The sequence below is a fragment of the Undibacterium sp. GW821-FHT11H02 genome, from assembly GCF_058808015.1.
This window is the reverse complement of sequence record NZ_JBXARG010000017.1, coordinates 57,672-115,342: the sequence shown is the minus strand read 5'-3', so window position 1 is coordinate 115,342 and position 57,671 is coordinate 57,672. Positions and strand designations below refer to the sequence as shown.

The following is a 57,671-nucleotide window of genomic DNA, read 5'->3' as shown; positions in this document are numbered from 1 at the left end:
TATCACTAAGCCATAACCAAGACCCGCTCCACCCGCTTCATTTTTTAACTTAACGATTAGAGCCACTGTGGTGAAGGCGGCGATCGCCATCCCTATCATGCCGAAGGTATTACCCTTGCGTGCTGTCGATGGATGGGATAAACCTTTAAGCGCCTGAATAAAACAAACCGATGCAATCAGATAAAGCATCGTCACGAGATTCATACTCATTATTGTGCCTCCTTATGCTCTGCTTTTGCTTTAGGCTCTTTTTTCTTAAACATCTCTAGCATCCTTTGCGTGACTAAAAAGCCACCAAAGACATTGACCGCCGCCAACGCGACTGCCAGCGTGCCCATCACCTGTGCAAGGACACCTTCGGTCAAACCTGCCGCCAACATCGCACCCACGATGATGATGGCGGAGATCGCATTGGTCACCGCCATCAAAGGCGTATGCAATGCAGGTGTTACGGTCCAGACCACGTGATAACCGACATAAATTGCCAGTACAAAAATGATCAGATTAGTGAGTGTATGACTTACTACATCCATGACGTTCTCTCTTTATTTACGTTAAAAGGGACTTCAGTAGTAATGCTGTGCAGGTTCACTGTTCCCTTCAATGTCATTCCCGCGAAGAGCCTGCCCTCGATTGATTTAGTCGGGGGCGGGAATCCAGTGGCGTAAAAACTTAAAGACACTGGATCCCTGCCTACGCAGGGATGACGCCTCAAAGTATCGCGCTTAAACGAGCAGCATTCGACTTCAGTTATTCTTTACTCTTATCACGTCTAAAAACTATGCAGTTCAATATTCTTTCAAACTAGTGATTTTGTTCTTTGCATCCACAAACACCACTTTTGGTTTGAAGTTTTCTGCAACTTCATCATCCATTGGCGCGTAAGTGCAAATAATCATCAGATCACCCAGTTGTACGCGACGTGCTGCAGCACCGTTTAATGAAATTTCGCCACTGCCGCGTTTACCTTTAATCGCGTAAGTCGCAAAACGTTCTCCATTATTGATGTTGTAGAGTTCAATGCGCTCATGTTCCTTAATGTCGGCAGCATCGAGCAAATCCTCGTCGATACCACATGAACCTTCATAGTTCAAATCACATTGGGTAACCGAGACACGATGAATCTTGGCGCGTAACATATTTCTTTGCATAATTTCCTCAAAACTTCTATTTAAAACTTACTTACTACAACTGGTGATAAAACCGGATTAAAACCTTTTTTCACCGCAGAGGCGCGGAGAGCGCAGAGATTTCTTTTATAAAACGCTGCGTTCTTTGCACCTCTGCTGTTCCAATGTTCTTCATCGTTTTCAAATTTATTTCTTTAGCACTTCGCCACCAGAACACATCATCGTAGCGACCACGATTTCGTCTTCTTTGTTGATCGCCAGATTTGCATCTTTGTCGATGATCAATTTTAAGAAATCGAGAATATTGCGTGAATACAAAGCCGATGCATCGGCAGCAACCAGTGTTGCCAGATTCGGTTCGCCGATAATATGGACGCCGTATTTGGTGACGGTTTTATTCAGTTCCGACAAAGGACAATTACCACCTTGCTCCACCGCCATATCGACAATCACGGAACCCGGCTTCATTGCTTTTACCGTTTCTTCAGAAATCAAAATCGGTGCTTTACGACCAGGTATCAAAGCCGTGGTAATGATAATGTCCGCTTGTTTAGCGCGTTCATGTACCAAAGCCGCTTGACGTGCCATCCATGCAGCTGGCATGGGACGTGCGTAGCCGCCCACGCCTTTGGCGATTTCACGTTCTTCGTCGGTTTCGTAGGGGACATCGATAAACTTCGCACCCAGAGATTCAACTTGTTCTTTGACCGGCGGGCGGACGTCAGAGGCTTCAATCACCGCGCCCAATCGTTTCGCAGTGGCGATCGCTTGTAAACCTGCAACGCCGACACCCATAATCAAGACGCGTGCGGCTTTAACGGTACCTGCCGCCGTCATTAACATAGGCATAAAGCGTTGATAGGTATTCGCCGCTAACATAACTGCTTTGTAACCCGCAATGTTGGCCTGCGAAGACAGTACGTCCAATGACTGAGCACGTGTGATACGTGGCGCAGCTTCAAGCGAAAAAGCGGTAATGCCATGCGCCGCCATTGCCGCGATATTCTCTGCGTCAAAAGGATTGAGCATGCCGACGATGACTGCCCCCGATTTGATCAGACCACGTTCTTCTGCGGACGGTGCACGCACCTTCAAAATCAAATCCGCCGCAAACGCATCTGCAGCAGAACCGATAGATGCACCAGCCGCTTGATAGGCTTCATCGGTAATTGATGAAGCAATACCAGCTCCTGCTTGCACGATGACTTCGTGCTTGGCACTCACATATTTCCTAATTGTTTCTGGGGTCGCCGCAACGCGCGTCTCGCCCGACCGTGTTTCGGCGGGAATGCCGATTTTCATAAAGATACTCCTTTTATTTTTGATACCCTTGGGTTCAATTTCTAAAGCGATAACTTCAGGTATTTCATGCTGCACGAATTATTTGCCTTTGGATAAAAGACAAACAAGATGATTGATATTTCGACTTATCTCACCACGACGTTCAAAACACTTAAATCGAACTGGAGGTTAGAAATCCTCTCAATTTTCCTTTTTTTGGGAAGAATTGTGAGGCGCTTCCTATATTACATTTGATATTCGACAACGATATTACACGAAAAACGCACCATACTGGCACGGGTTAAGCACTCTAAAGTAAGGCTTAACTAATACCACTGCACCAGGATAAAGCAACAGAGGCTTTGATCTCGCTGGCGCATCCCTATCTCAAACCCTGATGGCATAAGGCTTTTCAAAGGAAAAACGGGTTTTCGGCTAATCTTGATCTACTTTCAATTTTCATTTCAAAATACCAACAGGAATGAAGATTTTTCTTATAGATAGAATCTTTATTAGTAAATTCGAATCGTGATTAAGGCGTAATGGCGGTGAAATCTGAGCTTAAGAGGTAAAATGACGCCCTGTTTCATTGATATGCCTTGATAAGCCCACCTCTTTTACTAGCCAACATCCTAGCCTATGTCTGACATCTGGAAACCTTCGGTTACTGTCGCTGCCATCATCCCGCGTCAAAACGCCGAGCGCTTAGAATTCTTAATGATAGAAGAGATGACGCCCGATGGGGTGCGCCTGAATCAAGCCGCTGGCCATTTGGATCCCAATGAAAGCTTAGAACAGGCCGTGATACGTGAAACCATGGAGGAAACCGCGCATGAATTCGTGCCTGAGGCTTTGGTTGGCACGTATATGTCGAAATTCATTTCATCGACTTCAGGCAAAGAAGTGACTTATCTGCGTTTTGCATTTTGTGGCAAAGTCATCGCACAACATGATAGGCCATTAGATCACGGCATTTTGCGCGCTTTGTGGATGACGTATGAAGAAATCCTGGCGTGTCAGGAGATGCACCGCAGTCCCTTGATTTTGAAATGTTTGCAAGATTATTTGGCGGGGCGAAGAGCACCTTTGGATTTGATGTATACGCATCCTAGCGTGATGGGCAATTAAGGAAGTTAAGAGACGTCAATAGGTTTTGAAGTCACCCTCTCCCATTTGTGGACTGCGTGGATAGAAACAAACAAAATCGTAGGGCGGGTGAAACCCGCGCTGCTCAGGCACTCGAAAGACTGGCGGCGCGGGTTTCACCTGCCCTACTTAAAGTAACGAAAATTAGCAGGAATATTCATGGGTAAAAAACGCGTAGTCATCGGCATGTCCGGTGGTGTAGATTCTTCGGTCTCGGCCTGGCTCTTAAAAGAGCAAGGCTACGAGGTGATAGGCCTATTCATGAAGAATTGGGAAGATGATGACAATTCCGAATATTGTTCGACTCGCGAAGATTTGATTGATGCAGTTAGTGTGGCGGATGTGGTCGGGGTCGATATTGAAACCGTCAATTTTGCCAGTGAATATAAAGACCGCGTGTTCGCCGAATTCTTGCGCGAATATCAAGCTGGTCGTACGCCGAATCCTGACGTACTGTGCAATGCCGAGATCAAATTTAAGGCCTTCTTAGATCATGCGATGAAACTCGGTGCAGACTACATTGCGACCGGCCACTATGCACGTGTGCGTGAGATGAACGGCGAATTTCAGTTAATGAAAGCACTCGATGCCAGCAAAGATCAAAGTTATTTTTTGCATAGACTGAATCAGGCACAACTCAAAAACACGCTGTTTCCGCTCGGCGAAATCAATAAGACCGAAGTACGTAAAATCGCCGAACAAATCAATTTGCCGAATGCCAAAAAGAAAGACTCAACCGGCATTTGCTTTATCGGCGAACGTCCTTTCCGCGAATTTCTGAATCGCTATTTATCCTATGCACCAGGCGAAATCCGCACGCCGGAGGAAGAAATTATCGGCAAGCATGTAGGCTTGAGTTTTTATACTTTAGGTCAACGCAAAGGCATAGGGATAGGCGGTATCAAATCACATCAAAATGCCGATGGCAGCAGTGATGCTTGGTATGTGGCGCGCAAAGATGTGGAGAACAATCGCGTATATGCGGTGCAGGGTCATGATCATCCTTGGCTATTGTCGAATTCACTCGAAGCAGCGCAAGTCAGTTGGGTAGCTGGTCACACACCCGACATAGAAAAATTATCTGCTAAAACCCGTTATCGCCAACCCGATATGGCATGCCGCTTCAGCGGTAATAATGAGCTATTTCAATTGCACTTCGATGTAGCGCAATGGGCGGTCACACCGGGGCAATCCGCCGTTTTATATGATGGTGATGTGTGCTTGGGCGGTGGCATTATTAACTCGGCGCTAGCCGACTAAGTTCGACGAACTTCGATCAAAAAATTTCAACTTAACTTGAACATCAACTGGAACGACATTGGAATTACTCAATATTGATTGCCTGGGCAAAGCACTACGATTAGAAGGCTCACTCGCGGGTTGGCAACAGCTCTTCTGGGACAATAAGCTGGTGTCACAAAAAAATGCCAGTGCCGACAATGAAGGCAGCTACACGCATGAATTCGAATTGAAATTTAGCCCTGTACCTGCCAACATGCAAACAGCAGACCACGGCATTGCCGCTTCAGAAGCGAGTTCGAGGTCTGCGATGGTGTCGACACAAGAATTTAACATCCGCCTCGAAACCCAATTGCAATGGCAGCCATTCCTAGTTCAATATCGTCTGTTGATCAATGGTGCAGAAATCACGCAAGGCCAGCGCAATACCAAAGACATAGAACGCCAGGTGCCCGAAGTTGCGGTGAGCAGCAAAGAGAAACCTAGCTTAATCGGCTTAGCGTCGCTTGCCTTCAAATTGTTGAAGAGTGCAAAAGCCATTAAGGTCATTTTGGCTACCGCCACACTGGCAACTTATTCATGGTTGTTTTCTTTCAAATTTGCTGCAGCACTCATTGCTTGTCTGGTGATTCATGAATACGGTCACATCCGCGCCATGAAATACTTTGGCTTAAAAACCAAGGGCATTTACCTGATTCCCTTTTTGGGAGGCTTGGCGCTGAGCGACGACAAAATTAATACACGCTGGCAGGATGTCGTGATTTCGATCATGGGGCCGACCTTTGGTCTTTTTCTGTCTTTAGTTTTATTGGTCGTGTATTGGGTCACTGGGAATATTTTCTTCGCTGGCCTTGCCAATTTTAATGCGCTACTCAATCTGATTAATCTTCTTCCTATATTGCCGCTAGACGGCGGGCATATTTTGAAAAGCATTGGTTTTTCAGTGCATGGCAAATTTGGCTTGTTCGCCATGATCACGGGTTCCATTCTGGGGATCCTTGGTTGCTACGCCATGGGTCTGACTTTCATGGCCTTCTTTTTACTGATAGGCAGTATGGAAATCGTGTTCGAATGGCGCATGCGACATCAAAGTCATTTGTTACCACTGGACCGTTATGGTCAGATTTTTTCCAGTGTTTGGTATCTGTTTACCGCCGCAGCATTGATCGCCATCATGTGGTATTTCGCGCATAGCGGTGATGAATTACTGGCTGCGCCTTTAAAGATATTACGAAGCTAAGTGAATAGGTCGGTCAATCATGCTTCAAAATTCACATTTACTAGGCATCCCTTATTGCTCGACCAACTCCACGCGACGATTACGCGCCCTACCGCTTTCCTCACTGTTGCTCGCGACAGGCATTAAGCTGGCACCTCCTTTTGCAGAGAGCCGTTTTCTGTCGATAGAATAAGGAGGGGAACTTAGTGTGTTCACCACCGCCTGGGCACGTTGCAAAGACAGGCTTAGGTTGGTATCGAAATTGCCGACATTATCGGTATGTCCAACGACAAAAAATTTTGCATTTTTTTGGGAGTTTAAAAGTTTTGCGATTTCTTCTAGTTGAGATCTTGACTCTGCTTTGACCTCAGCTTTTCCCGTATCAAAAAATAAGCCATACAACGCAACTTTTCCTTCTTGGCTGAGACTGGTTTGAATGGCATTGGCATCGACCACCACTTGCCCTGTACTCATCACTTTTGGTTCTGCTATGTGCAAGTAAGTGGTGGCAATTTTGGTGGTGCTGTACTTCGCTGCGGAGGTGAGCATTAGCATTCGAACTTCTTGCCCATTCTTAATCATACTACCCGACCAAATGCGGAACTCCTCGGCGGCCGCAGGATTGCCGATGCGATACCGGCTACTGCCCACATACAGACTGGCCAAATCAGAACTAATCCATTGCATCGTATCTGCGAAATTCAAATGCGACCACGCGTAATACAGCTTATTGCAATCGCGCTCACAGGAAAATTTCCGTTTGAATCCGGCCGCCGTGAATGCTTGTTCATAATTACGGTACACCTCCAAACTAGACTTTCCGTATGGTGCAAGGTAACTAATGTGGGTGGCTCTTCCTTCTATGGTTTGCAGATTTTTAAAACGCTCATTCTCAAGTTGTTCGTCCCTGGGTAACTGAAGCGCATCCCATTCCATTTGGCGATAACCTATGATCCACGATCCAGTGAAACGCTTAATCGCTGGATGATCCTTGGCTTCAACGACATCTTTGCCCCAGTTCGGATAGTTGTCTTGCGCTGAGCAGACGGATGAAAGAAAAAGTAAAACAGAAAATAGAAATTTTGAGCTCATGATATGAAACGCCTGTCCTTGTTTAATTTTAGTTTTTGATACTGAACTTACACTGCCATTTATTTTTCGCAAACCTGTTCCGCCAGTTCCGCTAAAGTTTTGTATTCTTTTTCGGCTGGTTTGCCTGGATAGGTGCGTATATCTAGCACGTACTTATAGCTGGCGCTGACCATGCCGTTTGTCTTGATTGTCGTTTCATACTCAATAATTTTATGTAGACTTCCATAGACTAAGTTTGCGGACGCACGTTGCCGAAAACAACGTAAGAGCGCGCCGTGAATCACTTCATCGCCATGTTTTAAGAGATTAGGGCTTAATGGTTTGTCGCCACTCAAATTACCGCTGGCAATTAGCCAGAATTTTCCGTATGTCAGTCCCATATTGCGAGCGCAGGCGAGAAACTCCTCCGGCTTGCGCTTATCCCATGTGAGCGCATCGAACGAAGCAAGGCTAGCACATTCAGATTCGCGACATGCCATCCTATCGCCACCTTGGCAACTCTGATTTTGTGCAGTTTGATAGTCTTTTATCGTACGCTTCACATCTTCCTTAGATGCGGCAAAGTGGGCATCCAATTTACGCCTGCGTTCCTCACAGGCAGTCGAATCTCCTTTACTACATTTATCGGTAAGCGGCTCGATGGCATCCAGATTTGGTTTCCATCTTTGTTCGAATTCATCCATGATTCGCGCAGCCTTTGATGAGCTCTTGCCCGCACGCGGCGCAAGCTCATTTGGCACTTTTTTTAAGGACTGAGAAGCTTCACATTCACGATCTCGATAAACCAATGTGCCATTGTCTGTCTTGCATTTGTATATTTGCCCGTAGGTCGGCATAGTCGCGCTCACTAACAGCATTAGCAATATCCATTTCATTATATTTCCCTCGTCAAAATAGTGGCGTGCCATATCTAAGAAATGATCGACGCCAAGTAGCTACAGCAATCCCGCTTCAGACAGTCCAAATTGCGGCAGGCTCGCGGCAATCACCTCGATTGAAGGATTTAAAAAACAAGTCATCGCTTTCGCACCTAGGTCTCTGATGTCGCTCGCCGCATCCATCTTCGCGACTCCGACCACCGCGTTGGTGACGAGGAGCGGAACGACAATCATTTTGATTAAGCGCAAAAGAAATGGCGGGGAGGAGCTAAAGTGATTTTTTCATCTTGCCAAATTCAATTAAGTTAACGCGGCTTCATTCAGAATGCGCTAGACCAATTTTTTTAGACCCTTGCAAACTTGCTGTTACTCAATGCGGAATATGATTCCCCTTCAGGTACAGCACAAAGCTAGAGATGACTAGGCAATGGCGCTTCAAATAAAATTACCGCATCCCCCTTAATAAAAACTTGGGTCGGTTCGCCTTGTTCGATATCGACCATAACCTCAACCACGCCTTCGCGTCCGATAGCACGACCTTGATACCCACGGAAGCTCAGACGTGCACCATCATGCTGCATCAGATCATAGCGAACCAGATAGGCACCTAAAGGGCCATTGGCGTTACCGGTGACAGGGTCTTCTAGAATGCCGATAGCGGGCGCGAACATTCTGCCGACGGTGGCCTGCTCCTTAGCACGCAAGTCAAAGGGAAAGAAGCCATTACAGCCTAGCCTTGCGCTGAGTTGTGTTAATGCGGCGTGGTCGGGCAAGATGGCGTCAATATCGACCTCCTGGCGTAGCGGAATAATGACTTTTGAATGTCCGGTCGAGACGATTTGCACGGGCAGATCAGGAATAAAATCGTCAATCGTCAAACCCAATGCCTGAGCAATCTGAGTGCGAAAATTTAGTGATAGCGGATCTCCAAACCAGGCCTCCCCTTGCCGTAGTGTGATGCGATAGTCGGCCGCGCCTTTTTCTATATAGACCGTCTGTATACCGGCACCGTTTTTTTGACGCAGTTGGGTATCGTTTAAGGCGAGTTTGTGCGCCCTTGCAAAGTGCGCGGCAATGCTGGCGTGTCCACAGCTAGGCACTTCCGTCGTGGGTGTGAAGTAGCGGATAAACACGTCATGATCGTCGTCAAGCGCCTTCATGACGAAGGCCGTTTCTGAATGTTTGAGCTCACGAGCCAGTGCCTGCATTTGCTGGGTAGTAAGCGTGTCTGCATCAAGCACAACGCCTGCCGAATTGCCGCGAAATAGATCTTTGGTGAATACGTTGATGTGAAATAGATGGGGATGTGACATGTGAAATGAATTGATGTGAATAAGTGAATCAGAGCGCGGCTACAAAGCTTGCTTGAACGGCGTAGTGATAGCGAATTTGTGGGACGGCAATAACGCTACGACAGGGTTTATGAGCGCCAAAAAATTCCGCCACACAGCGATCCAGGTTCTCCCAGTTGCTCAAATCAGTGATGTAGAAGCTGAGCGAAATGAGTTTTTCTCTGGCACTTCCTGCAGCGGAAAGGATATCTGCACAATTGCTCAACAATTGTCGCATTTGACATTCAAAATCGGCTGTGCATAAGGGATGGTTCGGCACCGTATTGGTCGGTAAAATCGCCGCTGAATACAACAGACCTGCATGACTGATCGCGCAAGAATAGTGACCGTTAGTGTGGGGCAACTCTGGGGAGGACAGAACTTGTAACATAAATACCTTGACTGACAGAATAATGAATAAGCTAGTTTAACCATTGCGAATTGCGTTGATAATAGCTACTATTTTGATTCATTCATTCCTACAGAGAAGCAATGAATACGCCATCACTTCACCATATCCAGGCTTTCGTCAAAGTCGTTGAACATCAAAGTTTTGCGATGGCTGCGCGGGAACTTCAAATGACCGCATCGTCGGTCAGTCGTTTGGTGAAAGCTCTGGAGCTTGAACTGGGCACCACGCTGATTACCCGTACCACGCGGGCGATGTCCTTAACTGAGTTGGGGCAGCGCTATTACGATCAATGTGCGCAGGCACTGGAACAATTGCGTTTGGCAAATGCACAGCTAAGTGAACGAAACGCTACGCCACGCGGCACACTCAAATTGTGTATCCCGGTATCATTTGGACGCAGTCACGTATTACCCCACCTTGCGGCGTTTCTGCTTAACTATCCCGATATTCAACTCGACTTAGTCATGAGCGACCAGTACGTGGATATTGTCGCGGAAGCTGTCACTTTGGCGATACGCATCGGTCAGCTTGAAGACTCTTCTCTGGTCGCACGAAAAATGCTAGACAATCGCCGCGTGCTGGTAGCATCCCCCGCCTATCTTAAGGCTCACGGCACGCCCCTGCACATTGAGCAACTCAAAGATCACCATTGCCTAGTCCTTAGTATCAATCGAGATGGTGAGCAATGGCGACTTATCGGCTCTAATGGTGAACGCTCATTTCGGCCGCGCGGGCGTCTTCGTGCTAACAATGGTGACGCTGTCAAACAGCTCACAATGGCTGGGTTAGGGATCGCTTTCTTGTCACGCGTAACCGTCCAAGCTGCACTCGATACGGGTGACTTGATTCAGATCTTACCGGAATGGCAGGGAAGAGAAAGTGGTGTATACGGCGTTTGTGCTACCCGCCCCATGTCGGCGACGGGGCTAGCATTGATTGAGTTTTTGCAAGATCGTTGGAATAAAAACGATAGCTGAACAAAATCGAAATTGCACTGAAGCTAGAGACCATTCAGTGCTTAGCTTGGTCAGAAACCGCACATAAATATAAATTTTTACCCTGCTTTTTTTGCTATTTAGCACTTGTGTGGGGAGCAAGAACTCAACACACTGCACTCCATGTAAGCATCAATACCCTAGATCATAGGGTAATATGCTGTTATTCAACCAGGAGATGAAGATGCAATATCTACCTAGATTCTTGGCATTGAGCCTCATGATTATTGGCTTTTATCTCGCGCCCTTAGCTACTGCACAGGAAGCTAAAACCGCGGTGAATGCCAGCATAGATGTGCAAAACCTGCATTGGCTACACGGTAGTTGGCAAGCCACCAATGCCCGGCAAAAGATTGATGAGCATTGGTCTTTACAAGGCGACTCTTTACTCGGCATTTCTCGCACGATGGAAGAGAATAAGAGCAAAGCTTTCGAGTTATTGCTAATCGAAAAACAAGGTGAAGACTTCATCCTACGGCTGCGTTTTTTTGGCCCTGCAATCGACAAAGCCACCCGCGGCAAGGAAGAGCCGCTGCGTCTTAAAGTGGTGCAGGCTGATGCCCAACAACTGCTATGCGAAGGAATCGCGACCGAGGTAGGTACCACGCTAACCTATACCAAACTGAATGCCAACAGCATACAGGCACAAATCCGCAAAGTCCGCGATGGCACAGTGGTTTGGCAAGAAAGCTATACGTTCAGCAGAGCCGTTCAATAAGTCTACTTCGAAAGAAAAACGGCGCGCAGTTTGGCCTCACAACACTGGTAGCACGTCCGCGCGCTTGACTTCTTTCAAAGAAAAACTCGTAGCAATCTCGCGCACGCCGGGTAAGCTGCGTATCCGGTTACGAATCAAACTAGAAAACGCCTCCAAGTCAGGCGCAATCACTTCTAGCATATAGTCATACCGCCCCGATAAGTTATAGCAAGATATGACCTGTGCTATCGCTACCACCTCGCGTTCAAACGCAGCTGCCATATCGTTAGTGTGATTTTCCATTTGCAGATGGACGAAGCCAGTTACACCAAAACCCAAACGCGTTCGATTCAAGCGTGCACCATAACTCTGTACCACTCCAGTCTCTTCCAATTGACGCACGCGTCGCCAACACGGTGACTGCGACAGGCTGACCTTTTCCGCTAACTCGGCCATGGTCTGACGTCCATCTCTTTGTAGCTCGAATAAGATTTTCTTATCCGTGACATCAAAATCTTTCATAGGTTTATTTAACCTTAATTTAAACGATTAGCGAATAAAACATCCAATAAATGACGAATTAGAAGCCTATTTTACCAAAATTTTGCTCAAATACTGCATGACAATAGAGTCGTTCCAGCTTTCATTTTAATCACTGAGCGAGCCACTATGAGCCAAGACAAGTCAACTAGCAGCACCAGTTCTTTCGCCGATAGCACTGCACACAACACATCGCAAGGATCGGCGACAATCAAAGGTGATCCCCACTCCAAGCTTGCCGGGGTCGGCACTGCCCATTGGGTAAATGCCATGCATAGAGAGCGACAAGCCGGACCTTCTATGCGTGTCAATCGCTTAAAAGAGCACTGCCCTGGCGCTGGAATTTCCACCATCGCCGTGCACGCAGGTACCTATGATGATCCGGTGACGGGTGCGGTCGGTACCCCCATTTATCAATCCAGCACCTTCGTTTTGGGTGCAGATCAATATCAAGCGGTAGCGCAAGGCTATGCGCGCGACCGCTTCATTTACACACGCTATGGCAATCCTAGTCAGTGGGCACTGCAAGAGAAAATGGCGGCATTAGAAAAGACAGAATCTGCCATCGTTTTTTCCAGCGGCATGGCGGCAATCTCAACTACGATCCTGTCAATGTTAGATAAGTCTGCGCATGTGATCGCGTCCAATGAGTTATATGGTGGGACCTACCATTTTTTCCATCATGAATTGCCTTCACTGGGGTTTTCGGTCAGCTATGTAAATCCGCGTGACATCGCAGCGATTGAAGCAGCAATACGACCGGAAACAATGTTGTTGTATTTCGAATCCTTAACCAATCCCCTACTTAAAGTCGTCGATATACCCGCATTAGGAAAGCTGGCACAAGCGTATGGTTTACGACTAGTGATCGATGCGACATTTACGACACCGATCGCAATGAATGCGATTGAGTATGGGGCGCACCTTGTGATTCATTCGGCGACCAAGTACTTAAACGGACACAGCGATCTGGTGGCGGGTGTGGTGGTCGGTGCGCGTAAATATATCGATGCAATTTGGCCGCGTTTGCTTGCTTATGGAGGCTGTCTCGACCCGCACGCCTGCTTTCTATTCGAACGAGGCTTAAAGACTCTAGCTTTACGTATGAAGGCGCATGAACAAGGTGCGTATCAGGTCGCGCACTTTTTAGAGAATCATGCGCGCACTAGTCACGTGTTTTACCCCGGTTTAGTCAGTCACCCTGATCACGCACTAGCCTCCACACTTTTCAAAAACATGGGTGGCATGTTGTCGTTTGCGGTTGGCAGTGACCAGGCCGCGCTACAGCTTTTAAACAAACTACATTTAATGCGGCAAGCCACCAGTTTAGGTGGCGTCGAATCCTTGGTCAGCCTGCCCTTTAATACTTCGCATGCGGCTTATACCGCAGACCAAAGAACGCAACTAGGCATTGCGCCCGGCTGCGTGCGCCTGTCGATAGGCATAGAAGATCCAGAAGATCTGATTGCCGATTTGGCGCAAGCGCTAGCCACTTTGGATTAGCACTTTAGATCACCATTCTTAATACAGGAGTCGCAACATGAAAAACGGAATCAATCTCAGCGCACTGGCTGAAATGTCAAATGAAATTCAACAAACACCTGGCATGGGCATCGCAAAATATGGCGTGCAATTGCAATGGCTGTCCGGCACTCGTAGTCAAGTGCGCTGCTTACCGATGGAAGTCGGCGATCAAAGAATTCAGCGCGATTTTCAATGGTGTGTTGATGAGCCTAAACAACTAGGCGGCAGCAACCATAGCCCTAGCCCGCAAGAATACCTGCTATCTGGATTTGGCTCTTGCATGATAGTGGCATTTTTAGTCGGTGCCTCGGTCATGGGCATTCAACTCTCCAGCTTAAGCATACAAGTTAAGAGTCAACTCGATCTGGCCGGTTTTCTGGGCGTCAATGATCAGGCCACGGTAGAACTACAAGGCATAGACTACCTGATCCATGTCAGCGGCGATGGGACGCCAGAACAGTTTGAGCAACTACGCCAACAAGCACAACAACACAGTCCGAATGCAATGAGTATGGCACAAGCGATACCAGTACGTGGCAGCATTCAAACACATACGACACTAATCTAAAACATCGATAAAGAACGAGCCATCTCATGACCAATAAAATCAATATGCCGCTTGCTGGATTCAATACCCGTGCGATTCACCACGCCTATGATCCGGCACAGCATCATGGCGCGCTGGTGCCGCCAATTTATCAAACATCGACTTTTGCCTTCCCCAATGTTGCGTATGGCGCGGCATGTTTTGCAGGGGAAGAGGCAGGGCATTTCTATACCCGTATATCGAATCCGACGCTGGCTCTATTAGAAGCCAGAATCGCCAGTCTAGAACAGGCGCAAGGCGCGGTCGTCTTTGGATCGGGTATGGGTGCGATCACTTCATGCATCTGGAGCATGTTGCAACCAGGTGATGAATTGATCGCCGATCTGACGGTGTATGGATGTACTTTCGCCTTCTTCAATACAGGGTTGGCGCAATTTGGTATCCAAGTTCGCTTTGTCGATATGAGTCATCTGGATCAATTACGTGCCGCTTTAGACGATAGCAAAGCCAAACGCAAAGTGGTGTATTTCGAAACGCCAGCCAATCCAAATATGCGGCTCGTCGATATCGCCGCCGTCTCACAATTGGCGCATCAATACCACGCACTGACCGTAGTTGATAACACGTACTGCACCCCATATTTACAGCAGCCTTTAACTTTAGGCGCAGATGTGGTCGTGCATTCGGCCACCAAGTATCTTGGAGGTCATGGCGATTTAATGGCGGGGGCAGCCGCCTTTGTTGATCCAGAGTTAGCACAAAAAGTACGCCTATTCGGACTCAAAGATATGACAGGCGCGGTCTTGTCACCGCATGATGCGCACTTGGTGATGCGCGGTTTAAAGACTCTGTCGCTGCGTTTAGACCGGCATTGTGATAGTGCGGAAGTGATCGCACAGAGTTTAGAAGAACATGCTCAGACGACGCAAGTATTCTACCCAGGCTTAGACAGTTGTCCGCAACGTCAAATCGCGCAACAACAAATGCGACGCTATGGCGGCATGATTGCTTTTGAACTGCGTGGTGGCATGCAAGCCGGTATCCGATTTATGGACGCCTTACAACTAGTGACCCGCGCCGTTAGTTTGGGGGATGCAGAATCGCTGGCACAACATCCGGCCAGCATGACCCATGCCACCTACACGTCGGAACAAAGAGCCGCGCATGGCATTAGTGATGGCCTGGTCAGATTATCAGTCGGACTAGAAGACTTGAGCGATATTCTCGCCGACATTGAACAAGCATTAGAGCAAACATAAAACATCAACACACAAGTTCTCACAAGTTGATAGAGATTAGAAAGAAACCAACATGAATGCTAGAAATCCTATGAACGCTAATTACGCGTCCATGATTGACCCCGATCCCGAAGAGACAACTGAATGGCGCGAAGCCTTCTCCGCTTTAACTGCGGTCGAAGGAAAAGCCCGTGCCCGCCAGATATTAGATATGTTAAGTAGCGACGCACATCAATATGGAGTGCAATGGGAGGCGCACTTAAATACGCCATATCGAAATACCGTGCCGCTTGAACAGCAAGCTCTATTCCCAGGCAATATAGAGATAGAGAAAAAGCTAGGTGCTATCATGCGCTGGAATGCCTTGGTGATGGTGGTGCGTGCCAATCAAGCGTATGGCGAACTCGGTGGTCATGTAGCCAGTTATGCGAGCGCCGCCGATCTATTCGAAACCGGCTATCACCACTTTTTTCACGCCAAAGATGCACAACACGGTGGCGATCTGGTGTTCTTCCAACCTCATAGCGCACCGGGCGTGTATGCCCGTGCGTTTTTGGAAGGCCGTTTAGATGAGAATGACTTGCTGCATTATCGGCAGGAAATCCTTGCCGACAAACATGGCGCACGTAGATTATGCAGCTATCCCCATCCTTGGTTGATGCCTGATTTCTGGCAGTTCCCCACTGGCTCCATGGGTATCGGTCCTATCAGCTCTATCTATCATGCGCGCTTTATGCGTTATCTTGGCCATAGGCAATTACTCGACTGCAGTCAACGTGTGGTGTGGGGCGTATTTGGCGACGGTGAAATGGATGAACCCGAATCCATGAGCGCCTTAACGCTGGCGGCACGCGAAGGCCTGGACAATTTGGTATGGGTGGTCAATTGCAATTTGCAGCGCTTAGATGGTCCGGTGCGTGGCAATGGTCGCATCATTGACGAACTCGAACGCTTGTTTATAGGTGCTGGCTGGAATGTGATTAAGTGTCTATGGGGTTCCGATTGGGATGGTTTGTTTGCCCAGGATGACGACGGTAGTTTGCTGCACGCCTTAGCTCACACGGTCGATGGGCAAATGCAAAGTTTCGCGGCCAAAGATGGCGCCTACAATCGCAGCAATTTTTTTGGCCAACACCGCGCTTTGCAAAAAATGGCAGAAGGCATGAGCGATGCACAGATAGATCAACTTAAACGAGGCGGCCACGATCCGATTAAAATCTATGCAGCTTATGCGGCTGCCCGCAAACAAAATGGACGCCCCAGCGTAGTCTTGGCTCACACCAAGAAAGGCTATGGCATGGGTAGTGCGGGGGAAGGAAAAATGACCACCCATAGTCAGAAAAAACTTGATGCTGATGATTTGATCGCTTTTCGCCGTCGCTTCGACTTGCCTATCAGCGACGAACAAGCCGCAGCCTTGCACTTCATCAAACTGACTGAAGATAGTGAAGAAATGCGCTATTTGCATCAACAGCGTCAAGCCTTGGGCGGCTACTTACCCAAGCGTCAAGCTAAGAGCAGCACTCTCGATGTTCCCGCATTGAGTCACTATGCCAACTTCGCCCTGCAACAAGACATGAAGGAAATGAGCACTACCATGGCCTTTGTGCGCATGTTAGGCAGCCTGCTAAAAGATGCTACTCTGGGACCTCGCATCGTTCCCATCGTCGCGGATGAGGCACGTACTTTTGGCATGGCAAATCTGTTTAAGCAAGTCGGCATCTATTCCAGCCAGGGACAACAATATGCGCCAGAAGATATAGGTTCTGTACTCAGCTATCGCGAAGCAATTGATGGCCAAATTCTGGAGGAAGGCATCAGTGAAGCTGGTGCGATCGCCAGTTGGACTGCTGCCGCAACTAGTTATAGCGTGCATGATTTCCCCATGTTGCCTTTCTATATTTATTACAGCATGTTTGGATTTCAACGGGTTGGCGATGCGATCTGGGCAGCCGCCGATCAACGTGCACGTGGTTTCTTGTTAGGAGCGACCTCAGGTCGTACGACACTGGGCGGCGAAGGCTTGCAACATCAAGATGGCAGTAGTCATCTGGTAGCAGCAACGATACCCAACTGCAAGGCTTATGATCCGGCCTTTGCCAGCGAATTGGCGATCATACTCGATCATGGTATGCGTGAAATGCTGGTCGAACAGCAAGACGTGTTCTACTACATCACCTTAATGAATGAAAATTACGAGCAACGCAATCTGATCGATGGTAAAGAATCCGATCTTATTCGAGGTGCTTACCTGCTACAAAAATTAACAAGCGACAGTCAAGATACTGCAAAAGAGCTCACCTTATTGGGTTCCGGCGCAATCTTGATCGAAGTGATAAACGCCGCCGAGCAATTAGCTGCGCAAGGCTGGACGGTGCACGTCATCAGCGTCACCAGTTGGAGCGAATTGGCGCGAGATGGTGAACGGGCACAACAACATGCTCAGGCGCTCCCCCATATCAACTCATTATTGCAGAGTTGTGGAGGACCAGTCATCGCCGCAAGTGACTATGTACGTGCAGTGCCAGAAAGCATACGCGCTTATATTCCACCAGAGCGAACTTATAAGACTCTGGGCACTGATGGATTTGGTCGCAGCGACACGCGTCAAAACCTGCGTGACTATTTTGGGGTAGATAGCGCATCCATCATGAGCGCAGCATTGAATGCAATCTAAGGTTCAACTAACACTGGGATTCGGCGCCAGAGTAAAGCAAGCTACGCTCTAAAAATGTGCCTTTTATACTGAACTGATTTGGACAACGCCGCCTAGTTTTTTATCTGAGTAGCGTTGTCCAATTATCCTTACTTCAGCTCTGAGTTGGCCTTTTTCTCCTCCGCTTTCGCGGGCACAAACTGGCCCATCACGTCACGTTGACCACGCTCCAAATAAGGGATGGGCTTATCCATCCATTCCGGGCGCGGCTTATTCAACAAATAATGATCAAAAAATTCGCTCATATGCACGGTGAAATGCTTGATGTTGTCACGATCGCGCAAGCCGTGTTTTTCGCCGTTGTAGTTAAACCAGTAAGCTTCTTTATTCAAACGGCGTAAAGCGGAAAAGAACTCAATCGCTTGATACCAAGGTACTGCATCATCGTCATCGTTATGCACAGTCAAGAACGGCGTCTGTACTTTATCAATCGCAAATATCGGTGAGTTCTCTACATACTTAGCGGTGCTATCCCATGGGGTACCACCGATACGGCTTTGTCCGCGCTCGTATTGGAAAGCACGGCTGATGCCTGCCCCCCAACGTATGCCACCATAGCCACTGACCATATTTGCCATCGAAGCGCCGGCTTCCGCAGCTCGGAACATATTGGTGCGCGTTATGATGTAATTGATCTGGTATGCCCCCCAACTATGCCCTTGAATACCGACACGCTTGGCATCAACATAGCCATTCGAAATCAGCTGTTGTACCGCGGGCACAACCGCGTTCAAAGCACTCTTACCCGGGTAGCCTGTTTTGTACACAATATCGGGACGCAAGACGATATAGCCATTGCTGACATAGCGGGTGACGTTAATATTTTGTGCCGGTGCTGGCGACACAAAACGATGCATATTGTCAGTCATCTTTTCGTAGATGTAGACCATCATCGGATACTTTTTCTTAGGATCGAAGTTTTCTGGTTTGGCGACCAAAGCCTTCATTTTCTTACCATCGCCGTTGGTGTACTCAATCATCTCTTGCGTACCCCAGTTGTATTGCGCTTGTTGAGGATTGGCATAACTGATTTTCTTGGCATCAGAAAAACTCAAATCCGCGCTCCACAAATCAGGAAATTCAGTAAAAGTCTGTTGTGTGAATAAGGTCGTGTCGCTCTCTTTTGCCTTGATCAAGCCGGTAATTAATTTGTCGGCATGTATCAGACGTTTAGGTTCCACCGGTGTTTGTACTTGCGGATTCAGACTGTAGTAACCAGTCGATTGATTGACATCGTGCGTCGCCGCCAAGATCCATGATTTATCACTAGGCAGCGCTTTCGTTTGCGGTGAATATCGGTTATCGCCCAAATGCACGTAACGCAATTCCAATTGGTTTTTACGTCCAAAGCCTGCGGTCAAATTGCGGGTAGCTTTGCTCTGCAAATTGACTTCCCACAAATCAAATTGATCATACAAAACCACGTTCGCGTCATCGGCGGACCATCCCGCTACGCCAAACGCATTCTTCGGGTCTGGCGTGTCACGCTGTTGATCTTCGAAGTGAGTTTTGATATGTCCGGTTAAATTGGTTTTCTTACCATCAAGCGTAGCGTAAGACCACCACACACTTTTGTCCGCATCAAAGTTAAGGAGGTATTTACCTGCCGGTGAAAACTGCGGCATAAAACGCGTCTTCTCTATCAACATCTTAGCCTGACCATTTTGCAAATCAACGGCATAGGCATCGTAGTACAAGCTATCCCAAGACATTAGATGACGATACGGTAAGGTGCTAACGCCCATCGCAAATTGCGCGTTGTCGTTGAGTATGACTTGTGGGATTAATTTATTGGCCAATTGAACAAATTTACCATCCGCCAAATGCACAACAGCGCGATAGGATTTTTGTTTATCGCGCTCTAGATTCACTTTTTGTACTGATTGCAGTTCTGGATCTTTCCAATGCCAGAGATCCACTTTCATAGGCTCAGGCGCATTTTTTACTGCGGGCTTAGGCAATTCTGCGGTACTCAAAAACAAGCGTTGGCCGTCTTTGCTAAAGCTCAAGTCCGCATGTTCGCTTGGCGTCCAGCCTTTTGTCATTCCATTAGAGTCTGAGTTGACTAACAAGCGCGCATAGTCATCACCTGCACGCCAAAAGAATAGACTATAAACATCGTTATCGTTCTTGGCATCTTTTGCTGCGTCTTTTTTCTTGGCAAGGCTGTCGCGATTACTGAGCACTGCGAATTGCTTACCCTCTTCATCAAAACGCATATGTTTGTAGCTACCAGCACCTTGCAAGATTGTTTTCGATTCACCAGTATCAGCAGACCACAAATATACACCCTCTGCCGCACTGGCGATGGGAGCAGTTGCGACTGTCTTCGCATTTGGTTTGACTTCCTTTGCCTGCTCTTGTGCTGTTTCTTTTTTGTCGGCTTTTACTGGCTCTTTAGCCGCATCCTTAGTGCCATCCTTCGCGGTGTCTTTCACAGATACCGCATACGCCAATAAACTTCCCGACTTGTTCCAGCTTAAATCTGCGACTTCTTTGATTGAGGTTTTTTTATTTTTTGCCAGATCCCAAACAATCAGCTCAGTACCAGCTTCTTTCTTTTTAGCGGCAGTAGCTACGCCAACTACCGCTTGCTGATCTTCGTCGCTCACATCAAATGAGGTAGCGTTTTCATCTTCAGTTGTAGCGTCAGTTTTTGGCGCTTCGTCTTTCTTAGCATCTTTTTTCACTTCTTTTGGCGACTCCAACAGCACTGCCAATAAGCTTGATCCTTCTTCTGCAAAGCTAAAACGTTTAACGCGTTCTATACTTTCCACTTTTCCGCTCGCCAAATCGATCACACCAACGCCAGCTTTAGGTGCATCTTCTGCCTTCGTTTTCGCTTTCTTCGCTTTCTCTAGATCTGCACGGGTAGGCGCGACCGCAAAAGCCAAATATTTACCATCAAAACTAAACACAGGGGCATTGCCACGCGGCGCACGCCATTCGCGTCCATCGCGCAAGTTTTTTACGACAATTTCACCGTCCGATTCTTGTCCAATCAAAGCATAAGCAGCCCACTGTCCATCGCGACTGAGGGTGCTATTTTGTATGCTGCGCCAGTTCGCATAGACCTCATGCGTAATTAATTTTTTATTTGCTTGACTCGCATTCGCGCTGGTCACGGCTTTATCATTAGCGTTTTGCGCCAAGGCACTTTGCGGCACACTGACCGCATGCAAACCCAGCACCAACACTAAGGCTGTCGCGGGACGCAAGACCCAACTTGAGTTTAAAAAATTTCCTGCGACTTGTACTGAATTTTGCATAGTGAGCTTCATCATGTTTCCTTTATTTTTTTGACTTATGTCGTCTTATAGGGCTTGTATCTGCAAGGTTTTTGTGACCTTGCCTTCACCTTTTTCACCCATACCGGAACCGCTATTTTTACTTTCTTTTTTCAGTGCGATCAAACGATCACCCAAAGTGCTATACACCCACTCTTCTTCATTCTTCATTTCAAAACTAATCACGATAAAAGCACGTCCTGAGATAGCTTGCGTCTGGCGACTCGCCAAGGGTGTTCCATCAGCTGCGATCCAGATATCCAGATTGCCATCAAACTTCTTCATATACTTACGATCTTTTTCCGATAACTTATCGATAGACAATTCAAAGCTTAGCAAACGTGCTGGTTTGCCATTGAAGTTATCGGGTCTTTCACTTTTATATGTGGCTTTTTCCATGCTGCGTGTCAGACTACCCGCTGCAGAAATCATCGGTCGCAAGGCTGAAGAATTCACTTCATTTAGCGCAGACAAAGTGGGGGTCTTGGCCTTACTATCTTTCTCTTTTAAACGTTCTTCCGCCTCCAACTTTACCAACATTTCTTTGCTGTACAAAACATGCAATCCACGGCCACTTTCTTCCACCGACACACTGGCAGCGCCATGCGTTTCTTCTAACTCTTTGCCTTCGCCCTGACGATTCCAGGTTTTTGCCTCGACCACCGCTTTCAATGGTGTCTGTCCTTGCAATCGAGCTAAAGCCGATTTCAAATCACTCAAACCATCGGCATGCGCCGCACCACTTACAGCTGACAATATGACAGCGAGTGAAGCCACCATGGCAAAACCGCTGACGGGCGAGAACACAGACTTCACGACATACTGGATACCACGTTTAACATATTGCATAGACTTCCTTTTATTAAGGGGCAAAATTGCCCAAAGCAGATCTCGTGCAACAAGTTGCTCAGACCCAATTTCTGATATCAAGTTCCACGATCCATCAAAATCAATGCTAATGATGTTTTTGCGTGACGTGACTTTTTCTAGCTTCCCTCTACGACTTTTCTGCAGGCGCTAAAGCTGAAGCCAAATACACCAGCAGCGCCGACTGTGCGTCATCCGCTGCGTATTTGAGCTGACGCTCATTTAAGGTATCGGCAGCCCAGTTTGAAGTCGATACTCGTTTCGATTTCTGCAAGACCTGTCCAAAATATTGTTCTACCGCGCGCTTCGCACCCATTTGCTTTTTGCGGTTGTCGCTCAGTGCACGCGACAAGTCAAGAACATGGGCTATCTTCACACCTAATTTATGCAAAAGTCTCTGATTGTCGTCACCTAAGCCGAAACCAACCTTCAATATAGTTTTGGACTCTAATACTGCTTTCAACACAGGTGTAGCGAACGCCACTTGCGCAGCATTCAGAACGGGAAACAAGAATGCATATTCGCGGGTTGCCAATTGAATCAAATGCGGGCCATCCGAGCTTTGTCCTATTTTAAATATGGGCTTTGATTCGGTATCGAAACCTAGCACCGTCGCTCGCAGCAACTGTTCTTCCGCAAACGCTAATTGCTCGACAGTTTGCACCAGACATATGCGCCCCATTTCGATGCCGGGATACGCGGGCAAATCCTGACTTACTTCCAAATCATTGTTCATGTTGTCTCATTCAATATCGCAGCATAGCCATTTCAGCATCAAGCCACGGTGAGTTTCAGACTAGTAGGGAAAAAACACCTGTTCACCATTCACCTTGAACGCAGCAATTTTTTTCTTGCCTTGTTCCGAAGTAATCCACTCTATCAATTTCATGGCAGCGGCAAAACGCACTTCAGGAAACTTCGCAGGATTGACCGCAATAATGCCGTAAGGATTCAACATGCGTTTATCGCCTTCCAACACTATTTGCAAACCTGTCTTCGCTTTATAGGCAGCGTAAGTAGCACGATCGCTCAGCGTGTAAGCCTGCATTTCTGCTGTCATGGTTAAGACTTCACCCATGCCTAATCCTGCTGATACATAAGCGCCCGCTTTTGGCTTATCACCTAGTTGTTTCCAGTATTTTTGTTCCATCACATCAGTACCGGAATTATCGCCGCGCGAGATGAAGCGTGCTTTGCTATCGACTATACGTTTTAAAGCATTTATCAAATCTTTTTCTTTTCGGACGCCGGCGGGATCATTTTCTGGTCCGACTATCACAAAATCATTAAACATCACATCACGTCGCTGCACGCCATGTCCGGCTGCGACAAACTGATCTTCCGCTTCGCGCGCGTGTACCAAGGCCACATCGACATCACCATTTTTTGCCAATTCCAAAGCCTTTCCAGTACCGACAGCGATCACTTGTACTTTGATCCTGGTATCGGTTTCAAAAGCTGGCAAAAGAACTTTTAATAAACCCGAATTTTCTGTACTGGTGGTGGTTGACAATTTAATCGTCTCTTGCGCCACTGCAGATAAGCTGATTGTTAAGGCGCCAGCAATCAAACAGCTAGCGATTCTGCGTATCAATTGAGTATTGATTTTCATCGATCTCATGCCCCACTCCTGTGTATGTTTGTACTACGTTCTTCAATACGACCATCGCGCAACTTCACATGATGCACGGAGGGCAAATTAATTAAATCTCTGTCGTGGCAAGCCATGACTACGCTGGTTTCTTCTGCCACTAGTGTTGGTATCAAGGCGATAATTTGTTCTCTGGCCTGGCCATCTAAATTAGCACTGGGCTCATCTAACAGTAATAATTTCGGTTGCAAAATCTTAGCGCGCGCCAGTGCGATTTTTTGTTTTTCGCCACCAGACAATCCTTGTGGTAAACGATCACGCAAATCCCAAAGTCCCGCCCATAGCAATGCCTGTTCGGTACGCTCAGCGATTTCAGCTTTCGCATAATGCCGCACCCGCAATCCATAGGCGATATTTTGCACGACACTCATTTGAAACATAATAGGATGCTGATGCACATAAACAATTGCATCCCGCATCATGGCAGGATAGCGCCGCGTCACTTGAGGCTGTCCCATAAAATGCCAGACCAATGCATCGGCTTTTTCCAATCCAGCCAGGATACGCAAGAAAACAGTTTTTCCCACCCCATTCATACCCGTCAAAACATAAGCACTCGATTGCTGCAAATGAAAATTTTCTATCGCCAACAAGGGCCGGTCGGCGAAAGATTTGCTCAACTTATCAATCGATAATAAAGGTGGCAAGCCTGATTTTTCAAATATCATAAGGCGCGTCCCGATTGCCCCGCATCGCCTTGCAGTATCAATAAAATCGCATTCATTAATAAGGCGGTTACCAGCAAGACCATGCCTAAGGCAATCCCTTGTGCAAATTCACCTTTGCTGGTTTCCAAAGCGATCGCGGTGGTCATGGTACGAGTTTCGCCTGCGATATTGCCACCCACCATCATGGCGCAACCCACCTCAGAAATAACACGACCAAAAGCATGAATCACCGCCGCTATCACCGCAAAGCGCGCCTCACGCAATACCGTCCACATCACTTGCCAAGCGGAGGCGCCCAGGCTAATGGCGGTTTCCGCTATACGCTGATCACAGGCCTGCACCGCGGTAAAAATAAAGGCGATCAAAATAGGTAAGGCAATCAAAGCTTGCCCCAACACCAGTGCTTTGCTACTGAATAGCCAATGCCAGGCACCCAAATATCCTTGACGTGACAATAATAGATAGAGCAAGAGCCCTATCAATACGGTAGGAAAAGATAGACTAGCCTGTATCAGCCAGATGACAAAGCGGCGCCCACGAAAACGATATGTCGCCAATTGGTAGCCACAAATCAAGGCAATTGGTGTCGCGATCAACAAAGCGCACAAAGCGGTGCGTAAGGACAGGCCTATGATCTGCCACAAATCAGTATCCGCCGAGAGTAAAAGTTGCAGAGCGTGCCAAAAGCTATCGAGCAAATTCATGGCGCCCCCGTTTTACTCAGAGGGGAAATAATTGCATGTGACGAAACAAGTTGTGAATTTGGGAGAATTAGGCGCATAGCCGCCATCATAGTGAGGCATTGCAGAAAGCGCAACGAGGGAAATAGATCAATCCTTACCGCGATAAATACTTAGTCCCTATGATGAAGCGAGTTTGTATCAAATGAAACTGCTTGAAACCTCAACCCGGACTTTGGTTTCGCTCAGACTCTCACCGCTTCATAACGGCTCCATCGTGACTCAAATCGAGTGTAAAAAAGGCGACCGTTTGGCCGCCTTCACTTTTTTCAATCGCGCTGTCGAAACTTAGGGTGCGCTGCCTTTACGGTTAACGCTACCAGAACCTCCGATGGACTTGGTCACACGCGGATCGCCATAGTAATTTACTTTGCCGGATCCACCGATACTGACATTTAAATTCTCGGTTGCCCAAGTACTGGCGTTACCCGATCCACCGATACTGATACGTACATCCTTTGCTGCTAATTTCGCCATATCGAGCTCACCGGAACCACCGATAGAACCAGACACTTGAGCGACGCTGCCAGCAGCGGTAAAGCTGCCACTACCGCCGATTGAGACTCTCAAGGTGTCGGCTTTTAAGTCTGCAATTTCCAGATCACCAGAGCCACCAATACGCAATTTCAAATCAGTACTTTGCAATTTGTCGCTCTTTATGCTTCCTGAATTTTCTAGAGCGATGTCATCTATGTTCTTAAAATTAACCACAATATTTAAAGTACGTGTTTTTGGATGCACATTCTTTTCTTTGCTACGTATTTTCAAAGTATTTCCTTCAACTACTACCTCCAACATGGCTTGGATATTGTCGTCGGTTTCTATCCAGACCCCCTCTTGGCTGCCTTGTCTCAACTCGACTTTGCCTGAAACCGAAATCTGCACGGCACGAAAATCCTTAGCAACGCGATCTTGTTTCAGAATTTTGCCAGAGCCCTCCACGCTTTTACTCAACCAATTTCCCCAATCAGCACAAGCCGGTAAGGCGGTAAGGACTAGAGCCGTGGCGAGCAGGCTGCGACGAATTGTTTGCTTGTTCATGTTGTTCTCCGACTTGATACGGTGATAGTAAATTTTACAAAATTCTAAGTGGCTGATTTATGCTGTTTTTTTACGTGAAAACAAAGAAAATAAACCGTACAAAATCAAGAATGGAATCATCAGTGGCAACAAGGCGATTGCGAATGAACCTAAGACCGCACCCAATACCACCACCAAGACCACGGCGACCATCGCTAATACCAAACCGGTAACACTTAAGGCAAAAAATAAAGCCACAAAGCCGATCAGGCAGGCCAGCACAAAACCGGTAAAGCCGCCGATATCGCCAATTTCTTCGCCATCAATCACGATGTGTGAAGGGTCCATAGAAAAAAAGCTGATCAACAACAGGCTGAAGATAATGGCTATCGCGATAAAGATATTTCGTGTATTCGTTTTCATTTTGTTCCCCTTAGTGAGTTTGAGTTTGAGTTTGCTTCAACAAGATTTGCTTCTCTGATGGCTGCAGTGTAAGCAAGTCGAATTAGGCTCACCAGCGGATTGCGACAGAATGCAAAAAAAGGGGTTTAGAGCGTCAGTTCCTACCAAAATTACTGTTTGCTTGCCTTTACGGCGCCAGAAGACTGACGCTTTTGCTTCATCTTTTTGAAATACACAATCAGGTCATCCAAATCTGCGGTAGAAATAGTCTGCTCATCAAAGCCAGGCATCAGCGCTTGTTTCCAGCTGCGCACCGAGGCGGGTTGACGTATTAATTGCCTTAAAAATTGTTCCTGAAAATACTCGGTAGGACTAAATGGCAGATTTAAATCAGGTCCTATCGCCGCATCGCCACCGCCATTCATCGTGTGGCACACCGCGCAATTTTTGATGTAAATATGCATACCACGTAGCGCCTGCTGACTCTTTTCCCCCGCAGCCGCGACAGGAATGATTTGCGGATAACGCTGAGACAAAGGCGCTTCAACACTGATTTTTGCTAGCTGGTATGGCCATTGTTCATTACTGATTTTTCCCGCTTCAGGCGTCAGCCAAACCAAGTAAAACGGCCCCGCGCTGGCAGTTTTGGCAGGATTATCCGGATTGACCGCGGGCCAACTTTGATCGGCAGGCTCAATTGCCAAATAGGCTTGGCCTTTTCCGGCGAGGTCGCTACCCGAGATGTTGGCGACGAAACCATCGGAAGCAACGAACTGCACCGACGGATACTTATCCACTTTTGGCAATAGCTGAGCAATCGGCACCGCACGATATTTCATGCTGCGTTTATAGGCAGAATCCTTGGCAATACTGATGTCCCTGGCTTGCGCTAACAAGGCAGAACGAGTCCAGTGTTGTATCTGCTCACCATTTTTTAGCTCTAAAACCGGCTCCTGTGCGGCAGCATTGCCAGCCAACAGAACACTCATGAACATAAACCAAGGCAACTTTCCAAGAAAACCACGTAGCGATAGCATAAGAAATCTCACTAAAAACTTAAAAGGAATGAAAAAAGTACGGTAGCGCATGACGACTGAGCGAGAAAGTATAGTGGAAGTGATGCGAACTTGACGACCGCTAGCCTGGAATGCGGCGAAACCGACAAAAAGCGCTTGATTTAGAGTGAAAAGCAAGGCCAAAGCAGTCGGAGCGCCTGAAAAAAAGGTTAAAATCTAAGGTTTATAAAATTCTTAGTTCCGCATGGCAATTTTCTAAATTGATAGCGCGAACTCAGGTAAGCACCTAATTTAAAATCCAGCAAAAAAAGGCAGAAGAGCTATGCTCACTTTTCAACAAATTATTTTGACATTGCAAGACTATTGGGACAAACAAGGTTGCGCCCTGTTACAACCGATTGATATGGAAGTGGGTGCGGGCACCTCGCATACGGGTACTTTTTTACGTGCAATTGGTCCAGAGCCTTGGCGAGCTGCCTATGTACAACCGTCACGCCGTCCTAAGGATGGTCGTTATGGCGAAAATCCAAATCGCTTACAGCACTACTATCAATACCAAGTGGTGTTGAAGCCGGCACCGGAAAATATTCTGGATCTCTACCTCGGCTCTTTGAAAGCCTTGGGTCTGGATCTGCAACAAAACGATATTCGCTTTGTCGAAGATGACTGGGAAAACCCGACCTTGGGTGCCTGGGGCTTAGGTTGGGAAGTTTGGCTGAACGGTATGGAAGTCACCCAGTTCACTTACTTCCAACAAGTCGGCGGCCTCGATTGCAAACCTATCCTCGGTGAAATTACTTACGGTATCGAGCGCCTGGCGATGTATTTGCAGGGCGTTGAAAACGTCTACGATCTGGTGTGGACTGAACGTGAAGAAAACGGCAAAACCGTGCGTTTGTCTTATGGCGATGTGTTCCATCAAAATGAAGTGGAGCAATCGACTTTCAATTTTGAATATTCGAATACCGATTTTCTATTCTCTTTGTTCACCAATTACGAATCAGAAGCGAAGCGCTTATTGGAAATTACAGAAAATGTCGCTGAAAAATCTCTGGCCTTGCCTGCTTACGAAATGATTTTGAAAGCGGCGCACACCTTCAACTTGCTCGATGCGCGTGGCGCTATCTCGGTCACTGAGCGTGCAGCGTATATCGGTCGCATTCGTAATCTGTCACGTGCGGTCGCCGCTGCTTACTATGCTTCCCGCGAAAAACTCGGCTTCCCTATGTGTGCGGCGGATGACAAGCATAAGCCTGCAATCACTGCAGCAACCGAAGCCGCTTAAGCCAGAATAAAAGAACAGAATCGAGATCGAAATGAATCAAACACTTTTACTAGAATTATTTACAGAAGAACTACCACCAAAGGCACTCGCCAAACTCGGTGAAGCCTTTGCTGCTGGCATCGTCAATGGTTTAAAGTCACGTGACTTTTTAGAAGCGGATTCTGTCGCTACCAGCTTTGCCTCACCGCGTCGTTTGGCGGTCAGCATTACTAAAGTACGCGCGACTTCTCCCGACAAACAAATGCGTGAAAAAGTATTGCCGGTATCAGTTGCTTTAGATGCCAATGGCAATGCCACACCACCATTGGCAAAAAAACTTGCAGCGCTCGGCTTCCCCAATTTGCAAGTAGCTGACTTAGAACGCGCAGTCGATGGCAAAGCTGAAAGCTTCTTCTACAGCTACACCGCACCGGGCACAGCTTTGGTTGGCAGTTTGCAATTAGCACTCGAAGAATCGATCAGCAAATTGCCGATTCCTAAAGTCATGAGCTATCAACGTCCTGACGGTGAAACAGTCCATTTTGTACGTCCGGTACATAGCATCATCGCCTTACACGGTGCGGACATTTTGCCTTTAGCTGCCTTAGGTTTAACTGCAAGTCGCATCACGCAAGGTCATCGCTTCTTGTCTGCGGGAGAAGTTTCGATTGCCCACGCTGATCACTACAGTGCAGCCTTAGCTGAGCAAGGTAAAGTCATCGCCAATGTCAGCGAGCGCAAAGAAAAAATCCGTGTCGCACTGCAAGCGAAAGCGAATGGCGATCAAGTTCTGATGCCTGAAGCTTTACTCGATGAAGTTGCTGCTTTAGTCGAATGGCCAGTCGTCTATGAATGCCATTTCGAACAAGAATTCTTGGCGGTGCCGCAAGAGTGCCTGATTCTGACCATGCAAACCAATCAAAAATATTTTGCCGTCACCGATGCCGCTGGCAAATTGCGCTCACGCTTTTTGATCGTTTCTAATTTGGCGACAGACACACCAGAACACATCATTCAAGGCAATGAACGCGTGGTACGTCCACGCTTGTCGGATGCAAAATTCTTCTTTGAACAAGATAAGAAAAAAACGCTGGCAGATCGTTTGCCACAATTGGCGAATGTGGTTTATCACAATAAACTCGGTAGCCAAGCCGAACGCACGCAGCGTGTCAAAACACTGGCCGGCCATATCGCCCAATTACTAGGTGCTGATGTTGCACTAGCAGAACGCGGTGCATTGTTGGCGAAGGCCGATTTATTGACTGATATGGTCGGTGAATTCCCAGAGTTGCAAGGCATCATGGGTACTTACTACGCTAAGCACGATGGCGAACATGCTGATGTTGCAGCAGCAGCCTCTGAACATTATCAACCACGATTCGCTGGTGATGCATTGCCAGCGACTGCAACCGGTACTGCCGTTGCCTTGGCCGACAAGCTAGAAACTTTAGTCGGTATCTGGGGCATAGGCTTACAACCCACTGGCGATAAAGATCCATTTGCTTTGCGTCGTCATGCGCTTGGTATCTTGCGTATGCTGGTGGAAAAACGCTTAAATCTCTCGCTTAAAAAATTGTTGTTATGTACGATTGATTTGCCGTGGCCCAACGATAGAACAATATTAGAGCAAATTGGTTTTTCAAGTGTCGATGTAGAAAAATTCATTTACGACCGACTCCGAGGCTATTTGAAAGACAAAGGATTTAGTGCCAATGAAGTCGAAGCAGTCGTGGCACAAAATCCTGACACCTTGGATAACATCGTAGAACGCCTGCAAGCGGTGCAGAGTTTCGCTGCCTTGCCAGAATCTGCATCGCTGGCGGCGGCGAATAAACGTATTACGAACATTCTGAAAAAAGCCGAAGGCACACCGGGCGCTATCAATCCTGCGCTGTTGCAAGAAGCAGCAGAACAAGCTCTGTATACAGCGATGGGTGATGTCAAACCTGGTGTTGATGCGGCGTATGCTGCAGGTGATTTTACCGGCGCATTAAAAACCTTGGCGGCTTTGCGTGAAGGTGTTGATAGCTTCTTTAATGATGTGATGGTGAATGCCGATGATTTGGCCTTGCGTAATAATCGATTGGCACTACTCAAAGAGTTACACATTATGTTGAATCAGGTAGCGGATATTTCTAAGTTGGCGGCTTAAGCGACACTAATGTCCCCTCTCCCGCAAGCGCGGGAAAGGGCTAGGGTGAGGGTGGCTCAGCGGTGATAAAGATATTGCAGAATCTTAAACATAAAACTGGATGTCTTGAGTATCACGTTTAGCATTTACAAGTCTGAACCACCCTCATCCCCGCCCCTTCTCCGGCTTGCGGGAGAAGGGGGTTTACAACCAAACATATTCTGAACCGCGTTGAAAAACTTAAGAAAGCTATGATGACACCCACCACCAAACTCATCATCCTCGATCGTGACGGCGTGATTAATCATGACTCCGATGCCTTTATCAAATCTCCTGATGAATGGCAGATAATCCCCGGTTCGGCGCAAGCAATTGCACGTTTGAATCAGGCTGGTTATACGGTGGTGGTGGCGACGAATCAATCAGGTGTCGCACGCAAGTTATTTCCTATGACGACCTTGAATGCGATTCATCAAAAAATGCATGCGACCGTAGAGCAAGTAGGTGGCATGATCGATGCGGTATTTTTTTGTCCGCATAGCGCCGACGATAATTGTGATTGCCGCAAACCTAAGCCTGGCATGTTGCAAGAAATCGCGACACGTTACAATCTGTCTTTGAAAGGTGTGCATTGTGTCGGCGATTCCCTGCGCGATTTGCAATCTGGATTTATGCTAGGTTGCATCCCGAATCTGGTACTTACCGGCAAAGGACAATCGACGCTAACGAAAGGTGGTCTGCCGCCGGGAACGCAGGTGCATCCTGATCTGGCGAGTATGGTCGACAGCCTATTAAGCACACATAACGACACCATCGTATAAAGAAACCTTCGCAGCAAGCATTAATTTAGGAAACACAATGTACTCAGCCTTTTGTTTTATTCGCTCATTAATTTTCGCTTTAGTCATGATCATCGCAACCGTGATCTGGGCACCGATTTGCTTCTTGTTTGCGCCATTGCCGTATAACCAACGTTATTGGGCCACTGCACGTTGGAACGTCTTCATCATTTGGGCGGCAAAAGTCATTTGCGGCATTCGTTATGAGACTCGTGGCTATGAGAATTTTCCTGATGGTCCGGTGATTGTTTTATCCAAACATCAATCTGCTTGGGAAACGATATTCTTATTAATGTCGACGCCACGCCCGCTGGTATTTGTCTTCAAAAAATCCATCACTTATATTCCTTTTTTTGGCTGGGCAATTTCTTTGATGAAAATGATTCCTATTGATCGCAGCAAAGGCAAAGACGCTTTTGCGCAAGTCGTAACCATAGGGCGCAAGCGTCTGGCTGATGGTCAATGGGTGATTATGTTCCCCGAAGGTACCCGTATTCCGGTTGGCCAAAAAGGTAATTACAAAGGTGGTGGCACACGCCTCGCGATCGAGACCAATACGCCTGTGATTCCTATCGCCTTAAATTCAGGCGAATGCTGGCCTAAAAATTCATTCATCAAACGCCCCGGCCTGATTACGGTTTCAGTCGGTAAACCTATCGCACCAGGCGATATGAATGCGACTGAACTGATGGCAAAAGTCGAAGAATGGATAGAAGCGGAAATGCGTGTCATCTCGCCACAGGTCTACAAGTAAATCTCCAAACCAAAGCCGTGCTACACTCTTAAATCGCGTTCTGAACCATGGATTATTCAAGATTCAGAACGTGACAGTTTGATCGTTTTGAGAGAGTCCTATGCCCGCTGTTCAATCTACTAAAGCTACACGAGCTGCTAGAGCCACTCAAGCTTCCTTCATCCAAGGCTTGCAACGTGCGCTGCAATTAGATTTCTTTAACGATCTGTTTGCTAGCAATGATCTGACAGTCAACAAGTCCCCTGCCGCACCAAACACATCGAATAATCCCACCGACAGCAGTACGCAAACGCGCAAGCGTCAAATTCTGATTCAAGATCAAGTCCTTGAATATGAATTACGGCGCTCTAAGCGTCGCAGCATAGGCTTTCTGATTGCGGATGAAGGCTTGCGCATCACCGCACCACGTTGGGTCACGTTGGCGGATATTGAACAAGCAATTCAGGAAAAACAGCACTGGATTATCAGTAAATTACGTGAGAAACGCGAGCTGGCAAATAAGCGCATGCAAGCAAGCATGCGTTGGGAAGATGGCGCACGTTTGCCGTATCTTGGAAAACAGCTGACGCTAAGGATTGCCCATCAAGGTCGTGCTGCGGTGGTGCACGATGCTGAGCAAGACATTTTACACATTTCACTACCGCCTGATTTTAATGAACAACAACTGAAAGATCGGGTACAAAGCTGGTTGCAACAAGAAGCCAAACGCATCTTCAATCAACGTATGCCGGTGTTTGCGCAGCGTTTAGGCGTGAGCTATCACTCCATGAGCTTGTCATCGGCAGGTACGCGTTGGGGTTCTTGCACATCACAAGGAAAGATACGTTTGAACTGGCGACTCATACACTTCTCTCCTGAAATTATCGACTACGTGGTTGCCCATGAACTTTCGCATTTGCGTGAAATGAATCACAGCGCTGATTTCTGGGCGACGGTAGAGTCCATCTACCCTGAGTACGAACACGCTAAACGAAAACTGCGGCTACATGCGAGCGCTGATTTACCTGTATTTTAAATAAACGCTCTCATGCCCAGACCATCAAATCCACAATCCGATTCCAGATTATGGTTTGGCGAACTCGGTATCGATGCGGGTTTCGCTTTTTTCATCGGGCAATCTGGCGACAATCATTCACACGCACATTGGGTGCATCAATGCATTGTTCGCTTAGACCAAGCATTCACTATATTGAGCGCTGGCGTGAGTTTCCAAGGCGATGCTATTTTTGTGCCTGCTGGTGTAGAACATCGCTTGATCGCTCCACGCCATCTCTCTTTATTTTTTGATCCCACCACCACGCTGGCTACGGCCTTGTGTGAACATCTGGAAGACTCGCATTCAGTTCAGGCATTACCACAGAAAATTGCGGATTTTTTCAGAAGCCTGCTTAGCTTAGAAAATTCCAACAAGAACTTGCATCAACATTGCCAGGATTTTTTTAAGCACCATCGCACAGCAGCAAAGCCCGATCCAAGACTACCAATTATTCTGCAAAAAATTCATCAGGAAATCAGTGCAGAAAATTCAAAACGGAGCGAACTCGCGCAAGCTATCGCTTTGTCCGATTCGCGTTTCTCACACTGGTTTCGCGAACAAACTGGCATGCCTTTGCGTAGCTACCGAAAATGGCTGCGTCTAATCGTCGCGTTAGAAGCGATTTTGGATGGCAGTAGCGCGATCGATGCGGCACATGCGGCGGGGTTCTCTGACCAAGCGCATTTCTCACGGACTTTCCTTGCAATGTTGGGTGTCACACCGCATAGTTTGCTATCCCATCTGGTACTCAAAACGTAAATTCAGCAGTTTCGTTCAAGACTAAGTAAAAGGGTATAGCCATACTAGGGTAACGATTATCTACGCAATAATTTTCTACTCAATAGGCAAGGCTAGCTATGGAACAATTTCTAAATCCCACCAATTTACTGGATTTCAATCACTTAAGCATCACTCAACTCGTCACTGGCAAAGGCTGGCTGTCTCTGCCTATGGAACAACGCATCGCTCAAATTTATGATTTCGTGCAAAACGAGATTGCGTTTGGCTACAATGAGTCCGACGATTTACCAGCGTCTAGCATTTTGGCCGACGGGATAGGGCAATGCAATACCAAAGGCACACTGATTATGGCACTACTACGCAAGTGCGCAATCCCGTGTCGCTTGCACGGATTTACGATCAATAAAGCTTTACAAAAAGGGGCGATCAGTGGCGTTGCTTATGTGCTTGCACCACGCAGCATTATTCATAGTTGGGTAGAGATTTGGCATCAAAATCGTTGGATTAATCTGGAAGGATTTATCCTCGATCAAGCCTATTTACGTAGTGTGCAGGCGCGGTTCAAAGAAACGGATGGCGCTTTTTGCGGCTACGGCATCGCCACCACTTCGCTATCGAAACCGCAGGTCGAATGGCGCGGCACCGACACCTACATACAAAAAGAAGGCATCAATCATGACTTTGGTATTTTTGATTCGCCTGATGAATTCTATGCGAAACACGGTAGCAATCTTTCTGGTATCAAACGATTCATTTTTTTACGCTGGATCCGGCAAAGCATGAATCGACGCGTGCAAGATATACGTAGTGGCACTTGGACTTTCATCAAATGAGTGCTCAGGAACACGCTTTCAAACTCAGCGTTACAATAGCGTTTTTACTTTAACGATGAACTCACCATGCGCCTACTTCACACCATGCTACGCGTCGGCAATCTGCAACGCTCTATTGATTTCTACACCGAGATTTTAGGCATGAAATTATTGCGAACTTCCGATAATCCGGAATATCAATACACACTGGCGTTCTTAGGGTTTGGCAGCAATCCCGAGCATGCGGAATTGGAGTTGACCTATAACTATGGCGTTGAATCTTATGAGATGGGTACCGCCTATGGTCATATTGCGATTGCCGTACCAGATGCGGCAGCAGCCTGTGCAACGGTCAAAGCACGTGGCGGTAAGGTGACACGCGAAGCAGGCCCAGTCAAAGGTGGCAGCACCGTAATCGCCTTTGTGCAAGATCCAGATGGCTACAAAATCGAATTAATTGAACGTCTAAGCGAAGTCAAACTGTAAACCTGAGGCTCCACCATTGCATAACAGACTATGGTGGAGCGATACTCAGCAAGATCACAAAGCTAAGAGCACCATCACCACACCCAAGGCAGCTATCAACAGACTCACTTTGTCTTTCGCGGCATAGACTATGGGGTCATCATGCATTAACCCACGACCGGTGGTAATCCACATCCGGCCTAACCAATACAAACACAGAGGGCACAGCATCCAAAGAAATTTCGGATGCAGATAATGTCGCGCGACGTCAGGGCTATTGATATACAGCGCCAAAATCACAACCGCCCCATAACCCGCTGAAGTCCCCAAACTAGTGAGCTGCGGAATATCACTGACTAAGTAATCGCGTCCGTGTGCTGCATGCTTTTCCTGTGATTTCAGGGATTTTAATTCTGCGCAGCGTTTTATCAAGGCCAGGCTGGTAAAGATCAACATAGAAAAGGCCAGTAGCCAGAACGAAGGCTCAACCCGAATCGCAATCGCACCAGCGATGACCCTGATGGTGTACAGAAATGCAAGCAACAAGACGTCCATTAAGACAATGCGCTTTAAATAAAACGAATAAGCGCTAGTCAAGATCAGGTAGGCTCCAAGAATGAAACAAAATTCATTCGAGACTAAGCGCGCCACCAGCAATCCTAGCAACAATAATACTAAGACTAAAAAGACCGCGGTCAATATCGATAAATTGCCGCTGGCAATGGGACGATTTCGCTTACTTTTATGAGCGCGGTCAGAATCCAAATCGAGCAAATCATTGATTAAGTAAATGGCCGAAGCACACAAAGAAAACGCTATGAAAGCCATCGCCGATAAATAGATCGCTGTCGTTTGATACCACTGGTGGGCGACAAATAGGGGGACAAAAATCAGCAAATTCTTAACCCATTGATAGACACGAATCGCTCTGAGAACCGACTTGACGAAGTTCTTAGGTGAAGAAAATACTCGACTGATCTCGGCAATTGATCTGACTTTCTGTTCAAGTCCCGCGGAGGCATTCACCACAATGGCTAGCCTCGCGTGCTGCCAGATCTTCAAATCCGGTGTCGCGTTGCCGGCATAATCAAAACCTTTTTCGCCATAGGCTTGTAGCAAGACTTTGGCCTTTTTTTCACCCGCTAAATTTCGCGCTGTGCTAGTACCCCAAACTTCAGAAAAAATACCCAAATGCGCGGCGACTTGCTGTGCATAACGCAGATCAGAGGCGGTTGCCAATACCAACTTTCTATGAGATCGAAACTGTTCTTTCAAGTAGCTCAGCAACTCTTGATGGTAAGGCAGTAAGGCGCAAGGGATATCTACACGACTTGCAATTTGTGTCTTTAATTGCCGCTTACCTCGGCATAACCAGAGAAAAATCAAAAATACATACAAAGGATTGCGGCGAATCAGTCGAATCGCCGATTCGAGCAGCATATCGCTGCAAATCAAAGTGCCGTCGAGATCAACCACTAAAGGGACTTCGGTAGATGAATTATGCGAGGTAGGAAGTGTCATTATAAAAAAGAGAAACTAAATTGCGAGAAAAAGCGCCACTAGGCTTTGTTATCAATCGCGATCAACAACACGCCAGAGACCACAAGGCAAGTACCCAGAAAACGCTGTAAAGTAATCGCATCACCGAGAAATAATTTGCCAAACAGCATGGTCAAAATAAATCCCAAACCTACAAAGGGGTAAGCAAAACTCAACTCCACTTTCGCCAAGACTTTGAGCCACACTAAAGCACCAAAAAAATAAAGACCGAGTCCACCCACTACCCAGTAATTTTGCGTGAGGGCGATTATCGATGTGAGCCAATTTGCGTCGGTCGCGCTGGTTTGGCTACTTGGCTGCGACATACCAATTTTGAGCAATAATTGCGCCACCGCAGACGAGGAGACGCTAAACAAAATAAGGAAATAGATTTGAAATTTGGCACTGAGCACTGCAATCACCTAGGATGAATGAAAGAAATCAGCATGATACTGTCTTAAGACGATAAACCATATAGTTTATCTAAGAGTGCAGGCCTCAATGAGCAAATCGGTGCGTATGGGCAGGCACAGATACTAGTCCGATTCGAGGCAGGGTTTAGCCGCTTTTGCTGTATTGAAGTGATTCTATCCTTAGCAACAATCACGCCTAGAACTGCTGTGATCTCATCAAACTTTTTACCCTACACGGCATTAAATGGATTGGGCGACGCTTGGTGAAGTCACTGCAATTGGGCGCCAACTAATCGGGGATTTAGTTATTCCCATAGCGCCGGAAATAAGCGATCAAACCACGCGTAGAATCATCAAGCTGGGCATCATAAGTCTGATTGCCTTCCAAGGCTGGCAACAAGCTATTGGCTAATTGCTTACCCAGCTCCACGCCCCATTGATCGAAAGAATTCAAACCCCAGACCACACCTTGTACGAAAACTTTATGTTCATACAGTGCCAGCAGCATACCTAATTGAAACGGATCTAAGCTGGTCATCAAAATCGTGGTGGAAGGTTGATTACCGGCGAACACTTTATGCGGCAAGAGTTTCGCAATCTCGCTTTCTTGCAAACCCGCCGCTGCTAATTCTATGCGCGCTTGTTGCTCAGTCTTACCAAATGCCAATGCGGAGCTTTGTGCTAAACAGTTGGCCAAGAGTGGCGCCTGATGCCCCGGTAAAGGATAATCACTGCTTGCAGCGACCACAAAGTCACAAGGGATTAACCAGCCGCCCTGATGCAACAACTGAAAAAACGCATGCTGACCATTCACGCCAATTTCACCCCAAACGATAGGGTTGGCGCGACAGCTTAACGGCTCACCATCACGTCCTACGGTCTTGCCATTTGACTCCATCTCCAACTGTTGCAGGAAGCCCGGTAAATGCCGCATGGATTCGTTGTAAGGCAGTACTGCTGTGGTTTCTGCGCCAAGAAAATTTGTGTTCCAAATCGACATCAAGGCCAGCAACACAGGTAAATTTTTGTCCAAGGGCGCACTACAGAAATGCGTATCCATAGTCTCAGCGCCTTCCAGCAAGCGCTCAAAGCCGCGCATACCAATCGCCAATGCAACCGACAAGCCAACCGCAGACCACAGCGAATAACGGCCACCAACCCAATCCCAGATTTGCAAAATATTCGCATCAGGAATACCAAATTCGTGGGCTTTACTCGGGTTCGATGTCACGGCAATAAAGTGTTTGGCAATTGCCCACTCTTCCATCGCTGCTGCCAGCAACCATGTTCTTGCGGTGTGCGCATTGATGCTAGTTTCTTGTGTCGTGAAAGTCTTCGACGCCACGATAAACAAGGTCGTATGCGGATCAAGTTTTTCCAACAGCGGTGCCAGATGGGCGCTATCCAGGTTTGACACGTAATAGAAATTCAAACCGGGATGCTGTAAAGCTGACAAAGCGCGTGTTGCCAGTTTCGGCCCGAGGTCAGAGCCACCGATGCCGATATTCACAATATTCTGTATTGCATCACCTTTAAAGCCGCGCCATAAGCCGCTGCGTACGCGTTCGACGATATCGCGCATCTGTTTACGCACCGCGTGAACCTCGGGCATCACATCGTTGTCGGCGCTCGGGAAAGGCGTAAAATCGGTGTGACGTAAAGCGGTATGCAAAACGGCACGGTTCTCGCTGAAATTAATTTTTTCACCGGCGAACATGCGATCACGCCAGTCTTCCACTTTGGCGTGTTGCGCTAGCTTGATCAAATCATTTTGTGCGGCGGCATCGATGCGCTGCTTAGAATAGTCAACCAGCAAGCCATCGAGCTCTAAAGAAAAATGCTTAAAACGATTTGCATCATCGGCAAATAAATCGCGTAAGTGCTGATCTTGCAAGCGCGCTTTATGATCCAATAAGGCTTGCCATTCAGGAGTATTGGTGAGATTCATAGCGTCAGGAGCTTCTATTTAAGCAGGCAAAAGATTCGCCAGTGCGACGTATTGTTCTAAGGGGATGGTTTCGGCACGCAGTTGTGGATCAATGCCGACATCCATTAATTGCTGCTCGGTGAAAAGACCAGCGACACAGTTACGTATGGTTTTACGACGTTGTGAAAACGACTTAGTCACCACTTGTTCTAAGTTCTGCAACTTACATGGCAGTTTTTCTTTTTTCGGTATCATGCGCACAATCGCCGAATCGACACGCGGTGGCGGATCAAATGCGGTAGGCGGCACGATGAACAGTAATTCCATGTGATAGCGCCATTGCAGCATCACCGATAACCGGCCATATTCTTTACCGCCCGGCTCTGCCACCATGCGCTCTACCACTTCTTTTTGCAGCATGAAATGTTGGTCTTCGACCTGCTCGGCATACTCGGCTAGATGAAACAACAAGGGGCTGGAAATATTGTATGGAAGATTGCCAACGATGCGCAGCTTCTTGCCTTCATTGACTGGAATTGATGCAAAATCAAATTGCAAAGCATCACCCTCATGGATGATTAATTTCTTTGGATCGAAACTTTTTTTAAGGCGAGCAACCAGATCGCGATCCAGCTCCACAACATGCAACTGATCCAAACCGTCGAGCAACAAACGTGTCATCGCCGCCAAGCCCGGTCCGATCTCAACCATGCTCTCGCCCCGCTGCGGATTAATGACGCTGATGATGTCATTCAATACTTGCTGGTCGGTGAGGAAATTTTGCCCGAAGCGTTTACGTGCGATGTGTTTCATGTTTTTTGAATTCTTATTGAAGAAAGCGACTAGAACTTGAATACGGTTCAAACCAAGCGCAAATAGAAAAATTATTTAGCCAGTCCATTCGGGCTAGGTGTTGCACCTCGACTGGCAGCTTGCCGTGCCACCATTTCCGCCGCAATACGAATCGCAACGCACATGCTATTGGCGTCCGCCAATCCTGTGCCTAGTTTGGCTAAGTCAAGCGCGGTACCGTGATCGACTGAGGTACGGATTAAGGGCAGTCCCAAAGTGATATTCACACCCAAACCAAAACTGGCATGCTTCAATACCGATAAGCCTTGATCATGGTACATCGCCAAAACACAATCAGCATCTTTTAAGTACTTTTGCTGAAACAAAGTGTCAGCGGGAAAAGCACCGCGTGCATCTATGCCCAAACTACGCGCATGTTGAATCACAGGATTGATCACTTCAATTTCTTCACGTCCCAGATAACCATTTTCGCCAGCGTGGGGATTTAAGCCTGTGACGAAAATTTTGGGTTTACTGATACCGAATTTTTCTTGCAAGTCGCTATGAATGATTTGCAAGGTGCGCAGCAAATGATCGAATTGAATAGCGTCTGGCACTTCACGCAAAGGTAAATGCGTGGTGGCTAAAGCAACGCGTAAGGCTTGCGGCAAATGGTCAGCGGCCTCGCATGCCAACATCATCACGACCTGAGGCGTGCCTGTGCGCTCCGCCAAATATTCTGTGTGTCCGGTGAAGGCAACGCCAGCATCATTAATCGTGCTCTTTTGCAGTGGCGCGGTCACCATAGCATCGCACCAGCCTTGCTGCACAGCCTCAACCGCCACATCTAAAGTCGCTAAAATCGCGCGACCATTACGCGGATCAAGTTGACCCGCCACCACGTGTGCCGACAAAGGGCAATCAATAACCGTAATTTGATCTTTGCCACAACCCGGCAATCCGTTGTTGCGCAAGGCTTGCTGCGAAACGCCCATAAGTCGAATATTTTTATTCAGATCATGCGCGACCATCGCCAAATATGCGGCATCACCGATCAAAACAGGTCTTACCTGCGCTCGCAAATCCCAAGCCGCCAGCAAGGATATTTCTGGCCCTATGCCGGCAGGCTCGCCAACGGTAATGGCAATGACAGGTAAAGGTGAGCCCATTATCTTTGATCGTTGTTACTATGTTTAGTATAGAAACTGAGCCTTAGCTTAGCGCTAAGTTTATTTCTGCTCATTACGGAACTCAACATAAGCGCGGTCACGCAATTGACGCAACCAATCTTGCAAAGCTTCTTCAGATTTGCGAGCACGCACAGACTGGCGCGCTTCGGCACGTTTGCGTTCTTTAGAGTCTTCAGTCACTTTACGCTCAGTCACTTGAATCAGGTGGAAACCCAATTGCGTTTCTACCGGATCACTAACTTCATTGAGCGCCAATTTATTCATGACCGCTTCGAACTCTGGATAAGTGTCGCCAGGGCGTATCCATCCCAAATCACCGCCTTTGACAGCGGAAGAATCAATCGAATTGGTTTTCGCCAACTCTTCGAAGGTCGCTGCTTTGTTAGCGATCTTCTGCTTTAATTCCATCAAAGTTGTTTTGATTTGTGCCGCAGTCAACAATTGTGTTGGACGCATTAAGATATGGCGCACATTGGATTCTTGTATCGTATTGGCGGCTGCGACTGGCACTACATCACGCTTACCTAATAATTTCAGAATATGAAAGCCATTCGGGCTGCGAATAATTTCAGAGAAACCACCAACGAAACTAATCTTGTTGACCGCTTCCATAAATTGAGGCGAAATCTTATCTTGTTCGCGCCAACCCACTTCGCCACCTTTCAGCGCCTCGGTCGAGTCAGAATAGGTTGCTGCCAATTTCGCGAAATCCTCACCTATGCGTAATTTTTTATACGCTTCTTGGGCGCGTGCATTACGCTGGGCGATCACTTCCGGTGTCGCGTTTTCTGGAATACGCACCATGATATGACCCAGATTGATTTCCTGATTTTTACTTGGCGCGACTGCTTCTGCGGCAAGGAAATTATCGATTTCTAACTCTGACACTTGAATTTTGCTATCGACTTCACGCTCACGCACACGCTGCATCATGATGTCATCGCGAATTTCTTCACGGAAGGCAGCAAACGAGGTTCCATCACGTTCAATCTGATTGCGCAACTCTTGCAATGAGGTTTTGTTTTGCTCAGCCATGCGTTGCAAGGCGCGATCCAACATGATGTCATCAACGCGCATACCCTGTTCTTTTGCCAGCTGCACTTGTAAGCGATCAATGATCATGCGTTCTAACATCTGTTTTTCCAGATCAGCGCGTGCTGGCAAGGGAGTACCTTGCGCTTTTAGAGAGCGCTCTATGGAATTGAGACGGTCTTCCACTTCCATTTTGGTAATCACTTCATCATTGACGACGACAGCGATGCCGTTCACCACCTGCGCTCTGGAGACTTTTTTCGGTGCCGGCTTGGCGGTCTGCGCTAAAGGATCATCGATCGGTGCGATGGGCGAATTAGCCTGACTTTGCGCTTGGGCTGGTGCCTGCGCCGCCACGGGCGTTTTTACGGCCTGCGACCACGCCGTTGGCGACGTAGTGAGTCCAATAGTGATTCCGAATAAGGCGGTTAAACATACGGATAAACCGAGTGCTGACTGGCGTTTCAATTGATTCATGTGCAAATTGTGTCGCATAGTGATCCAAAATTCATAAAAAAATGAGGTCTTGCTAATTTACCTCGTCTTTTATCGCCGTTTTCTGGCGAAAGCTGCAATATACACGCTAATTCGTAGACTGATAACCTGAAATATTCTTTTTCAAAGTTTCCACTGGATTACTGCCAAAACCTAAGCGTGCTAATCCGTTCAACTCCAGCTGAATAGAAAAGCCGGAGTTATTCGATAAATTGGTGGTCGCAAAGCGATGGGCCACAAAGCGCAAAGCCCAACAATCAGCGCGGTATTCAAAGCCTGCCAAACCTTCTACCAATTTATTATTTTGCAAAGAGTAATTACTCTTGCCCACCACATACCAACGGTGGGCCATCGGCCATTGACCCGACAGCTCTAACTGTTTCAAAACTTCACGTTGAAATTGATATTGCAAATTGAGTATTTTCTTGGGCGCCGGCTGCCAGCGAATGGCATAATTTGAACGCACCGACTGACGATCACTCTGACTCACTTGCAAAGCCGCTTCTACATACAAAGTATCCGACAACTGCCCGTTTCCTGCCAACAGTAAATCCGAGCGGCTAGGGTTGGTCTTACCGTCCAAGCTCACTTTTTGCGTATTGAAATAGAAACGCTGACCTAAAGCAAACTTAAAGCGCTCAGCCCCATTGTCTTCAATAAAGCGCGACACCAAGGCCGTGGTGACCTGATTTGAGTCACCGATGCGATCATGTCCTGTAAAACGGTTTTCGCTGAAAATTTGTGCAAAATTGAAATCGGCAAGCGCGGTATCGAAAAGCGGGAAATCTTTCTGATCACGAAACGGCGTATTCACATAGAACAAACGCGGTTCCAGTGTTTGTGTCATTTGCTCGCCGAACAAGCTGGCGCGCCGTTCAAAAATCAAACCACTATCAACAGACATACTGGGCACGGTTCTTTGCAAACTATCTGGTTTGCCCAAACCAGGATTATCGATTTGATAGCTGGTAGCGTGCAAAGATATCTTAGGCACCACAAAAAACGATGGTTGAATATAGGGGAAAGAGACTTGCGGGTTTAGCACAGCACGTTGACCACGAATCAAGGTCGGATGCCAAAAACGTGTGGCCAAGGCGTCGACTGACCAATCCAAACCAAATACATCGCTCTGCCCGGCATGAAAGCTTAACTGCGGCAAACGTTCATACGGCAGCGTGATCGGCGCGGTAATATCTTGCAAAACCTGATAACTGGTCGAACGTAAATTCGCATTCCAAAAAGAGCCGTAATAATCAAGCCCTACTTCGCGCAACAATAGTCGTTGCGCCGTCTTCGCGGTCGAATTTGAAAAATCGGCGGGGTAATCATTGTCCGAGGCTCTATTCAAATTCCATGAAAAGACCATCTGAGGCAAGATATTTTGTCTATGAATCGAGGATACTGCGTAACGTGTGGTGTCAGTCAGCTTATCAGGTATCGCTTCCACCGCGGTTTCACCCGCATAAGTGTCGCCCAAATAACGACCTTCCAGCCCCAGTTGTAATCCACGACGTGCGATGAATTTCGGGTGCACGGTCAAATCGCGGTTAGGTGCGATGTTGAAGTAATACGGCATACCGAATTCAACACCACCTTTATTGGAATGCCCAACGGTGGGGGGCAACAATCCAGAATGGCGCGCGCCCGACAAAGGGAAACTGAAATTCATCCAGGACGGCGTGCCCATGATGGGAACGCCTTTAAAATACAGTACCGATTTCCCTGCGACGCCGCGATCCAAACCCGTATCGAGATTCATGGTATCGGCTTGCAGGTACCAATCTGGCGACAAGCCTTCACAAGTGCTATAAGTCCCTTTAATGATCTTGGCTTTTTCTTCGTTTTCGAATTCGATTTTTTCTGCGTGTCCCTGACCATTATTCTTTGCCAGGAAGTAGGTCGGATTGGTCACAAAGCCAGCGCCAGTCTCGATCACAATACGCAGCAGATCACCGCGATAGCAATCACTATTGCGCTTTAACACCACATTACCTGAGGCATCAAGTTGGTCTTCAATTTGTGAATATGTCGCTTTATCTGCACTAAAATGCAAATTACCGCGACGCACTTCCACCAGATGATCCAGATTAATCACCTTTTCTGGCTGCCCTGTCACCAACTCAGCTTGAATTATCGTAGGCGCCAGACTGCTATCAACTTCTTTTATGTTTGCGGATTTATTGGCAGTCGTAGATTTTTTTTCGGTAGTGGTAGTCTGTGGCAGTGTCTTACTCTCTTGCGTCTTGACTGCGACCTCTTGCGTTTGCGCATAAACAGGGGTGAATGCCATCAATACGAAGCTAGCGATCAGCGTCTTAGCAAAAACCGGATTTGCGGGAACCATAGCTGCGGAGGACGATGAATGCGATAATACGCCTTTGCTTCGTTTGCTGTTACTACGCATAGAATAATTAGTTGATGACATTAAGTTAAATGTTTCTCTGGCGCTAAACGCTTGATAGTAAGATAAATTAAATGGGTAATTAATAAGACAAATACGGGCAAGTGCAGATTTTGTACTGCTCAGTGATTGTTGTCGATGCCATCTAATACGAGTTACTACTACTATGTGCCAATTAAAAGCTGACTATTATAGGCGCAAACGCCAGCCAGTAAGAAATCATGATCGCTAAGACAATGACTTATTTATTAGGTTTTTACCCACAGAGCAGACACCAATCACTAGCTAGCTCGCAATTAAGCTAAATTCACGAACCACATTCTCGCGTCAAAAGAAATATTGAGAAAATCCACAAAGAGTCACGACTATGTCAACACTACAAGATCAAAATCAAGACGCTCAACGTCTACACAATTTACGTACATGGTTGGGTAGCATTGCCACACCCCAGCTAGACTTAGACAGCATGCGCGTTGCCTCCGCCGATGCCAGTTTCCGTCGTTATTTCCGGATTGATGGCGTAGCCGAAGGCACTAAATACAGCTTCATCGTGATGGATGCACCGCAACCGCAAGAGGATGTCAAACCTTTCATCCAGATCGCGACCTTGTTTAAGCAGATCAATCTGACAGTGCCCGAGGTGTTAGCACAAGATACCGAGCAAGGCTTTTTGCTTTTGACCGATCTCGGCACGACGATGTATTCCCACGTCTTAAATAGCGACACCGCCCATAAATTGTATCTGGATGCCATCGATGCCTTAATCCTGCTTCAAACCCAGAGTCAGCCAGATGTCTTGCAAGAATATGATAGAGAATTCTTGCAACGTGAATTAATGATCTTTCCTGAATGGTATATAGGCAAGCATTTGGGTGTAACACTGACGGAAGAGCAAACAGCCAGTTTAAATAAAGTATTCGACGCCTTATTGGCGAACATCGTGGCGCAACCGCAAGTCTTCGTGCACCGCGATTATCATTCTCGCAATCTGATGTTGATGGACAAGGGCAATCCTGGCATTCTGGATTTCCAAGGTGCTCTATATGGCCCGCTGACGTACGATCTGGTTTCCTTATTGCGCGATGCCTATGTGCAGTGGGATGAAGAAATGGTACTCGATTGGGCAATTCGTTACTGGGAAAAGGCCAAAAAAGCCGGCTTGCCAGTCGCCCCTGATATTGACAGCTTTTATCGCGATTTCGAATTCATGGGCTTGCAACGTCACTTGAAAATTCTCGGCATCTTTGCCCGCCTCGCCCATCGCGACGGCAAACAACATTACCTAGATGATCTTCCAACCGTGATGGAATACGTACGCAAAACATCGCATCGCTATAAAGAACTGATCCCCCTATTGCGCTTATTGGATGTGCTGGAAGAAACCGCGCCCAAGTTCGGCTATACCTTTTAATTACACTCAGGTGCTCAGATGAAAGCAATGATATTGGCCGCGGGTCGTGGCGAACGCATGCGCCCCTTAACCGACACCTGCCCCAAACCTTTATTGAAAGTGCGCGGTCGCCCTTTAATCGTTTGGCATATTTTGAATTTGGTGAAAGCGGGCATCACCGACATCGTCATCAATCACGCCCATCTCGGCCATATGATCGTTGAAGCGCTCGGTGACGGTAGTAAGTTCGGTGCAAAAATCAGCTATTCGGCAGAAGCAACTGCCTTAGAAACGGCAGGGGGAATTGCCAAAGCACTGCCCTTACTCAGCGATGGCGTCGAACCTTTTGTGGTCGTCTCAGGCGACATTTACATTCCCCATTTTAATTTTGCGGAATGCTTAAACACGTTAGAAGACAAAGATATGTGGGGCAATCCCCATCCTCTAGACGAACGCGATGTGGCATGGCTCTACATGGTAAAAAATCCTGACTTTCATCCTGCAGGCGATTTTTCATTGAGCCTGATGGGTCTGCGCAACGAGGCGAACGAAGGCGCTACGCGTCTCACTTTTGGCAATATCGGCGTGTACCGACCAGAGATGTTTACGCATATTAAGCCAGGTGAGCACGCCAAACTAGCGCCGATTTTGCGCGATTATGCTGACCGCGGCCAACTCGGTGGCGAGCTTTATCGGGGCGAATGGCATAACCTCGGCACGCCAGAACAATTGGCTGCTCTTAATGCGCCATTGCGGCCACTAAGTACATCTTTAAGTACATCAATAAGTGCGCCTCTACCCGACCACCCATCCAACGATCCAACAAATTAAGCGCCATGACGAGTTTCACACCCATTGCAATTTGCGGTGCCGGACCAGTCGGACAAGCACTGGCACTGATGCTGTTACAACGCGGCATCGCGGCCACCGATATCGTTTTGTTAGAGGCTAAAACGCAGGAACAAGCCAGCCGCGATGCACGCTCAATTGCGCTGTCGCATGGCAGTCAACAATTACTAAATGGGCTGCATGCAGCAGTTGAAAAATCAACGGCTATCAAAGAAATTCACGTTTCAAGACGCGCCCACTTTGGACGTTGCGTCATTCGAGCGAGCGAGTATCACTTGCCTGCCCTCGGTTATGTAGCACGCTATGGCGACATCTTAGCGCCGTTAGAAACCGCACTATCACAAACGGGAATTCAGTTTCTTCGTCCTGTACAAGTGAACGCTTGCGAGGAACAAACTGATGGTGTCACGCTCGCGCTTGAGAATGGCGCGCAGCACCGCTGTCAACTTTTGATACAAGCCGAGGGCGGCACTTTTGGCAACCAAGTCCAAGGCGCGCAACATCACGATTATCAGCAAACTGCTATCGTCAGTCACCTGCGCTGCGATCAGGCGATTGCGCATCGTGCTTTTGAACGCTTTACAGAACAAGGCCCGCTTGCACTTTTACCGCAAGAAGATGGTTACGCCTTGGTCTGGTGCGTTCGACCAGAAACCGCCACAGCATTAACATCGCTCGATGAAGTCAAGTTTTTGAGTGCTTTACAAAGTGCTTTTGGAAACCGCTTAGGCAAATTCACCCAAGCTGGCCCGCGTTTTAGTTTTCCACTTGGACTCAATATCCAAGTCGAGGCGCCATCAAGTGTGCAATCGAGTCACCACAAACGTAGTGTAAAAATAGGCAATGCAGCGCAAACACTGCATCCGGTAGCGGGGCAAGGACTCAATCTCGGACTGCGCGATGCACAAGGATTGGCGCAAACAATAGCAGCCGTCCAGTTTGCTCACAAAGATGAAGCCACGCAAATTCAAGATGCCTTAGATCGCTATGCAGAACTACGTGTAAGCGATAGAAAAACGAGCATACGTATTACCGACACGATGGCGCGCGTATTTGCCAGCAGCGCCGACGGCAGTATCACTCAAAGTTTGCTGGGAGCTGGCTTGGGAGCACTCGACATCCTCAGCCCACTGAAAAAAATATTGGCAGAACAAATGATGTTTGGATGGCGGTAAGCATCAAGCCACTATAAGCATAGGCGACAAATGCGACACCGAAGAGTAAGGCACATAGGAAATTTTGCAATAAGTTTTGCTAGCATTTTGGCACTGCTTTGGTAGTATACAAAGTGAAGTATTTATTGATCTTCCCCTGCATTTTCTACACTAGCTATTTCTATCTAACTGTAGTTGAGTGCAGAGATACCCCCGCAAGAGAAACTTAAAGGAGCTTTTTTATGTCACTTCGCATCAATGATACCGCACCGAATTTCACTGCTCAAACCACACACGGCACGATAGACTTCCATCAATGGATAGGCGATCAATGGGCGGTTTTATTTTCTCATCCAAAAGATTTCACGCCTGTCTGCACCACAGAGTTGGGCTATATGGCAAAAATTGAACCCGAATTCACTCAGCGCAATACCAAGCTGATTGGCCTGTCGATTGATCCGGTCGACAATCACAGTAAATGGGCTGCCGACATCCTTGAAACTCAGGGCGCAGAAGTGAAATACCCAATGATAGGCGACACCGACTTAGCAGTCGCCAAGTTATACAATATGTTGCCGGCAGATGAAGCGGGAAGTTCCGAAGGCCGCACTGCCGCCACCAATGCCACCGTGCGTTCTGTATTTATTATTGGCCCGGATAAAAAAATTAAATTGATGCTGACTTATCCTATGACCACAGGCCGCAATTTTGACGAAATTTTGCGCGTGCTAGATTCCATGCAATTGACCGCAAAATTCAAAGTAGCGACGCCTGTCAATTGGAAAAATGGTGATGACGTGATTATTGCAGGCTCTGTTTCTGATGAAGATGCGAAGAAAATCTATCCAGATGGCTGGTCGGCACCTAAGCCTTACTTGCGTATTGTGAAGCAACCAACTTAACACTATAGAGTGCTTTCAACATGAAAAAACGGCTCGAAAATTCGAGCCGTTTTTTTATCCTTTTACTTGCCGCACTACATTTTGTGCTGTCATTCGTCAGTGTGAAGGTCGCGCTAACAAAGATTTTTTCTTGCTATTTGCAAGCACGGTTAAATTAAAATTCGGCGTATCATCGGCTTGCAATTTTAGATTCACGCTCAGTAATTCATCGCGTCGAAAAGCATGTAACTGCACAGTATCTCCGACGCGATAAGCTGCCAGCAAATTACTCAATCCATTTACCGCATCGGCTGCGGTCACACGCAAGCCATTGATCGCCACTAACAGATCACCTGCCGACAAGCCAGCCTTATGCGCAGCGCCATGTTCGTACACATGCGCCAGTTTGCAATCTGCGCCGCTCTTCGTTACACGTACATTCAAAGATGCTTTCTTGGTAGCACTGGTATCCACGCATTCCACCGCAAAATCAGCATACAGTTTTGCCAGCGGCACGTCCTCAGTTCCCTTAACGTATTTATCAATAAACCGCTTGATATTAACGCCTGTCACTTGCTCAACTAAGCCTGCAAATTCATCTTCACCCAAACCTTGTTGCTGACCAGACGGCGCTTTCACATAAAAGTCTTTACCAAACTTCTTCCACAAGGCTCGCATCACATCGTCCAGTGATTTCTTACCCTGCGTTTCTGCACGTATGCTGAGGTCAAGTCCTAAGGCGACCAAGGAGCCTTTCGCGTAATAACTGACTATCGCATTCGGTGAATTTTCATCCTGACGGTAATACTTATTCCAGGCATCAAAACTAGAATCCGCCAGGCTTTGTTTTTTGCGGCCACTGCCGCGCTGCACAGTATTGATGGTTTTGGCGATCAGCTTCAGATACGCATCTTCTTCAATCAAACCGCAACGACGCAAAATCAAGTCATCGTAATAGCTAGTAAATCCTTCAAATAACCATAACAAACTAGTGTAATTTTCTTGACTCAAATCGTAGTTAGCAAATACCGCTGGCTTAATCCGTTTCACATTCCAGGTATGAAAATATTCATGGCTGCATAAGGCCAAAAAGTTACGATAGCCTTCGCTCATGCTGGCATCATTCTTAGTCGGCAAGTCGGCGCGATTACATATCAAAGCAGTCGAAGCACGATGTTCTAAACCACCATAACCGTCGCCCACTGCCATCGTCATAAACACGTAGCGCGACATCGGTGCCTGTTTAGTGCGTGGCTCAAAGAAGGCAATCTCCGCTTCGCAAATCTTCTGCACATCGTTGGCGATACGGTTCAAATCAAGATTGGGAACTTTACCCGTCACCACAAAATCATGAGGTACACCATGCGCTTTGAAACTAATCAAGGCAAAGTCGCCCATTTCTACGGGATGATCAAGCAGATCGTCATAATCCCGGGCAATGTAACTACCAAAACCATAACGCTTGGCTTTTAATTCCGGTAAAGAAGTTGCAATTCGCCAGGTCTTTGCCACACTGGCTTCGGGTCTTTGAATATCGACGATGTGGGGAATTTGTTCCTGACCATGCACCTGCAGGAATACGCTAGTTCCATTAAAGAAGCCATGGCTTTGATCGAGATGCGCTGCGCGTACCGACAAATCCCAAGCATACACTTCATAAGTAATGCTCAAGGCAGCCTCGCAAGGCGCTGCTTGCCAAGTCGTCTTATCTAATTTTTTTAAGGCGATTTTTTTACCATTGGCCTGCGCCGAGATGCGGATAATATTACGAGCAAACTCGCGCACCATATAACTACCGGGTATCCACACCGGCAGTGAAACGATCTGGCCTTGCGCATCGGGTTGAGCTATCGTCAGCGTCACCTGGAACAAGTGAGCTGCCAAATCGTGCGAAGTAATACTGTAGTGTACAGCTGCATTATGTTTTGTCATGATCGTCATCCCTTAGTCTGCCAATGAATTACAAACGAATGTTTGCAGCAAGGAAGGTAAACACTTGTGTCGTCACCACTACACAAGTCAAACGGAAGCGCAACTCAACAAACCACGCTGGCATGTTGAAACGTAGATACATACGTTTATCGTATTGATAGGAAAAAATAAACGCTAACATTTGAATCACAAAACCCAACAACATATTGGACATACCAAACCAGGCAATAATCGCGGGCAATACACCCCACAATAAATCCCGTTTCGCTTCTTGTGCGTCACGTTCCTTACCAATCAATGCCAGCCCCCAATGCAGGCCGCCCAAAAAGCCTAAAATCGCGATGCCGTACACGAGTTGCGCGTCGATAAAAAATTCCATCCAATCGGGATGCACGATCCAACACAGCAAAGTCAACAATACAAATGGGCTCAAACCAACTAAGCCAAGTCGCGTAGCAAATTGTTTATCAAGAGTATACATAGGAGACTAAAAGAGATCGCCAAAGCCGCAGCGAATAAAGAAAGACGCTATTTTAGGCGAAATAGTGAGAGCTTGGGACGAGAGTCGCTAGGTTTCGACGACTTTTGAACCTATCAAATCAGCGGGAACATCAATGTCACGCAAGATGCCGGGATCGGACACGGCAATTTCAGTGACAGGATAGGATTGCAATAGCTGACGCGCGCCGCGATCTCCTTGCAAACTCAGCAGCTGTGGCAAATACTTGATCGCAAAACCAACTGGATTTCCACGCTGTCCCTGATATGTCGGCACGACTATGTCTGCTCCCGAGGACAATCTCGCGCGAATTTGCAACAAAGTATCAATCTGAACAAATGGCATATCCGCCAAAGCAATCACGACGGCATCGGTATCTGCGGGTAAATGTCGCAAAGCGGTGACCAGAGAATTAGCCATGCCGTCCTGCGCATTTTCACAAATACAAAATGACAGTGCCAGCTCAGTCAAACTTTGCTGTACCTGTACCGCAGTTTCAGACACAACCGCCAAGCTATCAGGGAAAGCCTTCTTTAGTTTGCTTGCGCTACTTGCAATGACGCTTTGCCCCGACGCCAACATCTGCAACAGCTTATGCTGTCTGCCACTAGGATCAAAACGCTTACCCTGCCCTGCTGCGAGCAAAATTCCATAGCAGAGGAAAGCGTCTCTATTTTTCAATCGCGGAGCCAATTTCAAAAATCAAGCAAATCATTTATTTCATTGCTACGGGGGTCGACTTCAAACTGGCAAATTTTTCTTCTATCGCTTTGACATCAACCATGCCGGGCAAACGCGAACCGTCAGTAAATATCACCGTCGGCGTGCCACTCACCCGCATTTTTTTACCCAGCGCCAGTACTTTCTCATGCGGCGTCACGCAATTTGCCGGTGCGACAGGGGCCGCCTTATTATTTAACATCCAGTCATCCCAAGCTTTGCTGCGATCCGGTGCGCACCAGATATCGCGTGATTTGGTCATGGAATCATCCGCCAAAATATTGTACATAAAGGTATAAATCGTGATGTTATCGACGCTTTGCAAGGTATGTCGGAATTTTTTGCAGTAGCCACAATTAGGGTCTTCGAAAATCGCAATCACACGCTTACCGTTGCCCTTCACATATTTGACCGCCGCATCCAAAGGCAGCTCGGCAAAATTTACTCGATTTAATTCGTCAGTGCGCTGCTTGGTAAAATTCACAGAACCTTTGATATCGATAATGCTGCCAACGAATACGTATTTCGCTTTCTCATCTGTGTACACGATTTCATTACCCATACGGACTTCGTACAGGCCGCCATAAGGTGTCTTAGTCACTGAATCTACCTTCGCGCCGGACCCAATATTCTCCGCTATCATTTTTTTGATATAGGCCTCGGTTTGCGTTGGTGCTTGGATAGCTGCTTTCGCCTGTGGCGCCGGTGTTTGTGCGCTCGTTAATCCAGCGAAAAGACTGGCTCCCACCATGATCATGCTTGCCAAACCAATTGAACTGTTTTTCATTATCTCGATCCGATCACTTTCTATAGTCAACACAAGTTTTTTGATTGATTCATTTTCCCATCGCATGGGTAATCAATTTTCTTTTTAAGAGTGGCAAGCGATTAAGTAAGTTCAATCCCATATCACGCACCAGACGAACGGCAGGAATTTCGCTACCAAAGAGCCGTTCCAAGCCATCAGTTGCCACTTGCATCAAGGCTACTTCTTCACTGCGCGCACGTCGATAACGACTCAAAACGCGCCCATCACCGCAGTCACGATACGCCTCGCGTTTAGTCACCACATCCAATAAGCTCTGTACATCAGCAAAACCCAAATTCATTCCATGCCCTGCCAAAGGATGCACCACATGTGCCGCATCACCAATCAAAGCAAGACGCTGTGCGACCAAACTATGCGGGCGAATAAAACGCAAAGGAAATGCTTTGATCAATTCTGGTTGCAGCGGCGTTAATATCCCGTGCGTGTCAGCACAAAATACATGCAAACGTTCAAGCAAATTCGATATAGGTTCGCGCATCAAGTCAGCCGCCAAGGCATCAGGCGCGGACCAGACCAGAGACACTTGATTTCCAGGCAAAGGCAATAAGGCAATTATTCCCTGCGCGCCAACAAACCACTGATGTGCAACACCATGATGTGGCTTTTCACAAGCAAAATTGGCCACCACACCTTGCTGGCCATAAGAGCGATAATCGAGTCCGATATCGGCCTGAGCTCGTACCCAAGACTGCGCCCCGTCAGCACCGACCACTAAACTAGTTTGCAATTCACGACCATCCGCCAACCATATACGGGCGTAGTCGGCATCACTACTTAATTTTTCCGCCTTGCCATGAATGCGCTGAATATTCGGCGCAAAACGCAAAGCCGAATCAAGCGCATGATTCAAATTACAATCTTCGACTATCCAAGCGAGTTCACTAATATAAGAAGCATAAGCATCGAAGTTGATCGATGCTTTGGCCTCCGGCGCGGCATCCTGCACCTGCATGGCAGACACAGCCGCAATCCGACTCGCATCCAGTGCATCCCATACTTTCAAGCCATGCAATAAATGATGTGCCACATGATTTAAAGCAAACACCCGCACATCCAAAGCATCCGGCAAAGACCGTAGGCCAGCGCCGGTCTCCGCGCTCAAGTTTGTGCCTGCACTCAAAAGCACCACCGACAAACCAGCCTGAGCCAGACCCAAAGCCGCTGCCTTACCGACCGCACCGTCACCCACGACACAAATATCCGAACAAACTACCTGATGGCTCATACAAACCTCGATTCAGCAAAATTCAGCAAAAACACATTAGCGCCACATTATATACGTGTGCTAATTCCCCCATTCAGAAAGCCTGGATACGAGCTGATGTGAGTCAAGCGAACAAGTCAAAACAGAAATTATTTGCTTTTTCGAAGATAAGTGTCTATAATTCTTGGTCTTGGCCTGGTAGCTCAGTCGGTAGAGCAGAGGATTGAAAATCCTTGTGTCGGTGGTTCGATTCCGCCCCGGGCCACCAAGAAATACCAAAAAACGCCAACCTTAAACGGTTGGCGTTTTTTGTTTGTCGAGCCAAAAATTGTGTGTCAGGCTTATTTGAAAATTTCATCGAAATACCGACCTAGATACCGCTGCGCCTTACAAATTTTGCCAAACCCACTACAGGGGAATATATGAAAGTTGTTAATTTAACCAGAAATGACCTCTACATTATTCTAGGTTTGGCATACAAGGCGTTAAATACTCATCCCAAATTAATGGAAATAGGTGTATTGCGCGGCTTGAATGCCGTGAATATGCATAATTTAATTTCCCAGAATATTGCGCCAAGTTTATTGGTCCTTATTGATAGCTGGAGTGCTGAGATCACTAAGGGATGGAATGTTTTTGAAGATAGTCCACCTTGGATCAGTCCGCCCGAGGTTAAGAATACTTACTATGGCGGCTCAGTTTTCGAACAGGCTACCTATGACAAGCTATATGACGAATGTGTTCAGAACGTCAAAGGATTGTCCAACGTCAAGATACTGAGACATTCAAGCATTGCTGCGCTCGAACATATTAAGCCGCAAACTGGAGTCGACAAATTTGACCTTTGCTATATCGATGCAACCCATCAATACGAACATGTGCTGAGGGATCTAATGTACTACCAAGAATTTGTCGGCGAAAACGGCTGCCTAATGCTCAATGATTGCTGTCATAGTCCAGCTGGGATGCAACTCAATTTTGGTGTACTTGAGGCAGTGAGTAATTTTTTAAAACGCGCAGCTTTTCGACCTGTAGCCCTTACTTCCACGGATTTCTCCGATCTCATCATGGTGAGAAATGGATCAAAACTCGGCGAACTGCTCGACGCCATCTTCGTTAACAATGCAATCAATTTTGTCGAAGTACCCGATCAGCTACTGCCGGCAGCAAAAGTTATCCAGGGAGCACGAAAAGTAAATATCAGCTTCGTGTGACCGAACTGACTCGCCAACAGGCAATCCTCATGCCAAATTGAAGCTCAAAAGTTGCACAGCAACTTTGGAGCTTCAGTCAAAAAATGTACGCCTATTTTCTACACCCGAACATTCTCCATATTTTTGTCCTCCGTCTATTCCTAGTTTTTTCATCTCACCTGCCACACCTTCCCTTTGTTAGCCACAAATAGTGCGCTATGATGTTTCTTTGCATTAAGTCTTGTGACTTTTTCGAAACTATCTTTTTTTGCCGCTATCGGGATTAACATGATGCGTTTTCGCAAACTGCATACACGGATCATCTTTGCCTTCTCTGTCTTGCTGTCGATGGTCTTGATCGTCGAGCTGGCGGTGGTAAATAGTGTGGTTTCTCAGAGCGCAAACGAGGCAGTTGAACATAATTTGCTGGCGGGTGAACGGCTTTTTAACTCCATACAAAAAGACAATATCAAACGCCTTTCGCAGTCGGCTGGCATCCTGACTTCCGACTTTGCATTTATCAAAGCCACGGCAACCGGTGATCACAATACGATAGTTTCAGTCTTACTCAATCATGGTGGACGAATTAATGCCGACATTTCTATGTTGGTCGCCCCTGACAATCGCCTGATTGCGGATACCTTTCGCAGCAATTCTTCCGATCAAAAATTTCCCTTTCCAGAATTAATCAAACGTGCTGAACAACATGGACAAACCACGTCTATCGTGATGTTGAATGGCAAGCTTTATCAATTAATCGTCGTTCCTGTCATGGCTCCCTTACCAGTTGCCTGGCTCGCTTTGGGATTTGTCATCGATGATAAATTTGCGAAAAATCTGAAAGATCTAACTGGACTTGAGGTCTCATTCTTGACGCCGATCTCAGGACAAGAAGGTCTCAATGTACTGGCAACCACACTGAGTGCAAATCGCGCCGCAGATTTGTCCACTGATCCGAAAAAAATTTCCGAAACCTCTGGCGCCAGCACTAAGGTTTTAACGCTCGCTAAGGAAGCATATTTAGCGCGTATTGACCACTTAAAAATCGATGATGGTACGGAAGCGATTACGGTCTTGCAGCAATCCTTGGATGTCGCGCTCGCCCCTCTATTTACTTTGCGCTGGATTTTGACAGCGCTTGGACTGTTCGCTTTGATGGCGACTTTGATCGCAGGATACAAAATTGCGCGAAATATTTCCAAGCCTTTGGTGGATTTGAGTTTAGTTGCACGAGACATCGAGGCAGGGCATTATTCCCAAGCGATGGTCGTAGCGCGGGACGATGAAGTCGGACAACTTGCGACTGCATTTCAAAACATGTCCAAAGGTATTGCCAGCCGTGAGGAAAAAATCAGCGAACTCGCTTATCGCGATCGATTGACCGGTCTTGCCAACCGCACTTCCTTCAATATTGCCGTCAACGAGGCGATCAACAAAGCGTCCGGGCCAGTAAATAGTTTTTCCATACTGCTGATTGACATAGATCGATTTAAAGAAGTAAATGATATCCTGGGTCATCATATCGGCGACCTGCTATTACAAGAGATCTCGCG

At 47.2% G+C, this 57,671-nt stretch carries 54 protein-coding genes and 1 tRNA gene (2 of these 55 cut by a window edge); 24 read left to right on the top strand and 31 right to left on the bottom strand.

From position 1 onward, the window contains the following. The 4 genes from AC1RR2_RS16325 to AC1RR2_RS16310 form a co-directional block, all read right to left on the bottom strand. A protein-coding gene (locus tag AC1RR2_RS16325) for an NAD(P)(+) transhydrogenase (Re/Si-specific) subunit beta (protein WP_493223330.1) crosses the window boundary here: on the bottom strand, nucleotides 1-210 show its 5' portion. The gene continues 1,236 nt to the left of window position 1, outside the view; 210 of the gene's 1,446 nt are visible here — the first part of the coding sequence; it begins with the start codon at nucleotides 208-210; its stop codon lies off the left edge, out of view. Beyond that, nucleotides 210-533 (bottom strand): NAD(P) transhydrogenase subunit alpha part 2, encoded by a 324-nt coding sequence (locus AC1RR2_RS16320; protein WP_493223329.1) that lies wholly within the window; start codon nucleotides 531-533, stop codon nucleotides 210-212. Before AC1RR2_RS16320 ends, AC1RR2_RS16325 begins: the two co-directional genes overlap by 1 nt. A gap of 255 nt (nucleotides 534-788) precedes the next feature. Next, nucleotides 789-1,151: an aspartate 1-decarboxylase gene (gene panD / locus AC1RR2_RS16315; RefSeq protein WP_493223328.1), complete on the bottom strand. Its 363-nt coding sequence runs from the start codon at nucleotides 1,149-1,151 to the stop codon at nucleotides 789-791. Between the two features lie 165 nt (nucleotides 1,152-1,316). Next, nucleotides 1,317-2,432: a Re/Si-specific NAD(P)(+) transhydrogenase subunit alpha gene (locus AC1RR2_RS16310; protein ID WP_493223327.1), complete on the bottom strand. Its 1,116-nt coding sequence runs from the start codon at nucleotides 2,430-2,432 to the stop codon at nucleotides 1,317-1,319. Nucleotides 2,433-3,050: 618 nt separating this feature from the next. Here AC1RR2_RS16310 and AC1RR2_RS16305 point away from each other — a divergent pair. The 3 genes from AC1RR2_RS16305 (at nucleotide 3,051) to AC1RR2_RS16295 (ending at nucleotide 6,036) form a co-directional block, all read left to right on the top strand. Continuing rightward, the gene (locus tag AC1RR2_RS16305; protein ID WP_493223326.1) at nucleotides 3,051-3,539 is read left to right on the top strand and encodes an NUDIX hydrolase; all 489 of its coding nucleotides are present in this window, start codon (nucleotides 3,051-3,053) and stop codon (nucleotides 3,537-3,539) included. A gap of 177 nt (nucleotides 3,540-3,716) precedes the next feature. Further along, nucleotides 3,717-4,817: a tRNA 2-thiouridine(34) synthase MnmA gene (gene mnmA / locus AC1RR2_RS16300; RefSeq protein WP_493223325.1), complete on the top strand. Its 1,101-nt coding sequence runs from the start codon at nucleotides 3,717-3,719 to the stop codon at nucleotides 4,815-4,817. Nucleotides 4,818-4,875: 58 nt separating this feature from the next. Next, complete coding sequence (locus AC1RR2_RS16295; RefSeq protein ID WP_493223324.1) at nucleotides 4,876-6,036, top strand: site-2 protease family protein; 1,161 nt, start codon at nucleotides 4,876-4,878, stop codon at nucleotides 6,034-6,036. Nucleotides 6,037-6,087: 51 nt separating this feature from the next. Here the strand turns inward: AC1RR2_RS16295 and AC1RR2_RS16290 are convergent, their stop codons facing one another. The 5 genes from AC1RR2_RS16290 to AC1RR2_RS16270 all read right to left on the bottom strand — a co-directional run bounded on the left by AC1RR2_RS16290 (nucleotide 6,088) and on the right by AC1RR2_RS16270 (nucleotide 9,707). After that, entirely contained in the window at nucleotides 6,088-7,107 is a 1,020-nt protein-coding gene (locus tag AC1RR2_RS16290) for an OmpA family protein (protein WP_493223323.1), read from the bottom strand. A gap of 59 nt (nucleotides 7,108-7,166) precedes the next feature. Beyond that, a complete protein-coding gene (locus tag AC1RR2_RS16285) occupies nucleotides 7,167-7,982 on the bottom strand; it encodes a hypothetical protein (protein ID WP_493223322.1) in 816 nt (271 codons plus the stop codon). 60 nt (nucleotides 7,983-8,042) lie between these two features. Further along, nucleotides 8,043-8,219 (bottom strand): hypothetical protein, encoded by a 177-nt coding sequence (locus AC1RR2_RS16280; protein ID WP_493223321.1) that lies wholly within the window; start codon nucleotides 8,217-8,219, stop codon nucleotides 8,043-8,045. A gap of 176 nt (nucleotides 8,220-8,395) precedes the next feature. Further along, nucleotides 8,396-9,298, bottom strand: coding sequence for a PhzF family isomerase (locus AC1RR2_RS16275; protein WP_493223320.1), 903 nt, complete (start codon nucleotides 9,296-9,298; stop codon nucleotides 8,396-8,398). Between the two features lie 28 nt (nucleotides 9,299-9,326). Then, a complete protein-coding gene (locus AC1RR2_RS16270) occupies nucleotides 9,327-9,707 on the bottom strand; it encodes a RidA family protein (RefSeq protein ID WP_493223319.1) in 381 nt (126 codons plus the stop codon). 101 nt (nucleotides 9,708-9,808) lie between these two features. Here AC1RR2_RS16270 and AC1RR2_RS16265 point away from each other — a divergent pair, with 101 nt between their 5' ends. Together AC1RR2_RS16265 and AC1RR2_RS16260 are read left to right on the top strand one after the other, a co-directional pair. Further along, nucleotides 9,809-10,705: a LysR family transcriptional regulator gene (locus tag AC1RR2_RS16265; protein ID WP_493223318.1), complete on the top strand. Its 897-nt coding sequence runs from the start codon at nucleotides 9,809-9,811 to the stop codon at nucleotides 10,703-10,705. A gap of 202 nt (nucleotides 10,706-10,907) precedes the next feature. Then, nucleotides 10,908-11,441 (top strand): DUF6265 family protein, encoded by a 534-nt coding sequence (locus AC1RR2_RS16260; protein ID WP_493223317.1) that lies wholly within the window; start codon nucleotides 10,908-10,910, stop codon nucleotides 11,439-11,441. Nucleotides 11,442-11,477: 36 nt separating this feature from the next. Here the strand turns inward: AC1RR2_RS16260 and AC1RR2_RS16255 are convergent, their stop codons facing one another. Beyond that, nucleotides 11,478-11,942: an Lrp/AsnC family transcriptional regulator gene (locus AC1RR2_RS16255; protein ID WP_493223316.1), complete on the bottom strand. Its 465-nt coding sequence runs from the start codon at nucleotides 11,940-11,942 to the stop codon at nucleotides 11,478-11,480. A 147-nt stretch (nucleotides 11,943-12,089) separates the two neighbouring features. On the opposite strand from AC1RR2_RS16255, the gene AC1RR2_RS16250 reads away from it, so the two are divergent. From AC1RR2_RS16250 to aceE, 4 genes are read left to right on the top strand one after another with little or no spacing between them, the layout of a single operon-like run. Next, entirely contained in the window at nucleotides 12,090-13,463 is a 1,374-nt protein-coding gene (locus AC1RR2_RS16250) for a trans-sulfuration enzyme family protein (protein WP_493223315.1), read from the top strand. 37 nt (nucleotides 13,464-13,500) lie between these two features. Then, nucleotides 13,501-14,052 carry an OsmC family protein gene (locus AC1RR2_RS16245; RefSeq protein ID WP_493223314.1) on the top strand — a complete coding sequence of 184 codons (552 nt, stop codon included), beginning with the start codon at nucleotides 13,501-13,503 and terminating at the stop codon, nucleotides 14,050-14,052. Nucleotides 14,053-14,078: 26 nt separating this feature from the next. Then, complete coding sequence (locus tag AC1RR2_RS16240; RefSeq protein WP_493223313.1) at nucleotides 14,079-15,290, top strand: methionine gamma-lyase; 1,212 nt, start codon at nucleotides 14,079-14,081, stop codon at nucleotides 15,288-15,290. Nucleotides 15,291-15,342: 52 nt separating this feature from the next. Beyond that, nucleotides 15,343-17,946, top strand: coding sequence for a pyruvate dehydrogenase (acetyl-transferring), homodimeric type (gene aceE, locus AC1RR2_RS16235; RefSeq protein ID WP_493223312.1), 2,604 nt, complete (start codon nucleotides 15,343-15,345; stop codon nucleotides 17,944-17,946). 128 nt (nucleotides 17,947-18,074) lie between these two features. Here the strand turns inward: aceE and AC1RR2_RS16230 are convergent, their stop codons facing one another. From AC1RR2_RS16230 to AC1RR2_RS16190, 9 genes are all read right to left on the bottom strand, one after another. Next, nucleotides 18,075-21,266, bottom strand: a complete 3,192-nt coding sequence (locus tag AC1RR2_RS16230; RefSeq protein WP_493223311.1) for a S9 family peptidase — start codon at nucleotides 21,264-21,266, stop codon at nucleotides 18,075-18,077. A 33-nt stretch (nucleotides 21,267-21,299) separates the two neighbouring features. Then, entirely contained in the window at nucleotides 21,300-22,121 is an 822-nt protein-coding gene (locus tag AC1RR2_RS16225) for a hypothetical protein (RefSeq protein WP_493223310.1), read from the bottom strand. A 148-nt stretch (nucleotides 22,122-22,269) separates the two neighbouring features. Further along, nucleotides 22,270-22,875 (bottom strand): 3'-5' exonuclease, encoded by a 606-nt coding sequence (locus tag AC1RR2_RS16220; protein ID WP_493223309.1) that lies wholly within the window; start codon nucleotides 22,873-22,875, stop codon nucleotides 22,270-22,272. A gap of 60 nt (nucleotides 22,876-22,935) precedes the next feature. Continuing rightward, nucleotides 22,936-23,760, bottom strand: coding sequence for an ABC transporter substrate-binding protein (locus tag AC1RR2_RS16215; RefSeq protein ID WP_493223308.1), 825 nt, complete (start codon nucleotides 23,758-23,760; stop codon nucleotides 22,936-22,938). Continuing rightward, nucleotides 23,757-24,458 (bottom strand): energy-coupling factor ABC transporter ATP-binding protein, encoded by a 702-nt coding sequence (locus tag AC1RR2_RS16210; protein ID WP_493223307.1) that lies wholly within the window; start codon nucleotides 24,456-24,458, stop codon nucleotides 23,757-23,759. Before AC1RR2_RS16210 ends, AC1RR2_RS16215 begins: the two co-directional genes overlap by 4 nt. Then, nucleotides 24,455-25,162, bottom strand: coding sequence for an ABC transporter permease (locus tag AC1RR2_RS16205; RefSeq protein ID WP_493223306.1), 708 nt, complete (start codon nucleotides 25,160-25,162; stop codon nucleotides 24,455-24,457). The genes AC1RR2_RS16210 and AC1RR2_RS16205 overlap by 4 nt, the downstream gene beginning before the upstream one ends. 324 nt (nucleotides 25,163-25,486) lie before the next feature. Next, a complete protein-coding gene (locus AC1RR2_RS16200) occupies nucleotides 25,487-26,239 on the bottom strand; it encodes a head GIN domain-containing protein (protein ID WP_493223305.1) in 753 nt (250 codons plus the stop codon). Between the two features lie 57 nt (nucleotides 26,240-26,296). Next, nucleotides 26,297-26,641, bottom strand: coding sequence for a hypothetical protein (locus AC1RR2_RS16195; RefSeq protein WP_493223304.1), 345 nt, complete (start codon nucleotides 26,639-26,641; stop codon nucleotides 26,297-26,299). 149 nt (nucleotides 26,642-26,790) lie between these two features. Then, the gene (locus AC1RR2_RS16190) at nucleotides 26,791-27,657 is read right to left on the bottom strand and encodes a c-type cytochrome (RefSeq protein WP_493223303.1); all 867 of its coding nucleotides are present in this window, start codon (nucleotides 27,655-27,657) and stop codon (nucleotides 26,791-26,793) included. Between the two features lie 301 nt (nucleotides 27,658-27,958). Between AC1RR2_RS16190 and glyQ the strand changes: the two genes are divergently transcribed. The 8 genes from glyQ (at nucleotide 27,959) to gloA (ending at nucleotide 35,699) form a co-directional block, all read left to right on the top strand. Next, nucleotides 27,959-28,921, top strand: coding sequence for a glycine--tRNA ligase subunit alpha (gene glyQ / locus AC1RR2_RS16185; RefSeq protein WP_493223302.1), 963 nt, complete (start codon nucleotides 27,959-27,961; stop codon nucleotides 28,919-28,921). A 31-nt stretch (nucleotides 28,922-28,952) separates the two neighbouring features. Further along, nucleotides 28,953-31,052, top strand: coding sequence for a glycine--tRNA ligase subunit beta (glyS, locus tag AC1RR2_RS16180; RefSeq protein ID WP_493223301.1), 2,100 nt, complete (start codon nucleotides 28,953-28,955; stop codon nucleotides 31,050-31,052). Nucleotides 31,053-31,282: 230 nt separating this feature from the next. Continuing rightward, the gene (gene gmhB / locus AC1RR2_RS16175) at nucleotides 31,283-31,852 is read left to right on the top strand and encodes a D-glycero-beta-D-manno-heptose 1,7-bisphosphate 7-phosphatase (RefSeq protein WP_493223300.1); all 570 of its coding nucleotides are present in this window, start codon (nucleotides 31,283-31,285) and stop codon (nucleotides 31,850-31,852) included. A gap of 37 nt (nucleotides 31,853-31,889) precedes the next feature. Continuing rightward, the gene (locus AC1RR2_RS16170) at nucleotides 31,890-32,624 is read left to right on the top strand and encodes a lysophospholipid acyltransferase family protein (protein WP_493223299.1); all 735 of its coding nucleotides are present in this window, start codon (nucleotides 31,890-31,892) and stop codon (nucleotides 32,622-32,624) included. Between the two features lie 100 nt (nucleotides 32,625-32,724). Further along, on the top strand, nucleotides 32,725-33,639 hold the full coding sequence (locus AC1RR2_RS16165; RefSeq protein ID WP_493223298.1) for a M48 family metallopeptidase: 915 nt from the start codon (nucleotides 32,725-32,727) through the stop codon (nucleotides 33,637-33,639). Between the two features lie 12 nt (nucleotides 33,640-33,651). Further along, nucleotides 33,652-34,419 carry an AraC family transcriptional regulator gene (locus AC1RR2_RS16160; protein ID WP_493223297.1) on the top strand — a complete coding sequence of 256 codons (768 nt, stop codon included), beginning with the start codon at nucleotides 33,652-33,654 and terminating at the stop codon, nucleotides 34,417-34,419. 98 nt (nucleotides 34,420-34,517) lie between these two features. Beyond that, on the top strand, nucleotides 34,518-35,234 hold the full coding sequence (locus AC1RR2_RS16155; protein ID WP_493223296.1) for a transglutaminase-like domain-containing protein: 717 nt from the start codon (nucleotides 34,518-34,520) through the stop codon (nucleotides 35,232-35,234). Nucleotides 35,235-35,300: 66 nt separating this feature from the next. Further along, on the top strand, nucleotides 35,301-35,699 hold the full coding sequence (gene gloA, locus AC1RR2_RS16150) for a lactoylglutathione lyase (RefSeq protein WP_493223295.1): 399 nt from the start codon (nucleotides 35,301-35,303) through the stop codon (nucleotides 35,697-35,699). Between the two features lie 54 nt (nucleotides 35,700-35,753). On the opposite strand, the gene AC1RR2_RS16145 is transcribed toward gloA, so the two are convergent. The 7 genes from AC1RR2_RS16145 to AC1RR2_RS16115 all read right to left on the bottom strand — a co-directional run bounded on the left by AC1RR2_RS16145 (nucleotide 35,754) and on the right by AC1RR2_RS16115 (nucleotide 45,491). Further along, nucleotides 35,754-37,199 carry a UbiA family prenyltransferase gene (locus AC1RR2_RS16145; protein ID WP_493223294.1) on the bottom strand — a complete coding sequence of 482 codons (1,446 nt, stop codon included), beginning with the start codon at nucleotides 37,197-37,199 and terminating at the stop codon, nucleotides 35,754-35,756. Between the two features lie 38 nt (nucleotides 37,200-37,237). Continuing rightward, complete coding sequence (locus AC1RR2_RS16140) at nucleotides 37,238-37,630, bottom strand: DMT family transporter (RefSeq protein WP_493223293.1); 393 nt, start codon at nucleotides 37,628-37,630, stop codon at nucleotides 37,238-37,240. A 301-nt stretch (nucleotides 37,631-37,931) separates the two neighbouring features. Continuing rightward, on the bottom strand, nucleotides 37,932-39,578 hold the full coding sequence (pgi, locus tag AC1RR2_RS16135; RefSeq protein ID WP_493223292.1) for a glucose-6-phosphate isomerase: 1,647 nt from the start codon (nucleotides 39,576-39,578) through the stop codon (nucleotides 37,932-37,934). Nucleotides 39,579-39,596: 18 nt separating this feature from the next. Then, on the bottom strand, nucleotides 39,597-40,370 hold the full coding sequence (gene rsmA, locus AC1RR2_RS16130) for a 16S rRNA (adenine(1518)-N(6)/adenine(1519)-N(6))-dimethyltransferase RsmA (protein ID WP_493223291.1): 774 nt from the start codon (nucleotides 40,368-40,370) through the stop codon (nucleotides 39,597-39,599). A gap of 71 nt (nucleotides 40,371-40,441) precedes the next feature. Continuing rightward, nucleotides 40,442-41,518, bottom strand: a complete 1,077-nt coding sequence (gene pdxA, locus AC1RR2_RS16125; protein ID WP_493223290.1) for a 4-hydroxythreonine-4-phosphate dehydrogenase PdxA — start codon at nucleotides 41,516-41,518, stop codon at nucleotides 40,442-40,444. 60 nt (nucleotides 41,519-41,578) lie between these two features. Next, entirely contained in the window at nucleotides 41,579-43,066 is a 1,488-nt protein-coding gene (locus AC1RR2_RS16120; protein WP_493223289.1) for a peptidylprolyl isomerase, read from the bottom strand. An 88-nt stretch (nucleotides 43,067-43,154) separates the two neighbouring features. After that, nucleotides 43,155-45,491, bottom strand: a complete 2,337-nt coding sequence (locus AC1RR2_RS16115; RefSeq protein WP_493223288.1) for an LPS-assembly protein LptD — start codon at nucleotides 45,489-45,491, stop codon at nucleotides 43,155-43,157. Between the two features lie 343 nt (nucleotides 45,492-45,834). Between AC1RR2_RS16115 and AC1RR2_RS16110 the strand changes: the two genes are divergently transcribed. The 4 genes from AC1RR2_RS16110 (at nucleotide 45,835) to AC1RR2_RS16095 (ending at nucleotide 49,762) form a co-directional block, all read left to right on the top strand. Then, nucleotides 45,835-46,878 (top strand): aminoglycoside phosphotransferase family protein, encoded by a 1,044-nt coding sequence (locus AC1RR2_RS16110; RefSeq protein ID WP_493223287.1) that lies wholly within the window; start codon nucleotides 45,835-45,837, stop codon nucleotides 46,876-46,878. Nucleotides 46,879-46,896: 18 nt separating this feature from the next. Beyond that, entirely contained in the window at nucleotides 46,897-47,688 is a 792-nt protein-coding gene (gene murU / locus AC1RR2_RS16105; protein ID WP_493223286.1) for an N-acetylmuramate alpha-1-phosphate uridylyltransferase MurU, read from the top strand. Between the two features lie 5 nt (nucleotides 47,689-47,693). Then, nucleotides 47,694-48,881 (top strand): FAD-dependent monooxygenase, encoded by a 1,188-nt coding sequence (locus AC1RR2_RS16100; RefSeq protein ID WP_493223285.1) that lies wholly within the window; start codon nucleotides 47,694-47,696, stop codon nucleotides 48,879-48,881. 221 nt (nucleotides 48,882-49,102) lie between these two features. Beyond that, entirely contained in the window at nucleotides 49,103-49,762 is a 660-nt protein-coding gene (locus AC1RR2_RS16095; protein WP_493223284.1) for a peroxiredoxin, read from the top strand. A 96-nt stretch (nucleotides 49,763-49,858) separates the two neighbouring features. Here the strand turns inward: AC1RR2_RS16095 and AC1RR2_RS16090 are convergent, their stop codons facing one another. From AC1RR2_RS16090 to AC1RR2_RS16070, 5 genes are all read right to left on the bottom strand, one after another. Next, nucleotides 49,859-51,682, bottom strand: a complete 1,824-nt coding sequence (locus AC1RR2_RS16090; protein WP_493223283.1) for a M61 family metallopeptidase — start codon at nucleotides 51,680-51,682, stop codon at nucleotides 49,859-49,861. Nucleotides 51,683-51,701: 19 nt separating this feature from the next. Next, complete coding sequence (locus tag AC1RR2_RS16085) at nucleotides 51,702-52,154, bottom strand: DUF3429 domain-containing protein (RefSeq protein WP_493223282.1); 453 nt, start codon at nucleotides 52,152-52,154, stop codon at nucleotides 51,702-51,704. Nucleotides 52,155-52,241: 87 nt separating this feature from the next. Beyond that, a complete protein-coding gene (locus AC1RR2_RS16080) occupies nucleotides 52,242-52,853 on the bottom strand; it encodes a nucleotidyltransferase family protein (RefSeq protein WP_493223281.1) in 612 nt (203 codons plus the stop codon). Between the two features lie 34 nt (nucleotides 52,854-52,887). Further along, nucleotides 52,888-53,679, bottom strand: a complete 792-nt coding sequence (locus AC1RR2_RS16075) for a DsbC family protein (RefSeq protein WP_493223280.1) — start codon at nucleotides 53,677-53,679, stop codon at nucleotides 52,888-52,890. Between the two features lie 49 nt (nucleotides 53,680-53,728). After that, on the bottom strand, nucleotides 53,729-54,946 hold the full coding sequence (locus AC1RR2_RS16070; RefSeq protein ID WP_493223279.1) for an FAD-dependent monooxygenase: 1,218 nt from the start codon (nucleotides 54,944-54,946) through the stop codon (nucleotides 53,729-53,731). Between the two features lie 171 nt (nucleotides 54,947-55,117). On the opposite strand from AC1RR2_RS16070, the gene AC1RR2_RS16065 reads away from it, so the two are divergent. The 3 genes from AC1RR2_RS16065 to AC1RR2_RS16055 all read left to right on the top strand — a co-directional run. Further along, nucleotides 55,118-55,193, top strand: a tRNA-Phe gene (locus AC1RR2_RS16065). Between the two features lie 154 nt (nucleotides 55,194-55,347). Next, nucleotides 55,348-56,139, top strand: a complete 792-nt coding sequence (locus AC1RR2_RS16060; RefSeq protein WP_493223278.1) for a class I SAM-dependent methyltransferase — start codon at nucleotides 55,348-55,350, stop codon at nucleotides 56,137-56,139. Nucleotides 56,140-56,409: 270 nt separating this feature from the next. After that, nucleotides 56,410-57,671, top strand: the 5' portion of a protein-coding gene (locus AC1RR2_RS16055; RefSeq protein WP_493223277.1) for a bifunctional diguanylate cyclase/phosphodiesterase. The gene runs 1,147 nt beyond the window's last position; 1,262 of the gene's 2,409 nt are visible here — the first part of the coding sequence; the start codon lies at nucleotides 56,410-56,412; its stop codon lies off the right edge, out of view.

Bases quoted from the DNA above. Each gene is read 5' to 3' on its own strand.
- AC1RR2_RS16320 (WP_493223329.1), bottom strand. From the start codon at position 533: ATGGATGTAGTAAGTCATACACTCACTAATCTGATCATTTTTGTACTG.
- panD (WP_493223328.1), bottom strand. From the start codon at position 1,151: ATGCAAAGAAATATGTTACGCGCCAAGATTCATCGTGTCTCGGTTACC.
- AC1RR2_RS16310 (WP_493223327.1), bottom strand. From the start codon at position 2,432: ATGAAAATCGGCATTCCCGCCGAAACACGGTCGGGCGAGACGCGCGTT.
- AC1RR2_RS16305 (WP_493223326.1), top strand. From the start codon at position 3,051: ATGTCTGACATCTGGAAACCTTCGGTTACTGTCGCTGCCATCATCCCG.
- mnmA (WP_493223325.1), top strand. From the start codon at position 3,717: ATGGGTAAAAAACGCGTAGTCATCGGCATGTCCGGTGGTGTAGATTCT.
- AC1RR2_RS16290 (WP_493223323.1), bottom strand. From the start codon at position 7,107: ATGAGCTCAAAATTTCTATTTTCTGTTTTACTTTTTCTTTCATCCGTC.
- AC1RR2_RS16285 (WP_493223322.1), bottom strand. From the start codon at position 7,982: ATGAAATGGATATTGCTAATGCTGTTAGTGAGCGCGACTATGCCGACC.
- AC1RR2_RS16280 (WP_493223321.1), bottom strand. From the start codon at position 8,219: ATGATTGTCGTTCCGCTCCTCGTCACCAACGCGGTGGTCGGAGTCGCG.
- AC1RR2_RS16275 (WP_493223320.1), bottom strand. From the start codon at position 9,298: ATGTCACATCCCCATCTATTTCACATCAACGTATTCACCAAAGATCTA.
- AC1RR2_RS16270 (WP_493223319.1), bottom strand. From the start codon at position 9,707: ATGTTACAAGTTCTGTCCTCCCCAGAGTTGCCCCACACTAACGGTCAC.
- AC1RR2_RS16265 (WP_493223318.1), top strand. From the start codon at position 9,809: ATGAATACGCCATCACTTCACCATATCCAGGCTTTCGTCAAAGTCGTT.
- AC1RR2_RS16260 (WP_493223317.1), top strand. From the start codon at position 10,908: ATGCAATATCTACCTAGATTCTTGGCATTGAGCCTCATGATTATTGGC.
- AC1RR2_RS16255 (WP_493223316.1), bottom strand. From the start codon at position 11,942: ATGAAAGATTTTGATGTCACGGATAAGAAAATCTTATTCGAGCTACAA.
- AC1RR2_RS16250 (WP_493223315.1), top strand. From the start codon at position 12,090: ATGAGCCAAGACAAGTCAACTAGCAGCACCAGTTCTTTCGCCGATAGC.
- AC1RR2_RS16245 (WP_493223314.1), top strand. From the start codon at position 13,501: ATGAAAAACGGAATCAATCTCAGCGCACTGGCTGAAATGTCAAATGAA.
- AC1RR2_RS16240 (WP_493223313.1), top strand. From the start codon at position 14,079: ATGACCAATAAAATCAATATGCCGCTTGCTGGATTCAATACCCGTGCG.
- aceE (WP_493223312.1), top strand. From the start codon at position 15,343: ATGAATGCTAGAAATCCTATGAACGCTAATTACGCGTCCATGATTGAC.
- AC1RR2_RS16230 (WP_493223311.1), bottom strand. From the start codon at position 21,266: ATGAAGCTCACTATGCAAAATTCAGTACAAGTCGCAGGAAATTTTTTA.
- AC1RR2_RS16225 (WP_493223310.1), bottom strand. From the start codon at position 22,121: ATGCAATATGTTAAACGTGGTATCCAGTATGTCGTGAAGTCTGTGTTC.
- AC1RR2_RS16220 (WP_493223309.1), bottom strand. From the start codon at position 22,875: ATGAACAATGATTTGGAAGTAAGTCAGGATTTGCCCGCGTATCCCGGC.
- AC1RR2_RS16215 (WP_493223308.1), bottom strand. From the start codon at position 23,760: ATGAGATCGATGAAAATCAATACTCAATTGATACGCAGAATCGCTAGC.
- AC1RR2_RS16210 (WP_493223307.1), bottom strand. From the start codon at position 24,458: ATGATATTTGAAAAATCAGGCTTGCCACCTTTATTATCGATTGATAAG.
- AC1RR2_RS16205 (WP_493223306.1), bottom strand. From the start codon at position 25,162: ATGAATTTGCTCGATAGCTTTTGGCACGCTCTGCAACTTTTACTCTCG.
- AC1RR2_RS16200 (WP_493223305.1), bottom strand. From the start codon at position 26,239: ATGAACAAGCAAACAATTCGTCGCAGCCTGCTCGCCACGGCTCTAGTC.
- AC1RR2_RS16195 (WP_493223304.1), bottom strand. From the start codon at position 26,641: ATGAAAACGAATACACGAAATATCTTTATCGCGATAGCCATTATCTTC.
- AC1RR2_RS16190 (WP_493223303.1), bottom strand. From the start codon at position 27,657: ATGCTATCGCTACGTGGTTTTCTTGGAAAGTTGCCTTGGTTTATGTTC.
- glyQ (WP_493223302.1), top strand. From the start codon at position 27,959: ATGCTCACTTTTCAACAAATTATTTTGACATTGCAAGACTATTGGGAC.
- glyS (WP_493223301.1), top strand. From the start codon at position 28,953: ATGAATCAAACACTTTTACTAGAATTATTTACAGAAGAACTACCACCA.
- gmhB (WP_493223300.1), top strand. From the start codon at position 31,283: ATGATGACACCCACCACCAAACTCATCATCCTCGATCGTGACGGCGTG.
- AC1RR2_RS16170 (WP_493223299.1), top strand. From the start codon at position 31,890: ATGTACTCAGCCTTTTGTTTTATTCGCTCATTAATTTTCGCTTTAGTC.
- AC1RR2_RS16165 (WP_493223298.1), top strand. From the start codon at position 32,725: ATGCCCGCTGTTCAATCTACTAAAGCTACACGAGCTGCTAGAGCCACT.
- AC1RR2_RS16160 (WP_493223297.1), top strand. From the start codon at position 33,652: ATGCCCAGACCATCAAATCCACAATCCGATTCCAGATTATGGTTTGGC.
- AC1RR2_RS16155 (WP_493223296.1), top strand. From the start codon at position 34,518: ATGGAACAATTTCTAAATCCCACCAATTTACTGGATTTCAATCACTTA.
- gloA (WP_493223295.1), top strand. From the start codon at position 35,301: ATGCGCCTACTTCACACCATGCTACGCGTCGGCAATCTGCAACGCTCT.
- AC1RR2_RS16145 (WP_493223294.1), bottom strand. From the start codon at position 37,199: ATGACACTTCCTACCTCGCATAATTCATCTACCGAAGTCCCTTTAGTG.
- pgi (WP_493223292.1), bottom strand. From the start codon at position 39,578: ATGAATCTCACCAATACTCCTGAATGGCAAGCCTTATTGGATCATAAA.
- rsmA (WP_493223291.1), bottom strand. From the start codon at position 40,370: ATGAAACACATCGCACGTAAACGCTTCGGGCAAAATTTCCTCACCGAC.
- pdxA (WP_493223290.1), bottom strand. From the start codon at position 41,518: ATGGGCTCACCTTTACCTGTCATTGCCATTACCGTTGGCGAGCCTGCC.
- AC1RR2_RS16120 (WP_493223289.1), bottom strand. From the start codon at position 43,066: ATGCGACACAATTTGCACATGAATCAATTGAAACGCCAGTCAGCACTC.
- AC1RR2_RS16115 (WP_493223288.1), bottom strand. From the start codon at position 45,491: ATGTCATCAACTAATTATTCTATGCGTAGTAACAGCAAACGAAGCAAA.
- AC1RR2_RS16110 (WP_493223287.1), top strand. From the start codon at position 45,835: ATGTCAACACTACAAGATCAAAATCAAGACGCTCAACGTCTACACAAT.
- murU (WP_493223286.1), top strand. From the start codon at position 46,897: ATGAAAGCAATGATATTGGCCGCGGGTCGTGGCGAACGCATGCGCCCC.
- AC1RR2_RS16100 (WP_493223285.1), top strand. From the start codon at position 47,694: ATGACGAGTTTCACACCCATTGCAATTTGCGGTGCCGGACCAGTCGGA.
- AC1RR2_RS16095 (WP_493223284.1), top strand. From the start codon at position 49,103: ATGTCACTTCGCATCAATGATACCGCACCGAATTTCACTGCTCAAACC.
- AC1RR2_RS16090 (WP_493223283.1), bottom strand. From the start codon at position 51,682: ATGACGATCATGACAAAACATAATGCAGCTGTACACTACAGTATTACT.
- AC1RR2_RS16085 (WP_493223282.1), bottom strand. From the start codon at position 52,154: ATGTATACTCTTGATAAACAATTTGCTACGCGACTTGGCTTAGTTGGT.
- AC1RR2_RS16075 (WP_493223280.1), bottom strand. From the start codon at position 53,679: ATGAAAAACAGTTCAATTGGTTTGGCAAGCATGATCATGGTGGGAGCC.
- AC1RR2_RS16070 (WP_493223279.1), bottom strand. From the start codon at position 54,946: ATGAGCCATCAGGTAGTTTGTTCGGATATTTGTGTCGTGGGTGACGGT.
- AC1RR2_RS16060 (WP_493223278.1), top strand. From the start codon at position 55,348: ATGAAAGTTGTTAATTTAACCAGAAATGACCTCTACATTATTCTAGGT.